The following is a 57,206-nucleotide window of genomic DNA, read 5'->3' on the forward strand; positions in this document are numbered from 1 at the left end:
GCCGTTGCTGGGTCGGATCGCCGTGGTTGAGCTGGGTCGGATCGCCGTGGTTGAGCTGGGTCGGATCGCCATGGTTGAGCTGGGTCAGATCGCCGTGGTTGAGTGCACCACTGAGCTTGGACTGTTCCTTCCGGAACTCCTCCTGCCGCTGCTGCTGTTGCCGCTGAAGCTCTTCCTGCCGCTTCTGCTGCTCCTCCTGGGCCTTGTCCTGCCTCTGCTGGTACTCCTCCTGCTTCTGCTCGGCCTCCTTCTCCTTCTCCGCCTGCTTCTGCTCCTGCTCGTGGCGGATCTGCTCCTGCTTCTTCTGCGCCTCCGCCTGCTTCTGCTCGGCCTGCTTCCGCTGCTCTTCCTGCTTGGCCTCCTGCTCCTGGCGGATGTGGTCCTGCTTGGCCTGCTGCTCGGCCTGCTTCTGCTCGGCCTGCTTCCGCTGCTCTTCCTGCTTGGCCTCCTGCTCCTGGCGGATGTGGTCCTGCTTGGCCTGCTGCTCGGCCTGCTTCTGCTCGGCCTCCTTCTCCTTCTCCGCCTGCTTCTGCTCCTGCTCCTGGCGGATCTGCTCCTGCTTCTTCTCCGCCTCCGCCTGCTTCTGCTCGGCCTCCTTCTCCTTCTCCGCCTGCTTCTGCTCGGCTTCCTTCTCCTTCTGTGCCGCCTTCTCCTCGGCTTCCTTCTGCTTCGCCTCCTGCTCCTTCTCCTTGGCGGCCGCCTTCTCCTCGGCTTCCTTCTCCTTCTGTGTCGCCTTTTCCTCGGCGGCCTTCTGCTTCGCCTCCTGCTCCTTCTCCTTGGCGGCCGCCTTCTCCTCGGCCTCCTTCTCCTTCTTCTCCGCCGCGGCCTTTTCCACGGCGTACTTCTTGTCGGCCTCCTCCTTCTCCTTCGCGGCCTTGTCCTCCGCCTCCTTCTTGTCCTCCTCGTACTTCTTCTCCGCCGCCGCCTTCTCCTTCGCGGCCTTGTCCTCCGCCTCCTTCTTGTCCTCCTCGTACTTCTTCTCCGCCGCCGCCTTCTCCTTCGCGGCCTTGTCCTCCGCCGCCTTCTTGTCGTCCTCGTACTTCTTCTCCGCCGCCTTCTTGTCGTCCTCGTACTTCTTCTCCGCCGCCGCCTTCTCCTTCGCGGCCTTGTCCTCGGCGTCCTTCTTTTCCTTGTACGCCTTGTCTTCCTGGAAGTTCTCCTCGATGCCCTTGTCGCCCTTGGTCCGGATGGAACCCAGATCGAAGTGGGACGACCCCCAGGCGGTGGCGAGTTCCTTGAGCGCCGCCTCGGCCGGGTCGATCAGAAATTCCTTGACATCCTCCTCCCAGTTGGCGACCGCCTGATCGCCGACCTTCTTCCAGGTCTCCAGCTCCTTCATGTCGCCGTAATAGCGCTGAGGGCGATACATCCCGCTGTCCCAGGCGACCTGTGTGAAGTCCGACGTCGTGGTGTAGTCCCAGTAACCGCCGCCGCCGTAAGGGCTGTAGCTGTACTGGTAGTCGGCGTCGACCTGCGTCAGATTTCGGTCCCAGGTCTGAATGGCGATCTGGGACAACAGGTCGACGAGATGCCGCAGCGGATTGCCATAGGACATGCTCCAGATGTCCCACTGGCTGACGAGTTTATCGGCCTGGGTCCTGAGGGCCTGTCCCGCTTTCCTGAGCGCCTTGCCCTGCTTGGACACCCCGCCGATGGCTTCCATGTCATCGGCATAATGACCGTACCGCCTGCCCAGCTCATGAATGAGGTCCCAGAAGACGCCGGCCGCCTGCCCCTTCCACGCGTCGTTCTCGTCCCGGCCCACCTTTTCCTGCCACTCGGCCATGGTGGCGTTGCTGTCCCAGAAGAACTTCGCGACCCGGTCGAAGGCATCCGCCGCCATGTCGAAGGAGGCCAGGCGGACGCCCTTGTCGAGCGGGATGGGGGGCTCGCCGCCCCAGGAGAACCCGAGGGTTCCGTTCTCGTTCTCCACCAGGGCCTTCAGCGCCTTGCCCGTCCCGTACGCGTAACTGGTCAGGTCGAAGGTGTTCCAGGTCGTCCCGTTGTCGCTGGGCTTGAAGTGGCCGTCCTCCAGCTCCTTGCCGTACTTGCTCTTTCCCTCACCGCCCACGACCTCGCCGCGGTACGCCCCGTCGTCGCTCTTGGAGCCGAGCAGCGTGAAGCGGGCCTTGTAGTAATGGACGGTGCCGTCGTCGTTCGTGTAGAACGGGATGACGAAGTCGGTGTTGTTGATGTGCCAGCCGGCGTTTTCCGACAACCAGTCGAAGTCGGTGGCGTCGATGGTTGCGACGCTTTTCTGCTTGGTGATCTCCACCTTCATCTGCTTGATGCCGGCGTTGCCGACGATCTTGTCGAACAGGGTGTGCCTCGGGGGCCCTTCATACCCGGTGAAGAGCTTGACCGCTTTCAACCAGTAGTCGTCGTACTCTTTGTCATCGGCCACGGCGAGGCTGCTCCATCAGAAGGTGATCTACAAGCGAGGGGACCTACAGGCGACGTATCGGCTGGGCGGCGACTATTTGTCCTTGTCCTTCCCGCCGCCGCTCTCCTCGTCCGCCGGGGTCGTCAGGTCGGCGTCGACATCCTCGAAGATGTCGACGAACTTCTGGCCGTCGATGGCGTCCAGGCTCTCACCCTGGGTCTTGAACAGGGAGTCGATGGTCTCCTCGAGGGCGTCGTCGATGTCCTTGAAGAGCGTCAGATGGCTCTCGAGGATCCCGTCGAGGGCCGTCACCAGATCCACCACGGCCTCGTTGACCGCCTTCCCGTGCGTTCCCTCGTCCTCCGCCAGGAATCCGATCGCCAGCGGAAGGCGCGTGCCGAACGGGAGTCCGGGAACGCCGTCGTCCTCCCCCTTCAGAGCCTTCATCGAGGGAATCGGCGGGGTCGCCGTGCTGTTCTCGGATACCGTTTTGAGCGACTTCCGGAAGTCCGCGAGATCGACCTTCCGGAAATTCTCGAGCCACTCCTTGTTGAGCTGTGTCGGCGGCTGCTTCTTGTCGGCCATGCCCTCGCCCTTTCCCTACCTCACTGTCCGGATGACACAGCGGGCGGCCGCTCCACGAGTCTCCCGACGTGGAACGGCCGCCCGCATGGCGCTGCGATCAGCGGCCAATCTTCACGTCCTGCCAGCTCTGCGTCTGGCTGCGCTCGTTCTGCGTGTACAGGTCGCGGATGTGGTTGAGCGTCTGCGCGTTGTCGCCGAGCCACTTGCTCATGTTCGCGACGGCCTGGTTCCAGGCGGCCTGCTTCTCGTTGTAGGCCTCGCGGTCGTCACCTTCCCAGGACTGCTGGAGCGACTGGAGTTCGTCGTTGAGGCTGCTGATGATCTTCTCGATCTCGCGCGTCTGGAGGCGCATGTCGTCGACCGCGTTGTCGACGTGCGCATAGCTGACGTAAATGTATCCGTCAGACATGTTGTCGGGCATCGCTGACCTCTTCTCACTGAGGGGCATGAAAACAGGGGAAGTTGTTCCGGCCCGCGTCGGCCGACGCCGGGCCGCTGGGGCCACCGGCCCCTGACGGTCACCGTCCGGCGGTGCTGCCCATCAGATTGTCGAAAATGGTCGCCGACTGGGAGTACGCCTGGTTGACGGCCTCGTTCGACGACCCCTGAGTCAAACCCTGTGCGGTGAGCGTGTCGTTGAGCTGGTTGATCATGTCCTGAAGGTTCTTGGAGATGATTTCCGCGTGCTCGTCCCAGGAGTCCAGCAGCTTCTGGAAAGCGCCACCGTCACTGCCCTGGAGGGCCGACATCATGCCGTGCTTCGTGTTCTCGACGTCCTGCCGACGGCTCTGGACACCCGAGAAGGCCATCTCGAGGGCCTGGATGCCGTTCCGTGTCGCCTGTTCTTCTGCCCGCTGCATACCCGACATGGGCGCTGCCCCTTTCCGGTGGATTTCCGCCGCCAGACCCGATGCACTGACGTGGCTTGCGTAACCGGATGCGGAAGCACCGACATCCAGTTGGTCCAGACATGGATGGTAGGAGGACGACCGAGCGATGGGCAACGCTTACCGGGAAGAAACCCTGCACCACACAGGTTTCTGCAAATCTCCCTAGTTTTAAGCGGCTTGCGCTGCTGACGTAAGCTCAGGCCATCCTCAAATGTCGATATACCGATGGTGAAGACGGCTCATTGATCTGATTGGTTCAGCGCTTTCTTGTTGTTTTCACCACACGGTGTCGTCGTCGCCTTGCTCCGGCCGGCCATCGCGGCCGCCGGCGTCAGGTCCGGGCCCGTCGGCAGCATGGACAGCAGCGACGACGGCAGCCGCTGGGCCTCGCCCGTGGTGTAGCCCAGCGCCTCCAGCGACTTGGCCGTCGGTATCCGGTACTTCACCCCGCTGTCCGTCACCAGGTAGACCGTGCTGCCGACGTTCGAGCCGTCCGCGCCGAGGGTGTGCACCAGGGCGCCGCCGCCCGGGGACGTCACGATGCGGTTGACCGTCACACAGGCCGGGGTCAGCCCCTCCGGGGCCGCCTGTGCGGCCGGGCCGAGTCGGTCGCTCGCGGCCAGGGTCACGCTGACCCGCGTACCGTCGTCGCCGGACTGGATGCCCACGCACGGCGTCTCGTCCTGGCCCAGCTCCACCGCCTTCGGCGGGCTCGCGGGCAGGTCCTTGGTGGTGTCGGCGTCCTCGGCGCCGGGTGCCAGATGGCCGATCACCGCGTCGGCGCCCAGGGTGATGGTGCTGACCGCCCCGCCCGCGTACGCCTTCTCCTTGGTCTCCGGGTGGCCCAGGAGCAGCGCGGCGACGGTGGCGTTGACGGGGCTCAGCCCCTCCTTGCGCAGCACGTAGTACCGGGCGTCGCCACCGGGCGCGGCGACCTGGAAGACCTGGCCGATCCTGGTGCTGCCACCGCCCAGGGAGGGTCCCTTGCCACCGCGCCGCGGGATGTCGGGGGCGGCCAGATCGGGTCCCGTGGGCAGCGAGTTGAGCAGCGCCGCCGACACCTTCACCGGGGTGCGGGAGGCGTAGCCGAGGGCTTCGCGGGCGCGGCCGCTGGTGTCCATGCGCAGCTTGCCGCCCCGCCACACCAGGTAGTCGGCCTTGTCGGGCCCGGTGACCAGCAGCCCCTCGACGTCGCTGAGGCCTCTGCCGTCGATGTCCTCGCCGACGGCCACGGCGGTGGCGGTGGAGCCGTCGGTGGTGCCCGAGCACACCTGCCACGGGTCGGTGGTGAGGCTGCTCGGCAGGTCGTCGGGGGCTCCGATGATGCCGACGGGCGCGCCGTGCGGGGTGCCGCTGAGGGACTTGCCGCCCACGGAGGCGGTCTTCATCTTGCTGCCGAGGAGCAGCCGGGCCGAGGTGTAGTTGCGCACCGGGCGCAGCCGTCCGTCGAGGTACAGGTACCTGCCGCCGCTCTCCTTGTTGACCACCAGCGTGCCCTGGGCCCGCCAGGAGTTCTTCACACCGGGCTTGATCAGGCCGAAGACGAAGGAGCCCGCGGCGATCAGGATCGCGATGATCACGCTGATGGCCACGCCCCGGTTGGTCCGGCCCTGGGGGCTCTCCGGGGCGTCGGGGTCGGCGCGCAGCATGCCCGAGGTGAGCCGCCCCATGATGAACATGTGCGCCTGGACCTGGTCGCGCTTGGACTGCACTGTGCGTTTCCTCCGGTTCGGGCGGTCAGCCGGTTCGGGCGGTCAGCCGTTCAGGCCGCGCAGGGCGCTGTACACCCCGAGCACCCACAGGGCCAGCGGCAGCAGGGCGACGGCGGCGGCGGTGTGCAGGATCTCCGCCGCCCGGCCCCAGTACGGCACGAGCCGTCGCCCGGGCACGGTCCAGGAGGCGATGGCGATGCCCGCGGTGGCGGCGAGCAGGCCGGCGGCCAGCAGCAGCCGGCGGTCCGGCGAGTAGGACAGGGCGTCGAACAGGACCAGGAGGAGGTAACCTCCGGCCCCGGGGAGGAAGAGCGAAAGCCGCTGCCATACGTTCCCCAGGCCGCGTCCGTGCAGCAACAGCAGCAGCGAGAGCACGACGGCCATGATGACCTCGGGCAGTCCGCCGTCGTGGGTGAGGACGGCCAGGCAGGCGGCGCAGACGGCGCCCACGGCTCCGTACAGCGAGCTCATCCATCCGTCGGCGAGCACCGCGCGGGCGGCGACCACCGAGGTGGTGTGCGGCTCGATGCCCTCCTGGAGCTGCTGGGCGTTGGTCGGCAGTGGCGGCATGCGCATGCCGGACATCCGGAAGGCCAGCGAGGGGACGAACGCGCCGAGGACGACGGCCACCAGGGCGAGGATGCCGGCCACATGGGCCGGCCCCAGGTCGGTGATGACCATCAGGGCCCCGGCGAGGGTGCCGAAGCCCATGACCACGGCGAGGCCGAGGTAGAGCGCGGGGAAGGCGCCCACGGCGGCGAGCGCGACGATGGCGCCGCCCGCGCCCGCGGCGCAGGCGGCCAGCATCCGGGCGCCCAGGACCTCGTGGCTGTGCGGGCCGCCGAGGTCTCCTCCGGGCAGCAGCCATCCGGCGAGCGCCAGGTAGGGGCCGACCATGAAGCCGAGGACCGCGCCGGCGGCGGCGTCGCCCACCGCGCGGCTGGCCGAGCCCGCCCCGGCGAGCAGCAGCACTCCGGCCGCCGCCGCGCACAGCGCCCGCAGACCGGGCGAGCCGCCGGGCAGGGCGAGCACGGTGAGCCCGGCCACCAGGGCGGTCACCGCGAAGCCGCGCAGCAGCCGGGTGCTGGCCACCGGGGACCAGCCGTGCGGGCGGTCCTGCATGGTGGTGGAGATGCCGTCCACCAGGTCGTCGAGGTGGACCTCGGGGAGTGCGTCGATGCGCGGCCGGAGGTAGATCGTCTCGCCGTCGCGCAGGTCGTAGGAGTCGAGGGTGCGCTCCTCGTCCATCGGTTCGCCGCCGAGGCGTTGCAGCACCCAGCCGCCGTGGCCGACTCCGGTCTCCGCGAGGTCGTCGCCGCCGTAGCCGAGGACGGCGGGCAGCAGGTCGGCCACCGGGACGTCCGAGGGCACCGCGAGGTCGATGGCCTTGGTCGGCGCGCGTACGGTCAGGCGGCACAGACCGGCCACCTGGTTATCAGTCATCGGGCTGGCTCACGCTTCTTCCGGGGGTCTGCGAAGGGGGTTCCCGGGTTTCCGTTGTGAACGGAGTGGTGGGGGACGGATGACGCTGGCAAGGCAACAGGATATGTATGTGCCACGCGTGTCTCCGTAAGGGTGCACATTACTTGCCCCGTCCATGGACTGGTATACCGGATCGCACAGTTGTTGTTTTCCGGTGGTCTGTGCGGACGCGACGATACGCCACCGACCGAGAGCGTTGCCCCCACCGTTGTCCCACCGTGAGGAGACCATTCCTTGAGTGTGGTCCTGTTCCGCCGCCCGGCCCGTCGGCGCGGCCCCGAAATGCCCGACGGCGAGCTGAAGCTGCAGGAGCCCCCCACGCTGCCCGAGGTGGTTCCGGACAGCTCCGCCGTCTGGACCTATCTGCCCATGGCGCTCATGTCGGTCTCCATGATGCTGATGTTCATGAGGCCGGGCATGACCGGCAGCGGCGGCAGCCACTTCATGTACCTGGCGATGGGCCTGATGGTGCTGTCCTCGGCCGCCATGATGCTGGGGCAGATGATGCGCAAGGCGAGCGAGCGCAAGCAGCGCCTGAAGGGCGAGCGCCGCGACTACCTGCGCTATCTCACCCAGATCCGGCGCAAGGTCCGCGCCGCCGTGGCCGACCAGCAAACAGCGCTGGCGTGGCGGCACCCGCCGCCGTCGGCCCTGTGGTCCCTGGTGGGCACCACCCGGCTGTGGGAACGCCGCCCGCAGGACGAGGACTTCGGCGAGATCCGGGTGGCCGTCGGGGAGCAGAAGCTGGGCCTGCGGCTGACGCCCACGGCCAACACTCCGGTCGAGGACCTGGAGCCGCTGACGGCGCACGCGCTGCGGAGCTTCATCCGGGCCTACTCCACCGTGCCCGAGCAGCCCATCGCCATCTATCTGCGGGCCTGGGCGCGGGTGCTGTTCCGGGGGGACGAGGAGCGGATACGTTCCCTCGCCCGCGCGATCATCGCCCAGTTGGCGGCCTTCCACGCCCCGGACGACGTGTGGGTGGCGGTGTGCGTGTCGGACGAGCGGCGCGCGGACTGGGAGTGGGTGAAGTGGCTCCCCCACAACCTGCACCCCCAGGAGAACGACGGCGCGGGCCCGGCCCGGATGTTCGTCTCGGCCCTCAACGAGCTGGAGGACCTGCTCGGCGCGGAGTTCTTGGAACGGCCCTCGTTCGACCCGGACGCCTCGCCCGGGCGTGACGAGCCGTACACCGTGATCGTGGTGGACGGCGGCGCGGTCCCCGGCCGCCACCGGCTGGACGGGGCGGGTTTCCGCAACTGCGTCGTGCTCGACCTGACCGGCGCGCTGACCTGGCGCCCCGGGCGGGTCACCCTGCGCTTCGACGTCAGCGAGGACTCCTTCGAGCTGGTCCGCACCGACCGCGAGCGCAAGGAGCAGACCACCCGCCTCGGCCGCCCCGACTCCTTCGGACCGGTCGGTGCCACGGCCCTGGCCAAGCGCCTCGCCCCGTACCGGATGGGCATGGGCGGCGGGGACGCCGCCGAGCCGCTGTCCTCGGACGTCGAACTGACCACCCTGCTGGGCATCTCCGACCTGTACCGCCACGATCCGGAGAGCCTGTGGAAGCAGGCCACCGGGACCAACCGGCTCAAGGTGCCGATCGCGGTCGGCCCCGACGGCACCCCGGTGGAGCTGGACATCAAGGAGTCCGCGCAGGGCGGCACCGGACCGCACGGCATGCTCATCGGGGCCACCGGCTCCGGCAAGAGCGAGCTGCTGCGCACCCTGGTGCTGGCGCTCGCGCTGTCGAACTCCTCCGAAACACTCAACTTCGTCCTGGTGGACTTCAAGGGTGGCGCCACCTTCCTCGGCCTGGACGAGCTGCCCCACACCTCCGCGGTGATCACCAACCTCGCCGGGGAGGCCGCGCTGGTAGGCCGTATGCAGGACGCCCTGCACGGGGAGCTGATCCGCCGCCAGGAGCTGCTGCGCGCCGCCGGCAACTACACCTCCGCCCTGGACTACGAGAAGGCGCGGGCGTCGGGCACCCCGCTGGAGCCGCTGCCCAGCCTGTTCGTGATCGTCGACGAGTTCAGCGAGCTGCTCAGCGCGCACCGCGAGTTCATGGAGCTGTTCGTGATGATCGGACGGCTCGGGCGCAGCCTCGGCGTCCATCTGCTGCTCGCCTCGCAGCGGCTGGACGAGGGGCGGATGCACCAGCTCGAGAGCCATCTGTCGTACCGCATCGGTCTGCGCACCTTCTCCGCCATGGAGAGTCGCGGTGTGCTGGGTGTGCCCGACGCCTACCAGCTGCCGCCGCAGCCCGGCAGCGGCTACCTCAAGTCGGGTGTGGAGGCGCTGACCCGGTTCCGCGCCGCGTATGTCTCCGGCCCGTACCAGCAGCGGCGCAGCCGGGCCAACCAGGCGCGGGTGGCCAGCCAGACGGTGCCGTGGACGGCGGCGTACGTGGTGCCCCGCCAGCTGCCCGACGTGCCCGAGCCCGAGCCGGAGCCGGAGGAGGAGACCGGGGACACGCTGCTGTCGGTGGCCGTGGAGCGGCTGCTGGGCGCCGGGCCCCCCGCCCACCAGGTGTGGCTGCCGCCGCTCGACCTGCCCGCGACGCTGGACCAGGTGCTGCCGCCGCTGACGCCCGACCCGGAGCTGGGTCTCACCACGGTCGGCTCGCCGCTGCGCGGCCGGCTGACGGTGCCGATCGGCATCGTGGACAAGCCCTTCGAGCAGCTGCGCGACCTGCTGACCATCGACCTGTCGGGGGTCGGCGGCCACGTGGCCATCGCGGGCGGTCCGCAGAGCGGCAAGAGCACGATGGTGCGGACGATCCTGACCGCGCTGGCCCTCACCCACACCCCGCGTGAAGTGCAGTTCTACTGTCTGGACTTCGGTGGTGGCACGCTGGCGCCGCTGGCCGAGCTGCCGCACACCGCGGGGGTCGCGGCGCGGCTGGACAGCGAGCGGGTGGGCCGTACGATCTCCGAGGTCACCTCGCTGCTGGCCGACCGCGAGCGGTTCTTCCTGACCCACGGCATCGACTCCATGGCGACGTACCGCCGCCGCCGGGCGGCGGGCGAGTTCGCGGACCAGCCGCACGGCGATGTGTTCCTCGTGATCGACGGCTGGTCCACGGTGCGCCAGGACTACGACCGCAACGTCCAGACGTTCGCCTCCATCGCCGCCCGCGGCCTCAACTACGGCATCCACCTGATCGTGACCACCGCCCGCTGGGTGGAGCTCACCGCGGCCGTGCGCGACCAGGCGGGCACCCACCTCGAGCTGCGGATGGGTGACGCCATGGACTCCGAGATCGACACCCGCCGCGCCGCCACCGTGCCGCGCATCCCGGGCCGCGGTCTCACCCGGGAGGGCAAGCTGCACTACCTCACCGCGCTCCCCCGCATCGACGGGATGGAGTCGGCCGAGGACCTGTCGGACGGGGTGTCCGGTCTGGTGTCGGCGGTCAAGGAGAGCTGGCCGGGCCCGGTGGCCCCGCGGGTGCGGATGCTGCCGACCGAACTGCCCGCGCGGCAGCTTCCCCCGGCGGGTGGTGACTTCCGGGTGCCGATCGGCCTGGAGGAGGAGCGGCTGTCGGTCGTCTGGCACGACTTCAGCGAGAGCCCGCACCTGGTCGTGGTGGGCGACACCGAGAGCGGCAAGACCAATCTGCTGCGGCTGATGGCCAAGGCGATCATGGACCGGTACACCCCCGCCGAGGCGCGGATCATGCTCGTGGACTACCGCCGTGACCTGGTGGAAGCGGTGCCGGAGGAATACCGCCTGGCGCACGCGGTGTCCCTGGACGCGCTGCGGGACATGATCGACGGGGCGGCGAGGGCGGTGCAGACCCGGGTGCCGGGCCCGGACATCGCCCCGGGCCGGATGAAGCAGGCCGACTGGTGGACCGGGCCGCGGCTGTTCATCCTGGTGGACGACTACGACATGCTGGGCGCCGGCATCGGCAACGCGCCCTTCGACCCGCTGCTCAGCCATCTCGCGCTGGGCTGGGAGGTCGGGCTGCACATCATCGTCACCCGCTCCGCCAGCGGTGCCGGACGCGGGCTGAACGAGATGCTCATGCGGCGGCTGCTGGAGGTCAACACGCCCGCCCTGCTGATGTCCTGCCCGCCCTCGGAGGGCTATCTGCTGGGCAACGTCAAGGGCCGGATCATGAACCCGGGCCGGGCCATCCGGGTCGCCCGCCGCAAGACCACCCAGGTCCAGACGGCGCTCGTGGACCCCGTGGAAAACCCATAGGCACCGAGTAAATCCCGTAAACGGTTCCGCCCCCGGTGCACGGCACCGGGGGCGGTTCCCGTTCTCGGCGAGGAATCGGGCAGAGGCATTCGGGCCGAGGCAATCTGAGGCATTCGGGCTGAGGCATTCGGCCTGAGGCATTCGGGCCGGGCTGCCCGAGCGGCTTGTCCAGCCGGGTCCGCGGAATGCCGGCCGCGCATGTCTAGGGAAATCCCCAGTGTCCGCAGGCGATCCACGGTGTCTAGGGAAATCCCCAGAATTACGCGGCCGGGAGAGGGATCGTGGGGGAGCCGGGCGCGCTTCGGGCCGCCGCGCCTGCTTCAGACCGCCGGCCGGTCCTCCCGGCCCGCCGGGCGCCAGCCCCGGGCCCGGCCCCGCGGGATCACCACCGCCGCGGCCGCCACCAGCAGCACCACTCCGCCACCCGCGCCCGCGATCAGCAGCGCGCGGTCCCGCGGCCGCGGGGAGGCGGCCGGCGGAATCTTCGCGGGGGCCGGACGGGGGGTGGCACCCTGCCGGTCGGTCAGGACGGCGGTCACCGCCGCGTACGGGTCCAGCCGCGGCGGGACCGCCGGATAGGCCGCCGTGACGAGCTGGCGGGAGACCTCGGCGGCGCTCATCCGCGGGTACCGAGCACGCACCAGCGCCGCCGCCCCGGCGACGTTCGCCGCCGCCAGCGAGGAGCCGGAGCCGATGAAGTGGCCGGAGCCGCGCGGGCCGACGCTGACCACCGCGTCCCCCGGCGCCGCCAGGTCCGCCCCATCCTTGTTCGGCGCGTTTTCCGGGCGGGTGCCGTCCGGGCCGTAGTCCATGACCGACAGCACCCCGGGCGCGGCCGCGGGCCAGTACCAGGGCGCGGGCTCGGCCGGCTCGCGGGTCTCGGGGTCGTCGGGCATCGCGTCCGGGGCGAAAGGGGCGACGACCAAGGCGTCGTGCCGTGTGGCGTACGCCACGGCGGCGGTCAGCACGGCCTTCCCGCTGGGCACCGCGCGGCCCACGTAGACGACCTTCGCGCCGCCGTCGACCGCGGCCCGGATCCCGTTCGCCAGCCGCTCCGCCGTGGGATTGCCGCGGGTGTCCGTACCGCGCACCGCGAGGATCCGCGCCGCGGGCGCCACGCCAGCCACCCCCGAGCCCTCGCCGGGCGCGGCGGCGATCAGGCCGGCGGCGAAGCTGCCGTGCCCCACGCAGTCGGTGCCCGCGCCGCCGTCCGCGGTGACCCGGCCGGCCAGGGCGGGGATGTCCGTACCGACACCGGTGTCCACCACCCCCACGGTCACCCCGTGGCCGTCCGTCAGCCGCCAACTGCGCCTCAGACCGAGCGCCTGGCGCGTCCACGGCTCGTCGCGGGCCGTCTCGCCGGACGCCTTGGTACACGGCTCGTCGGGGGCCAGGACGGCCGGGACGGCGGGCAGCTCGACGGAGTCCGCGGCGGCGGCGGGGGGAGCCTGGGCGGCCAGGGGCGCCACGGCCAGCAGGGCGGCGGCCACCGCCCGCGCCACCGTACGGCGATGAGAACGGGCACGTCGCATGGCGCGCACGATACGCGCGGGACATCACCACGCGGTAACGTACCCCTGGTACGAACTGCCGCGCCGCGCCGCGGAAGTGGATCCGCCGCCGATCTTCGGACCGGTGCCGGAGGCACCTGGATGACGGTGCCGCGGTCCCGTAGCCTTTCCCCCGCATGCTCGTCCCTCTTCCCCCGGCTTCCAGCGAGCCCGGGCTTCGGGCACCGAGGGCCGGCGGCGGCATCACAACGAGGAGGTCCCAGCGTGTCACGGCAGTTGCTCACGGTCGGTCCGGACCAGCCGGAGGGCTTCCGGACGATCGGCGAGGCCCTGGAGAAGGCGCGCGCGGGAGCGGTGATACGCGTCCGGCCCGGCCGCTACCGCGAGAACCTCACCGTCCGCACGCGCATCACCATCGCCGGGGACGGGGAGCGCGGCAGCGTGGAGATCTGCCCGCCCCGGGGCACCGCCGTGGTGCTCGTCGCGGACGCGGTGATGCTCACCGACCTGACCCTGCGGGGTGGCAACGAGGACCTGCCGGTGGTGGACGCGCCCCGGGGCCAGGTGGCCATGGACGGCTGCACCGTGGTGGGGTCGGGCTGGACGGCCGTCCTCGCCCGCGAGACGGGCTCGGTGGCCATCCGGGACTGCCGGATCTCCAACCCCGAGGGCGCCGGGGTCGTGGACACCGCGCCCACCGGCAGCGTGGTCGCCGACTCCGTCTTCGAGCACCTCGGCACCTCCGCCATCGTCCTCGGCGAGCAGGCCCGCACCACGGTACGGGGCTGCCGGATCCGCGACGCCCAGGGCAACGGCATCCTGGCCAACGGCGAGGCGCAGGGCCGGGTGGAGGACTGCGACGTCACCGCCACCGAGAAGCCCGCCATCGCGCTGGAGGGCAAGTGCGCCACCCATGTGCTGCGCGCCCGGGTGCACGACACCTCGGTCGGGGTCTACATCACCAGCAGCTCGCGGCCCACCCTCGAAGAGGTCACGGTCACCGACACCACCGGCCCCGGCATCGTCCTGTCCTCCGGCGCCGACCCCGAGGTGCTGCGCTGCGTCACCTCCCGCACCAAGGGCAACGGGCTCGCGGTCACCGAGCGCTCCCGCGGCACCTTCCAGGACTGCGCGTTCGACACCGCCACCGCCCCCGCGATCCGGGTCATCGGCAATAGCGCGCCGCTGCTCACCGGCACCACCGTGCGCGACTGCGCCGACAAGACCGCGTCCGTGCTGCTGGCCGAGGGGTCCTCGGCGGAGTTCGACCGGCTGGAGGTGGCCGACGCCGCCGGGGTCGGCATCTCCATCCGTACCAACGCCAATCCCCTGCTGAGCCGGGCTCGGGTGTCCGACTCCCGCGGCCACGGGCTGGAGGTGGCCGAGGACGGCCGCGGGCGGCTGGAGGTGTGCACGGTCGAGAACGCGGAGGGCGCGGGCATCCGCATATCCGACGGCGGCGCCCCCGACCTCCGCGACTGCTCGGTGCGCCGGACGACCCAGGCGGGGATCTCGATCGGCTCCGGGGGCCGCGGCACCGTCAGCGACAGCGAGGTCCGCTCCAGCGCCACCTCCGCGCTGCACGTGGAGGGCGGCGGCGAGGTGACCGCGCGCCGCCTCCACCTGGCCGAGTCCGGCGCCCACGGCGTCCTGGTCGCCGAGGGCGGCCGGGCCACGCTGGAGGCCTGCCAGGTCACCGGCAGCACCGGCGACGGCATCCGGGTCGACAGCGCCGAGAAGGTCACCCTCGCCGGCTGCACCACCAGGGACAACCGTGGCGCGGGGCTCAAGCAGTCCCGCCCCAGCGACCGTCTCACCGTCGAGGGGCTGGACAGCAGCGGCAACGCGGCCGAGGACGCCTGGGGCGAGACCGCCGGCGGGACCGGCGCCGAGCCGGCCGCGGGCGGCGGGGCGAAGAAGCCGGAGGGCCCGCTGGAGGAGCTGGAGTCGCTCATCGGCCTGGCCGACGTCAAACACCAGGTCCGCACCCTGATCAACCTCAACCAGCTCGCCCAGCGCCGCGCCAGCCTCGGCATGCCCGCCCCGCCGATGAGCCGCCACCTGGTGTTCTCCGGCCCGCCCGGCACCGGCAAGACCACCGTCGCCCGGCTCTACGGCGGCATCCTCGCCGACCTCGGCGTCCTGCGCTCCGGCCACCTGGTGGAGGTCTCCCGGGCCGACCTCGTCGCCCAGATCATCGGCGGTACGGCCATCAAGACCACCGAGGCCTTCAACGAGGCCCTGGGCGGTGTGCTGTTCATCGACGAGGCGTACACCCTGCTCTCCGACAGCAAGGGCTCCGGTGCCGACTTCGGCCAGGAGGCCATCGACACCCTGCTGAAGCTCATGGAGGACCACCGCGACGACGTGGTCGTCATCGCCGCCGGATACACCGACGAGATGACCACCTTCCTCAGCTCCAACCCCGGTCTGGCCTCCCGGTTCACCCGCACCATCGAGTTCGCCAACTACTCGGTGGACGAGCTGGTCACCATCACCGAGTCCATGTGCGCGGCGCACCGGTACGAACTCGACCCGAACACCCTGGGCGCGCTCGCCCGCCTCTACGAGCGGATGCCGCGCGACTCCACGTTCGGCAACGGCCGTGCCGCGCGCCGGGTGTTCGAGGAGATGGTGGACCGGCAGGCGTTCCGCCTCGGCTCGATGGCCAACCCGGCCGAGGCGGACCTCACCCTGCTGCTGCCCGAGGACGTCGCCGACGACGCGGCCGTCAGCGGCGCGGACGGAGCCCGCAACTCCAAGGACCTGCTGACCGAGCTGGACGCGATGGTCGGCCTCGGCGCGGTCAAGCGCGAGGTGACCGACCTGGTCAACCTGTTGGAGGCCACCCGGCAGCGGCAGGCCGCCGGCCTGCCCACCCCGAAGATCAGCCACCATCTGATCTTCTCCGGTCCGCCCGGCACCGGTAAGACCACCGTCGCCCGGCTCTACGCGGACCTGCTGCACTCCCTCGGGGTGCTGAAGACCGGTCAGCTGGTGGAGGTGGCCCGCGCCGACCTGGTCGGCCGCTACGTGGGACACACCGCGCAGCTCACCAAGGAGGTGTTCGAGCGCGCCTTCGGCGGGGTGCTGTTCATCGACGAGGCGTACACCCTCACCCCCGAGGGGGCGGGCTCCGACTTCGGCCAGGAGGCCGTCGACACCCTGCTGAAGCTCATGGAGGACCACCGCGACGAGGTCGTGGTCATCGCCGCCGGATACACCGAGGAGATGCGCCGCTTCCTGGCCTCCAACCCCGGTCTGGCCTCGCGCTTCAGCCGCACCGTCGAGTTCGAGCACTACAGCTCGGAGGAGCTGGTCACCATCATGAGCGGCTACGCGGCCACCTCCGGCTACGACTGCCCCGAGGAGACCCTGGCGGCGCTGCGCGCCTATGTGGACCTCATCCCGCGCGACCGCTCCTTCGGCAACGCGCGCACCGCCCGCCAGCTGCTGGAGGCGATGATGACGCGCCAGGCCCGGCGCATCGGCACCATGGCCGCGCCCGGCCTGGAGGACCTGCGGCTGCTGCTGCCCGACGACCTGCCGACGGGCTCCGCGCAACCCGCCGGCTGATCATCCGCCGCTACGAGGAGGCCGTCTCCGCGGGGACGGCCTCCGTGTCCTTCCCGGGGCCGGTGGCGTCCTTCCCGGGGTCGGTGGCCAGGATGAACTCGTACAGGTCCTCGTGGGTGCGCGCCCGGCCGCCCGCGTCCACCTCGGCGTTCCACCGCTCCACCAGGTCCAGGTGCTCGCGCCAGGCCGCTCGGTTGCGCATGATGTCGCGCCGGTAGGCGACCAGGTCCATGGCGGCCAGGTTCCAGGAGTCCGGGCCGCCGCACAGGGTCTTCTCGCGGATGCCCACCGAACCCTGGTCGAGCGCGGTCGGGAAGGTGGCGCACACCATCGGGCGGTGGACGTACGCGCCGCAACGGGCCTTGCCGGGGGCGATCTCCATCAGGAACACGCACCCCTTGGTGACCGGCCGGTGCAGCAGGTGGAGGTCGTACAGCGGGCCGCCGGGCCGGAAGCGGAAGTCGCTGTTGTCCTCCTCCTTGCCCTCCTTCAGGTAGACGAACTCCCTGGGGTGGAGGGCCATCCCGGACGCGAGCCTGCGGACGTCCGCGACGGTCACCGCGACGTTGTACTCCCGGCAGCACCTGCCCTCGCAGTCGGCGCAGCCCGCCAGGTTCGCCCCGCCGCCGGTCACGCGACCACGTCCTCGGGCCAGGGCGTACCGGCCTCGCGCGCGGCCTGCGCCTCCAGCAGATAGCGCTGGAAGTCCTGGACGTCCGGCGGGGTTTCGGCCTTCTCGGCCAGCGTGTTCCAGCGGGCGACCAGCTCGAACCAGTGGTCCCGGTCGGCGATCCACTGACGCTCCGCCGCCGCCAGCTCCTCCTCGTCGAGCCGGTGTCCGCCCTCGCCCGCCGGCTCGGTGTTCCCGCCGGGCACCGAGGGGAACATGCGGCAGGACACGGGCGCAAGTTCGCCCAGCCCGCAGCGGCCGGTCCCCTCGAGGGTGCGTATGTGGAAAACGCAGCCATGGGCGGCGTTGGCCACCCGCACGTTCACCCGGCGCCGCGCGTTGTCCAGCACCACCCCGGTCGGGTCGTTGGCGGCGGCCGGCGCGGTCTGGGTGAAGTGCCACGGCTCGAGGGCCAGGGTGCGGGCGATGCGGACCAGATCCGCACCGGTGACGTAACGCGGCCCGCGGTAGCACAGCGCCTTCGCTCGGGAGGTCTGCCATTGGGCTTCGGGGCCCGCGATGCTGTCCACTGTCAATCCATCGTCCCCTTCGCACAGGGCGAAACGCACAGCTTGTCAACGTAGTCGCCAGCGAGCGTAGCCGATGGGCAGTGGGTGGCCGGGCGCCACACATCTGGGGATCTCCCTGGAAATCCGCGCCGCGGTGGCCAGGAGGTACCGGCCGGCCCGGGTCAGCGCGGGTCGCCGGGGACGTCCTCCGGGGCGAGAAGTACGGCGATCCGGCTGCTGTGGGTGACGGCGTCGCTGACCCGGGGGTTGAGGAGGGCTTCGAGGGCCCCTCGGTGGTGGGGGCTGAGGACCAGAAGGTCGGCCTGCCACTCCTCGGCGGCGGAGGAGATGGTGGTGGCTATCTGAGTGGTCAGGGCGTCGGCGAGGGTGCCCTCGGCGTCGACGCCCGCCTCACGCAGCGAGGCGACGGCCTCGTCCAGGATGGCCTTGGCCTCCGCGTCCTCCTCCAGGGAGACCACGGCGGCGATCGTCGCCATGGAAGCGGCGACGTGCAGAACGCCGACCTTGCCCCCGGTCAGCCGGGCCATGTCGCCGGCCAGGCGTACGGCGGAGTGGCGGGCGGGGCTGGAATCGACAGCCACGAGAATCCGCTGGAACATCGCTTTCGTCCTTTTCAGATGGGAGGCCGCGAGGGGGCGCCGTACTCGCCGACGGCGGGCCGTGCCGCGGCCGTTTCTCCGTCACCCTATGCCGGGCCGCGGCGGCCCGGTTGCCGGTGAGCGCACGGAGGTGTGTCCGGCAGCGCACCGGTCACAGCGCCATGCACAGCCGCCGGGCGTCGAGGATCGCGGCGTGGATGTTGCGGTGGGCGACCGCGTCGCCGATGCGGAACAGCTGGTAGTCGCCGTCCGGGTGGGCCACCGTGGTCTGCGGCCGGCCCTCGGTCAGCGCGACGGGGTCGGTCTCCCCGAGGTTTCGCGAGCCGGCCCTGAGGCGGCCGTACAGGTCGTCGACCGGCAGGGTCCCGTGCTCGACGACGACCTCGTCGACGGTCCGCTCCACGACGGCGTCGGAGTACACGTTGGCCAGCGTGGTGATGAGCGCGCCGTTCTCCCGGCGTACCGAGCGCAGCTCGTGGTCGGGGGTCAGGACGGCGCCGGAGGCGTACAGGGCGCGCAGGTAGTCCGGATAGATCGTGCCGGTGACATCCGCGCCGACCATCCGGTCGGGGGTGACGAGTTCCACCCGGACACCCGCGGCGGCCAGCCGCTCGGCGGCGGTCAGGGCCTGTTCCCCGCCGTGGTCGTCGTAGACGAGTACGCGACGGCCCGGCCGTGGGGTGCCGCCGAGCACGTCCCACGTCGTGGTGATGAGTTCCTCGCCCGACTCCACGACGGATGTGTTGGGCAGGCCGCCGGTGGCGACCACGACGACATCGGGCCGCAGGGCGAGGACGTCCTCGGGTTCGGCGAAGTGGTTGAGCGCGACCGTCACTTTCAGGCGCCGCACTTCCTGGGCCAGCCAGTGGACGATCCCGGCCTTCTCGGCATGACGGGGTGTCCTGGCGGCGAGCAGCACCTGCCCGCCCAGTTGGCCGGCCGCCTCCAGCAGCGTCACGTCGTGCCCGCGTTCCGCGCAGACCCGGGCGGCTTCGAGGCCCGCCGGGCCGCCGCCGATCACCACGACCCGCTTGGTGTCCGCGCCCGGGGTGACCAGGTGCGGGATCACGGCTTCGCGTCCTGTGGCCGGGTTGTGCAGGCAGAAGGTCTCGACGCGGGACGCACAGTAGGTGGCGCCGACGCAGGGGCGGATGCGGTCCTCCTCGCCCGCGATCAGTTTGGCCACGAGGTGCGGGTCGGCGATGTGGGCGCGTGTCATCCCGACCATGTCGGCGTGGCCCGCGTCGATCGCGTACCGCGCGGTGGGCAGGTCCGCGATCCGCCCGGCGTGGAAGACGGGCAGGTGCACCGCCTTGCGGATGGCGCCCGCCACCGACACGTCGGCGCCGAGCGGGCGGCCGAACACCGGTATGACGTCGGACAGCTCGCGGTCGGTGTTACCGGCGCCGCGAATGACGGAGAGGAAGTCGAGCGCGCCGGTGTCCGCCATCGCCGTCGCGATGTCGAGGCAGTCCGCGGCATCGAGGCCACCGCGAACCCCTTCGTCGCCCGGGATCCGCAGGCCGACGACGAAGTCGGTGCCGACCTGGCGCCGTACCTCCTCGAGCACCAGCCGGCCGAAGCGCAGCCGGTTCTCCAGGCTGCCGCCGAACTCGTCGTCGCGGTGGTTGGTGCGCGGCGACCAGAACTGGTCGATCAGATGGCCGGCCATGGCGGCGATCTCTATCCCGTCGAGCCCGCCCTCGCGGGCCCGCCGGGCGGCCGCGCCGTAGGCCTTGACGATCCGGTCGATGTCGAACCGCTCGATCTCCTTGGGGAAGCTGCGGTGCGCGCGCTCGCGCACCGCGGACGGGCCGACCGCCGGCAGCCACCGGTCGATGTCCCACTTGGAGCGGCGCCCCAGATGCGTGACCTGCAACATGATCGCGGCGCCGTGCTCATGCACCCGCTCGGAGATCGAGCGGTAGAACGGCAGCACCGCGTCGTCCCCGGCGTCGATCTGGTCGAACACGTTCGCGGAATCGGGGGCGACGTTGCTCGATCCCCCGATGATCGTCAGCGCGATGCCGCCCTTGGCCTTCTCCTCGTGGTACAGCGCGTACCGCGGCCCCGGGGCGCCGCCGTCGAGATAGCCGGACGGTGCGTGTCCGGTGCTGTAGATGCGGTTCCTCAGCAGCAGGTTGTTCACCCGCAACGGCTGCAGGACCGGGTCGTTCCGGCTCACTGGGGAGGGCTCCTTCCGGGAGGGGAAAGGGGTTGAACGGGTCACCGCGCTCGCGTTACGACAGGTTCACCACCGCCCCCGTGTCCGCGCTGGTCCGAGCGGCGTCCAGGACGGTCGCGGTGGCCACCGCGTCCCACGGATCAACGGGCACGGGCCCGGTGCCACGCACCGCGGCGGCGAACGCCGGGTAGAACCGGTCCCACGCCCCACGGGCGGAGGCCACCTGCTCGACGCGGTCCCCGCGCAGCACCCGGCCCCACCGGGACACGGGCTCGGTTCCCCAGCGGTCCCCCTCGGAGGCCGGGGAGCAGCCCGCGACCAGCAGCTCCTCCTGTCCGTCCACGCCCTCCACCACGTACGAACCGGTGGTCCCCGTGGCGCGGAAGCGGAGCCCCGGCGCGCCCTGCCGCCAGCTGCCCGACAGATGCGACCGGACGCCACCGCGGTGGGTCAGCGCGACGAAGACGTCCTCGTCGAGCCCGGGCTCGCCGCCCGTGGCCTCGCGGTGGCGCAGTTCCGCGTAGACGCGCTCCACCGGCCCGCACAGGACGAGCGCCTGGTCGATCAGATGGCTGCCGAAGTCGAGCAGGGTGCCACCGCCCGCCGCGGGCGGTCCCGGTTCGGGCTGGAAGCGCTCGAACCGGGACTCGAGCCGGATGAGGGTGCCGAGGGTGCCCTGCTCGACCAGGCGCCGCAGGGTCAGGAAGTCCGAGTCCCAACGGCGGTTCTGATAGACGGTCAGCGGCACGCCGAGCCGCTCCGCCAGCTCCACCGTCTCCCGTGCCGATCGGGCGTCGAGGGCGAACGGCTTGTCGCAGACCACCGCCAGGCCCAGTTCCAGGGCCTGCCGCACCAGCGGGATGTGCGTGGCGGCGGGTGTCGAGATGGCGACCGCCTCGGCTCCGCCCCGGGCGAGGTCCGCCAGCGAGGCGTACGCCGGGCGGCCGAGCTCCTCGGCGACCCGGGCCCGGCGCTCCGGCGAAGTGGTGACCACTCCGAGGAAGTCGCAGTCCGGTGCGGAGGCGAGCAGCGGCGCGTGGAAGTACCTGCCGCCGAAGCCGTAGCCGGCCAGTCCGATGCGGAGTGGAGCGCTCATTGAGGGGTGGGATCCTTCCTGCGGTGCCTGGGATGCGGGCGGGTCTCGGTCGCCGGTCTTCGGTCGCCGGTCGCCGGTCTTCGGTTGCCAGTCGCCGGTCGCCGGTCGCCGGTCGTCGGTCGTCGGTCGTCGTCAGCGGAAGCGGGCGGGGTTGAACGCCGCCAGCAGCGGGCTGCTCTCGCCGGTGACGATCTCCTCGGCCAGCAGTTCGCCGGCGATCAGGGCAAGGGTCGCGCCGCTGTGCGTGAACGCCACGTGCAGGCCGGCCACCTCCTCGACCGCGCCGAGCACCGGCTCGCCGTCCCCGGGGATCGGCTTGGGCCCCACCCCGTAGGAGGCCGCCGTCAGCCGCGGGTTGCCCTCCAGGACGGCCGACGCCTCCCGCAACAGCTGCTCGACCGTGTCGTCCTTGACCTCGTAGGTGCCGTCCGGGTGCACGATCACCTCGTCGGCCGAGGCGTCGGAGTCCATCACCAGCGATCCGTCCGGAGCGGGACGCACCGCCACGCGGGGCGTATTCAGCACGGCGCGCAGAGCGGTGTCCACGGGCGGGGTGCGCACCAGCAGCGCCACCGGGGTCGCGTCCGGGATCCGCACGCCGTATTCCTCGACCATGCGGGGCACCGCGGCGCCCGTCGCCAGGAGTACGGAGTCGACGTCGATCCGCTCGCCGGACCCGGTCCGTACGGCCGTGGCCCGGCCGCCTTCCACGACGACGGACGCGGCGCCGGCGCCGGTGACGACGCGGCCCCCGGCCACGGTGAAGTCGGCGGCGAGCCGGGCGACGAGTGCCTCGAGGTCGACCCAGCCCTCCCCCGGGTTGAAGATGGCGCCGTCGTCCGGGATCGCGGCCGGATCGACACCGGGCGTCCAGTCGGCCACCTCGTCGCGGGTCAGCCACCGCGCGTCGTATCCGCATCGCCGCATGTGGTCGAACGCCGAGCGGTGTGACTCGGGGGCGTCGGGCGCCGCCCAGGTCAGCCCGCCGTCGAAGGTGAGGTAGGCGGAGGAGGACGGGTCGCGGTGGGCGAAGGTGCGGTAGCGGTCGATGCCCAGCAGCCGCAGCTCGTGGTACGCCTGGGAGCGCAGGCCGGGGCCGCCGAAGGAGTTCAGCCACGACAGGGAGCGGCCCGACGCGCCGTCCGCGAGTTCCGCGGCGGTGACGAGGACGACCTGGGCCCCACGCCGGGCGAGCTGCGCCGCGGTGGAGACCCCGAGGACGCCACCGCCCACGACGGCGACGCGGGGGCTGGAGGAGGAATTGCGCATGGGAAAGTAACCTTCCGTGCTGGACATGGGCTGGACATGGGTGGGGAACGGCCGGTGCCGGTCGGGCGACCGGCGGCGCGGTGCGCGCGCCGGCGGGGCCGCCGGGGTTGCCGGGGCCGCTTGGTCGGGTGACCGCCCGTCCGGCGGTGTTGTTCGCGGTGCTGCGGTTCCGTGGCTTCGTGGTTTCGCGGGTCGCGGGGCCAGGGGGGTCCGCGGCGGCGGAGGTGATGCGCCGGCCGCCGGCCCGCGGCTTTCAGGGGTCAGACGGTATGGACGGCGTCCCGCCCGGCGGCGCTGGAACGGACGATCAGTTCGGTGGGCAGGATGATCCGCTCGCCCGGACTGTCATCGCCCTTGATCCGTGCGAAGAGCCGTTCCGCGGCGATGCGGCCCATGTCCATCGGGGACTGGGCGACGACGGTGAGCGGCGGATCGACCAGGGTGGTCCAGTCCAGATCGTCGAAGCCGACCATGGAGATGTCGTCGGGGATGCCCAGGCCGCGGCCCCTGACAGCGGTGAACAGCCCCTGGGTGGCGACGTTGTCGGCGGCGAAGACGGCCGTGGGCGGTTCCGGCAGGTCCAGCAGCGCCTCCGCCTCGCGTTCGAGGTGGGCCGCCTCGCCGACGACGGTGTAGCGGATCAACTCGGCCGCGGTGGGGGCTCCGTACTGGTCCATGGCGGCGACGTAGCCGCGGATGCGGTCGATCGAGGGACGGGCCGCGCCGTGTACCTCCAGCCGTCCGGTGCCGGCCCGCCTGAGCAGCTCCGGGCTTTCGGAGGGATCCACGCACAACAGCATCCCGATCCGGCGGTGGCCCAGCCGCAGCAGGTGCGAGACCGCCTCACGGGCGGCCGCCTCGTTGTCGATGACGACACTGTCCGCGTCGAGCACGCCGCTGTGCCGGTCGAGCAGGACGACGGGGACACCCAGCTCCTGGGCCCGCTGGAGATGGCCGACGTCGATGACCGCGTTCGGCGCGACGACGATGCCCTCGATCTGCTTCTCCAGCAGCACCTTGACGGCTGCTCGCTCGATGTCCAGCCGGTCGTCGCTGTTGGCCAGGATGGCCTCGTAGCCCTCCTTGCGGGCGACGTCGCAGATGCCGCGCATCGCGGTGGCGAAGTACGGGTTGGAGATGTCGACGCCGACGAAACCGATGGTGCGGGTACCGCCGGACCGCATGCTGCGCGCGACGCCGTTGGGCGAGTAGTCCAGCCGCGCGGCGGCCGCCCGCACCTGGTCGCGCAGGGCGTCGCCGACCCGGCCGTAGTCGCCGAGCGCCCGGCCGGCCGTGGCCACCGAAACGCCTGCCTCGCGGGCCACATCGGCCACCGTCGGGCGTCTGCGGCCGCCCTGCGCCCCCGTCTTCGTCGACGCCATCACAGCACCTGCGACAGGAACTTCTTCAGCCGCGGCGACTGCGGGGCTTCGAAGATCTGCTCGGGTGGCCCTGACTCCACTACGACTCCGGCGTCCATGAACACCACCGTATCGGCTACCTGCCGGGCGAACCCCATTTCGTGCGTCACCACCACCATCGTCATGCCCGCGCCGGCGAGGTCGGCCATCAACTGCAGCACCCCCTTGACCAGCTCGGGGTCCAGCGCGCTGGTGACCTCGTCGAAGAGCATGACCTGAGGCTCCATCGCCAGGGCCCGTGCGATGGCGACCCGCTGCTGCTGACCGCCGGACAGCTGGCCGGGCCGGTGGTCGCCGCGGTCGGACAGGCCGACCTCGCGCAGCCGCCGCCGGGCGATCCCGACCGCCTGCTCCTGGGACATCTTCTTGACGTTGCGCAGTGCGAGCGTGATGTTCTGGAGGGCGGTCTTGTGCGGGAAGAGGTTGAAGTGCTGGAACACCATGCCGACTCGCTGCCGCAGCACGTTGATGTCCATCGCCGCGGTGTCCTCGCCGTCGAGCAGGATGTCGCCCGCGGAGCGGGTTTCCAGCCCGTTCAGGCAGCGCAGCAGTGTCGACTTGCCCGAACCGGAGGGCCCGATGATGCACACCGCCTCACCGGCCGCCGCCGTCAGGTCGGCGCCGCGCAGCACCTCGACCGAGCCATAGCTCATCCGGACGCCGCGGGCCTCGAGCGAGGCGCCCGCGAAGCGGGTGTCGGTGGCGGACGCCGAGGCGGCGGTCAGGTCCGGCGTCTTCATACGAGCACTTCCTTCGGATCGACGAGCGAGGGCTCCTCGGGCGTCGCGGCCGGCCGGCGGGACCCGTCGCGCAGCCGCCGGTCGATGTAGTTGACCAGGTGCGTCAGGGGGACGGTCAGCAGCAGGTAGCACAGGCCGGTGGCCAGCAGCGGCGACAGGTTGCCGGTCGCCACCGAGTCGTCCTGGCCGATCCGGAACAGCTCGCGCTGACTCGTGATCAGGCCCAGGAAGTACACCAGGCTGGAGTCCTTGATGATGGCGATGAACTGGTTGACCATCGCCGGCAGCACCCGGCGCACCCCTTGCGGCACCACCACCAGGCGCATCGCCTGGCCGTGTGTCATACCCAGGGCGCGGCAGGCCTCGCCCTGCCCCTTCTCCACGCTCTGGATGCCCGAGCGGAAGATCTCGCCGATGTACGCGCCGGACATCAGGCTCAGCGCCAGAATCGCCACCGGGTACGGCGAGGCGAGCCAGCTGATCTGCGCCGAGAAGACCCCCTCGCCGATCATCAGGATGGTCAGCGCGGCCGGCATGCCACGGAAGATGTCGGTGTAGACGCGGGCGGGTGCCCGCAGCCACGGGCGGGACGAGAGGCTCATGATCGCCAGCACCATGCCGATGACACTGCCCAGCAGCGCGGAGAGCACCGACAGGATCAGGGTGTTGCGCAGTCCGTAGGTCAGCAGATCGGGCAGGACATCACCGATCAGCTGCCAGTCGAAGAAGTTGTGCAGAAGGTCGTTCATGGCTAGCCCTTGGCGGTGTAGGGGGGCAGCTCACTGCTGCTCGGCACCGGGTCCTGCGGGAAGTACTTCTTGTAGAGCTTGAGCCACGTGCCGTCGGCCACCACTTCCTTGAGCGCCCGGTTGAGGCCGCTCAGCAGCTTGGTGTTGCCCTTGCGCACCGCCCATCCGGCGGGGAAGTCGGTGGCCGGGACGGTGATGGGCTGCTTCAGGTGCAGGTCGGGGTACTTCTTGGTGATGGCGAGGTTCGGTTCGAAGTCGTTGAAGAACCCGTCGACACGGTTGTTCTTCAGCGCCAGGTCGGCCGTGTTGTTGTCGGGGAAGCGGACGATCTGCGCCCCCGGGATGAACGTGCCCGAGTTCATGTCGGAGATCGAGCCCTGCAGCACCGCGATCCGCTTGCCCTTCACACTGGCGACATCCGAGGTGATCCCGCTCTTCGGGCGGGTCAGCACCCCGAAGTAGCCGGCGAGGTAGCCGTCGGAGAAATCGACCATCTTCTTGCGCGGCGGGGTGATGCCCACGGCTGCCGCCGCGACATCGAACTGCTTGTTGTTGACCGCCGGCAGCAGGCCCGCGAACTCGAGCGACACGAACTGCGGCTTGAGCTTGAGCTTGTGGGCCACCGCCGTGATCAGGTCGACGTCGAACCCCACCAGCTTGCCGTTCTCCTGGTAGGTGTACGGCTTGGTGTTGTTCGACGTGCCGATCTTCAGCGTGCCACTGGTGCCGACTCCGTACGTGTTCGCGGCCGATCCGGCCTGTCCCGTGGACGAACCGGAACCGCAGCCGACCGCGGTGAACGACAGCAGCGCCACGGCCAGCACCACCCCTCTTACCGACCGGAACTTCCCCATTTTTCCTCCATGCGTGCTGGAACGTCGTGCGTGTGCTGGAGCCCGGGCGCGTCTACAAGCTCCGGACGGTGATCAGATGTGACGACATGCTCCACAAGGCCGGACGGCCACGATCGGCGGCCGATGGCAACGGGCACCTGCCGACCCCCGCCGACAGCACGGCCGTGCGGCCGCATGGCTGGCGAAGGCGTCGAATCGCGCCCGGCTCCCCCTTGTGAGAACGTTCTCTCGGAGTGAAGTGAGAGAACGTTCTCACGGGCGTTGGGGAGCGTCAACCCCTTGTTCGTCAGACTTCTGGGAACGCTCTGATCCCCGCCGGGACGGATGAAAGACAGGCTCGACGGGGCGTGTGCGGTGGGTGCTGAGCGCCTCGATGACGCGTCTGGACTGCTCGCCCAGCTCGTCGGGGTCCGGGGGCCGATCGCACACCCGGGGCAGGGTCGCGCGGTCCTCCTCGACCGCCATGAGGCCGTGCGTGACCCACCGCGCCTGCTGGGCACTCTCCCCCGCGCCCCTGAGGGCCGCCTCGATCTGTCCGGCGGGCGCCAGACTCCGGGACACCTGGACGACGCCGGCCATGACGCACGACGCGTCCCCGAGCAACCCGCGATCCACGTACGGCGCCGGGGACACCGACGGCTCATGTCCGGCCACTCACGGTGACCCGCGGTGCCACCGTGGCGCCGGACTCCAACGCGCCGCGTGTTCCACGCGCGCCCTCTTGTTGCCCAGGAGCGCACGCTACCTCGGTTCGTGGCGGTGGCGCGGAAAACGGCTGGGACACTTGTGTCTGTCACCGTTGCCGGATTGCCGAGGCGGCACGGGTTCAGTGCAAGACTGGTGGGAGAGCTGCCTCCAGCTTTCCGCCCCCGAACGACTCTGGAGCGCGAACGAATGGCCGACGAAGCGATGGGGGACGAGGTCTACCAGCCGGACGGGTCGGAGGTGCAGGACGACGTCGGGCTGCTGGACGCGTCGGACACCCTCGACTACCGGGCCGGCGACCAGGCCCTGGACGAGGGCTACTCGCCTCCGGAGAGGCCCTGGGCCGTGGAGCACACCGGTGTCACGGCGGCGGAGCAGCGGCGTGGGGAGAGTCTGGACGAGCGCCTTGCCGAGGAGGTTCCGGACATCGCCGTGCCGGAGGGCGACGGCATCGGGGACACCTGGGACACCGATGGTGAGCCCATCGACGACGAGGTCGGCGACGAGCGCGCCGGACGGCTGATCGGGCCGGACGAGGGCGCCCATGAGAACACCGAGTCCGACCTGGTCGCTTTCGACATCGGCTTGGACGGGGCCGGGGCCTCGGCCGAAGAGGCCGCGATCCATCTGATCCCCGACTCCGAGACCTCCTGACGGGAAGCGGCCTTCCGGCCCTCAGAACGCGTGGAAGTCCTCGAAGGGCGGCTCGAAGGAAGGATCGGGCAGGCGCAGCGCCTTGCAGCGGATCCTTGGTTCGCCCCGAGGGCCGGAGCCCGCCGCCGTCGCGGTTTCGCCGGGAAATGCGCCGGGAATTACCGTCCACCCCAGGTTCTGCTGGTAGTAGCGCACGGCGGTTCGCACGGACGGTGCCCAGTCGTCGTCGACGACGATCAGCCCGCCGCGTCGGACGATCTTTCGCAGGAAATAGAGATCGACGAAGACTTCATGGAACCGGTGACTGCCGTCCACGAATGCCGCGTCGGCGGTGAGACCCTCGCTGAGGAGTTGCGGGAGCGCGATCGACGAAGGACTCGGCATGAGCGAGGCGATCGAATCCAGGCCCGCGGAGCACAGCAGCTCCCAGCCGACGTTGGACCAGGCACTTTCCTGGAGCGGGTCGATGATGATGTGCCGGGGACGGGGCCGGTTGACAGTGATCAGCGCCTCGCCGATGGCGAGGGCGGAACTCGCGTATGCGAGACCGACCTCGACCACCGTCTGCACGCCCTCGGAAATCAGCAGGTCACGCAGCAGATCACAGTCGCGTTCCGGCACGGTGACCGTCTCGAAGTCCGCCTCGCGGTCCCGCGTCCGCGCAGGCCCCTCCTCCACGAGCCGACGGCGTACCTGGCGGATTCGCATGATCGTACTGGTCACCCCTCCACGCTAAGGGAGCCCTTCGTCGGCGCGGAAGGGTGAAAGCGGAAGGGTGAAAGCACCGCTCGCGGCGGCCGCGGCTCACGCCTTCTGCCGTTCCGGGTTCGGGCCGGTCGGGACGGAAGCACGGGGGCTCAGCGCGCGGCGCAGCAGCGGGACGGCGAGCAGCCCCAGGACCGCGACCGCGAGGAGGAACATCAGGTCGGTGAGCGCGCTGCCGGTGGAGTCGACGACCGCCGCGATGCCGAGCGGTCCGAATCCGCCGCCGAGGTTGCCGACCGCGTTGACGGCGGCGATGCCGGCGGCCCGCGCCGGTGAGGAAGCGTGGGATGAGCGCCCAGAAGGCGGGCTGCGCGGCGTAGCCGCCGACGGCGGCCGCGCACAGGCCGAGCATCTGGACGGTGGGCGAGCCGAAGAGCGCCGCGACGGTGAATCCGGCGATGGTCAGGGCCAGCATGGCGGTGATCCAGAGGTACGGGGTGTCGCGGCGGGCCACGAGGCGGGGTACCACGACGAGGCCGACGGCGACGCACACGTACGGGATGGCGGGCACGAAGCCGACCTGGGTGGTGGTCAGGTCGCCGAAGCCGTCGATGATGGTCGGCAGCCAGAACGACAGCCCGTAGATGGAGAGCGGGAAGGGAGCTGGTCATTCCGGCCGCGAGCGTGGCCGTGCTCGGCTACACCCTCTACCGCAACGTCGTGCCCTACCCGACGGGCGCGGCGTTCTGGCTGCCGATCACGGCCGGCGCCTGGATCGCGGTGGCCCTGGCCGCTGTCCTGCTCTCCCCGGCCCTGGTGCGGCGGATCGGGCGGCGACTCACCGAGGAGGAAGGACTCGCCTGACACCGTCCCGCTCCGTAAGAGCCACCGCGCCGCCGACGCCCGTTGTCGGCGGCGCGCGCGAGATAGGATCCGTGCGATTACGACCACGGATGAAAGACGGATCATGACGTCGATGGATGACATCCTGAGGGAAATCGCCGACCTTCGGCAGGTCATGGAGAACCGCTTCAGACAAGTCGAGGCTCTGACGAATCTCTACAGAATTATTCCCGTCAAGCACGCCATGCCACGCCCCACGAAGTGGACGGCCTCGCCCGATTTCCTGCTCTTCCTGGTCTCACACATCCAGGAGCGTCGCCCGCTGTCCGTCCTGGACCTGGGAAGCGGCGCTTCGACGGTCTGGATGGCGAACGCGCTGCGCCACTTCGAGATCCCCGGGAAGATCGTCTCGATCGATCACGACAAGGACTTCGGCAGTGCGACAGCCGCCACCTTGCGGCGGCAAGGGCTGAGCGAGTACGCACAGGTGCGCATCGCCCCCCTGGTCGAGGTGGACATCGAAGGGGAGCGATGGCAGTGGTACGACCCGGCGCGGATGGAAGACGTCGAGAACTGCGACATGGTGGTGGTCGACGGGCCCCCGGGGTTCCTCCAGCCGCTTTCCAGGTACCCGGCACTTCCCCTGCTCGAATCCAAAACGAACAGCGATGCGCGGATATTCATGGACGACGCGAGCCGCCCGGACGAGCGGCGGATAGTCGAGCGCTGGTGCCGCCAGTATCCGGATTGGTCCTCCGAATTCATCGACCACGAAAAGGGGACGGCTGTTCTGACACGGTCCCGCTGACCGCACGGCGACCACCGAGGTCCGGCGGCGCGAGGGCGCGGCTCAGCAGCGGCGGCGCCAGCAGCCCGCACGGCTCGGGCTCGGCGCGGAGTCCGGTCCCGGCGTAGTAGCGGTTGGCGGCCGACGGCGCGACCCGGACGCGGAGTTCGTTCCCCCCGGGCCGCAGGGTGTCGGCGGGGATCGTGACGCGGTACGGCGCCCAGGCCCGCTCCCCCACCCGCACGCCGTTCACGGACACCGCCACGGCTCCGGCGACAGCCGGGAGCACCAGCTCCAGAGGGACCGGCGCGTCGAGCTGGACCTGCCGCACATAGTCGGCGGTGCCCGCGAACGTCGCCAGGCCCTGACGCTCCCAGCCGCACGTCACCGCGATGTCGCGGCGGGTACCCGCCTCCTCGTACGCGTCGTCGGCGATCTCGAGCAGCCAGCCGGACACCAGCTCCTCCGGCGCCGACCATTCCCGTTCCGGCGTGCCGTGACCGGCCGCGGCCCCGGCACCCTCCGTGGCGTCCGCCCGCCCGGAAGCGTGCTCCGCGCCCCTGAACACGCGCAACAGGCGCAACTCGTTCTGCTCCAGCCGCAGCACGACCGGGCCCCCGGCCGCGTCGAGGGCGTGTACGGTGCCGTCGGCGGCCACCCACTCCTCGAGCCGCCAGGGCCCGTCGGGCAGCAGGAGCTCCACCGTCCCCGCGGCCTCGGCGAAGCACGCGAAGCGGAAGCCGTCGGCCGCGTCCGGGCCGCCGCGCCAGCGCACCGCCGAGCCCGCGGGCACGCGCAGCGTCGGCTCGGTCCGCTCCCGCCGCGCGCCGAGCCCGCGCAGGACCGTCTCCGCGGGGACCGCGTCGAACAGCTCCACGGCCGGGGCGAGGGCTGCCCAGTCCGCCGCGGCGGTCTGCGGGCCCTCCTGGTAGACGGCGGGTGTCGCGCCGCCGGCGAGCACCCGGACCCCCGATTCGGCCAGCCGGCGAAGCCGGCGCAGCGACGCGGCCGAGCGCAGCGTCGTCACGGCGGGAAGGACGAGCGCCCGGTACCGGCGGTCCCCCAAGCACACCGCGCCCTCCTCCACGGCGGCGGCCTCGAGATCGCGTTCGTCGACGAGGTGGAAGCCCACCCGGGCCTCGGTGAGCGCGCGCGCCCATGCGCCCAGCACCGACGCCTGCTCGCCGAGCTGACCGGCCGTCCACACCGTACGCAACGGGTACAGGACCGCGACATCGCACTGCGGGGACACCGGGTCGAGGAACTCGCTCAGCCGCGCGCTCTCGAGCGCGAACGGCAGGTGGTGGTCGGCGAACCACGGCTCGAAGTTGATGCCCGGGGGGAAGTCGAAGCGTGGGTTCCGCATCGACTCGTGATCGTCACCGTGACCGTGGGTCTGGTAGAAGCCATGGAAGATCATCTGCCGCATGCCCTGCAGATGGTGGTTGATCGACGTGGTGCGCAGCTCCGCCAGGCTCAGCCCCCAGTGGCCGGACCACGGGGTCCCGCCTTCGGGCGGGGTGAGGAAGTACTGCTCGACCATCGTCCCGCCGCGGCCGTGGTGGCGGGCGACGGAGTCGCCGAACACGGGGCTGAGCTGCACCAGTGCGTCCTGCGCGTCCACCGCGGTGAGGTCGCGGTAACCGTCCACGCCGAAGTGGTCGAGCCCGAAGTTCACGCGCAGGTCCCAGTTCGTGAACGCGGTGTCGAGCGCCCACCCGCCGACGTGCCCGAGGACTTCATGGCCGGTCTGCCGCAGGCCGTGGGCGTGGCTCCAGGCGCGCAGCCTGCCGAGGAACGTCTCCATCGCGTAGCCGCTGAAGTGCTCGTAGAACTGGGCCCGGAGGCTCAGCCGCTCCGGGTCGTCCCCGTCGAGCACGGCGGCGAGCACCTGGGGGGTCCGCTCGTGCCAGCGCTCCCGGATGGAGGCGGCCAGGCTCTCGTGGAACGGCATCGCCGAACGCAGGTCTCCGGTGCGCTCGGCCCAGTCGTAGTACACGGCGTGCGGCTGGTCGAAGAACATGTAGGCGACGGTGGAGCCGAAGAACTCGCCGAGGGCGTCGGCGAAGGGCTGGTAGCCGGCCTCGACGAAGCGGTCGACGGCGAGCGGGTCGACCGGGTTCACGAGCCGGGAGGTCGCGCAGCGGGCGGAGACGAACACGATCGCCTCCGCGCCGTCCGGCACGGGCTCGGCGAGGCGGAGGCGGCATCCGTCGGGCGCGCCGTCCACGCGGTCGACGAGCCCGGGCCGCTCGGCGGCCGTGCCCCGCTCCCCTGCCACGACCAGCGCGTACTCGACCCGCCAGTCGGCCCAGGCGACGACCCCGCCCTCGTAGTGCCAGTCCATCGCGGCGGGGCCGAGGTTCTCCGTCGCCGAGCGGATTCCGCTGAGCGCGCCGTCGCGCGCCCCCGCGGGGATCCGCACCCAGAAGAGGTGGCGTTCACGCAACTCGTCGTGGCCGGTCACGGCGCGGCCCGCGGCGTGACCGGTCTGCCAGTTGTAGTCGTCGTAGATGCCGACGATCATGCCGAGCCCGGCGGCCGTCTCCACGGCGACACGGCAGGCGGCGAGGTAGTCCTCGTCCAGGTAGCCCTCGATCGGGTAGGACAACCGCGCCTGCACCTGGAAGCTCCGGATCCCGGCGTCGTGCATCTGGCGCACCTGGGCGCGGACCGTGTCCTCGTCGGGCAGCCGGTGCCAGAACCAGTAGGCGGCCGGCGCGTGCCACGGGTCCGGGTTCCGGAAGCGCCGCAGCGCGGTCTCCTGTGCGGACAAGGGTGTCAGCTCCTTCCGGCCGCGTCCGGAGTCGGGACCTCACCACGGCCCTCCCGGCGAGCGGCGTCTCCCGCGGTCACCAGCGAGTAGTCGGGCTTGGGGTCCAGCCGGAGTCCGAACGTGAGGACCGCGTAGAGCGCGGCGCCGAGCACCATGGCGATGACGATGCCGAGCCCGCTCGACGCGAACACTCCGGTGCGGCCTTCCTCGGTCAGGAGGAATCCCGTGATCTTCCGGAAGTTCGGGTCGGAACTCGTCACCAGGCCGATGCCGACGACCGTTCCGATGATCAGGCTGAGAATCGCCGTCCAGCGCCCGTCGCGGCCGCCGTGGCCACGCGGGTTCGCCATGTCGGTGTTCCAGCCCATACGGCGCTGGCGGATGAAGTCGACGAGCTGGACACCGCCCATGGTGCCCATCATCACGGCGATGAGCGACAGGAACGACTGGAACGTCGCGAGGAAGGAGGTGGAGATGAACAGCAGGTAGAAGGCGCCCGCCGCGATGATGACCGCGTTGATCCCGGTCGTCACGGAGCGGCGCAGCGGCACGCCGACCGCCATGAGCGCGAGGCCGGAGCTGTACATGCCGGTGATGGCGGCCGAGACGAGCGAGACGACGATCACGATGGAGAACGGCACGAAGAACCACATCGGCAGGAGCGCGGTGAGGGCGCCGATGGGGTCGGACGCCGTGGCGGCGCCGAGCTTGGGATCCCCGCCGACGAGAAGCGCGCCGATGGCGAGGAGGATGACGACCGGCAGGCTGAGTCCGGCGACCGTCCAGCCGATCACGCCGCGCGCCGGGGTGTGGCGCGGGAGGTAGCGGGCGAAGTCGCCGCCGTAGTTGAGGAAGCCGAGGCCGACGAGGGTCATCGCCATGATGATGCCGCCGATGAACACGAGCGGTCCGCCCGCGGGGGTGTCACCGAGGTGCGACCACTGGATCTCGGGCAGCATGAATCCGAGGAACGCGACCGTCATGATGCCGGTCACCCACGAGATCCAGACCTCGACCTTCATGATGAGCTCATGGCCGAGGACGGAGACCGTCATCGTCACGGCGAGCACGAGCACGAACCACAGGACGATCGTGAAGGTGGCACTCGACCCGTCCGCGGTGGCGAACACCGACGGCCACAGCTTCGCGAACAAGTTCGCACCGGTGGTCGAGGCAAGAGTGATGATGGTCACCTTCCAGCCCATATTGGACAGGTAGGCGAAGAACGCGGGGATCCTGTTGCCCTTCATCCCGAACGCGAAGCGCGTCTGGGCGAGGGTCGGCAGGCCGGTGCGGGGCCCGCCGACCGCGAGGATGCCGACGAGGGCGGACGAGGCGAGGTAGCCGACGGTCCCGGCGACGATGGTCTGCCAGACGTTCAGGCCCAGTCCGAAGACGAAGATGCCATAGCTGATGCCGAGGATCGAGATGTTCCAGGCGAACCACACGGCGAACAGGCCGCGCGGCTTTCCGCGCCGTTCGGCATCGGGAACGGGGTTGACGCCGTTCGATTCGACGGCCGTGGCTCTCCGGCCTTGCTGAGCCTCATTGCTCATGGAAGGGCGCCTTTCGATGGGCCGCCGTCGCCGCCGCGGCCTGACCGGGTCCTACTGCGGGCGGCCACACGTTGTTGTCATGGCTGGGAAAAGCATTTCCGAACCTAAGCACGCGGTCTCCGTCGCGTCAACCGTTCGCTGGGAACGCCCCTGGTAGCATCGCGGAGCGGCGGGGACCAGAGGGGATGCAGATGGGCGCACGCGTCGGCTTGAAGGACGTTGCGTTGCGCGCGGGGGTGTCGGTGCCGACGGCGAGCCGTGTGCTCTCCGGTGTTCAGCGCAATGTCGATCCCGAGCTGGCGCTGCGGGTGCGGAACGCCTGCGAGGAACTGGGCTACAAGGTGAACGCGGCGGCGCGGGCGCTGCGGCTTCAGTCAACGGATTCTCTGGCGCTCGTCGTCCCGGCGATCGCCAACGCCTACTTCGCGGAGCTGGTCTCGGCGTACTCGCGTCGCCTGGATCTCCAGGGCAAGCGGCTGGTGACCATTGACACGGACGAGAGTCCGGAGATCGAGCGGCGTCAGCTCGGCGCCATGGACCGCGCGCTGGTGGACGCGGTGCTCGTCGTGCCCGCGGCGTTCGAGCGGAGCGGCGCGGCGATCACGGAACTCGCGCGGTCCAACCGGGTCGTACAGGTGGACCGGCGCGCGCGGGGGGTCGAGGCCCCGTCGGTGCGGCTCGACAACGCGGCGGGGGTGCGCCTCCTCGTGGATCATCTGCGGGCGCGGGGCCGCCGCAGCATCCTGATGGTCGACGCCCAGGAGGACTCGTCGTCGAGCATCGAGCGCACAGCGGCGTTCCGCGCGCTCGCCGGGCCGGGCGACCGGGTTCTGGAGATGCCGAGCTTCACGGTGGCCAGCGGCATCGACGCGGCGAAGCTCCTGCTCGCGGACCCCGGCGACACGGACGCGATCATCTGCACCGCCGACACCGTGGCGCTCGGATTGCTGACGGCGCTCCAGCACATGGGGAAGCGCGTGCCCGACGACTACGCGATCGCGAGCTTCGACGGTACGTACATCTCCGACACGGCCGCGCCGGGGCTCACCACCCTGGGCTCGACCGCCGGGCGTATGGTCGAGGCCTCCCTCGCGCTCCTCGAGGACGGCAGCGGTGACGTGGTGCTGAAACCCGATCTTGTGGTGCGCGGTTCGAGCGGCTGAGCGCGGACGCGGCCGGGGCGGAGGGGTGTTCAGCGGTTTCCCCGCACCGTCCGCAGATAGGCGCCGAGCCGGGCGATCGCCGACGGGTTACGGGGACTTTCGACCAGGTCGGCGTAGTCCAGGGCGAGGATCCGCCGGTGCTTGACGGCGGAGACGCCCCGCAGGGGGGCGTAGGAGAGCAGGAACTTCTTCTTCTGCTCGACGCTCACGTCTCCGTAGTCACAGATGACGATGACGTCCGGGTCCCGCTCCACGACGCTCTCCCAGCCGACCGCGGTCCAGGAGTCCGCCACGTCGTGCATGACGTTGACCCCGCCGGCCTCGCTGATGATCTGCTCCGGGGCGGCGTAGCGGCCAGCGGTGAAGGGCTGGCCCTGGCCGCTGTCGTAGAGGAAGACCGAAGGACGGTCGGCGCCCTGGGGGGCCTTGGTCCGCACGGCCGCGATCTGCTTCCGGAAGCCGTCGATCAGCGCCGCGGCCCGCTTCTCGACGCCGAACAGCCTGCCGAGGTTGGTGAGGTCGGTGTACAGGGCGTCCAGTGGCGGCATGACGCCGCGCGAGGACTTGCCGCGGCCGTTGCGGCAGGACTCGGTGAGGATGTACGAGGGGATGCCGAGCTTCTTCAGGGCGTCGGGGGTGAAGCCGGTGTCCTCACTGAACCCGTAGTTCCAGCCGGCGAAGACCAGGTCCGCGCGGGCGGCGAGGACGTTCTCCTTGGTGAGCCGGTCCTTGGACAGCCACTTCACCTTGTCGTAGCCGTCCTTCCACGGCACGTCACCCAGGTCTTTCTTGTCGTCGGGCATGGCGAAGCCGGCCATGCGGTCCTCCAGGCCGAGGGCGAACATCAGCTCGGTGATGCCGATGTCGTTGGTGACGACGCGCTCGGGGACCTTGTCGTACGTCACCTTCCGGCCGCAGTTGGTGAGGGTGACCGCCGAGGACTTCGCGTCCCCGGACGGCTCGACGGTGGCGCCGCAGCCCGTGGCGCTCGCGGCGAGACAGAGGGCGGCGGCGAGCAGTTTACGCATGGGGGTCCTTATGTGGTGGGCGGCAGCAGGTCGAACAGGAGCTGGAGGGCGCCGGTTTCGGGGTGTGTTACGGGGTGCGCCCGAACGCCGAACACCTCCGCGAGCAGCGGGGGGCGGAGCACCTCGCGCGGTGGCCCGGAGGCGACGATCCGGCCGCCGGCGATGACGTACAGGACATCGCAGTGGGCGGCGGCGAGGTTGAGGTCGTGCAGGGCGGCGAGCACGGTCGGCCCGCCGGCGCGGACCAGGGAGAGGACGTCCAGCTGGTGGGCGATGTCCAGGTGGTTGGTGGGCTCGTCGAGGACCAGCACCCGGGGTTGCTGGGCGAGCGCGCGGGCGATGAGGACCCGCTGCTTCTCACCGCCGGACAGGCCGAGGAACCCGCGGTGGGCGAGGTGGGCCACGCCCGTACGGGTCATCGCCCGGGCGCAGATCTCCCGGTCGGAGGCGGCCGTCCGGTCCCGGTGCGGCAGCCGGCCCATGGCGACCACCTCGGCCACCGTGAAGTCGAACTCGGCCGGCGACTCCTGCGGCAGCGCGGCCAGGACGCGGGCGGCGGCCCGTGCGTCCATGGCGTGCAGGTCCTCGCCGTCCAGCCGTACCACCCCGCCGGTCGGTCGCAGTGCCCGGTACACGCTGCGCAGCAAGGTCGACTTGCCGCTGCCGTTGGGGCCGACGAGTCCGACGAACGTCCCGCTGCCCGCGGAGAGCCGGATGCCGTCGACCAGTCGGGCTCCGGCGGCCTCGATCGTCACCTCGTCGATGTCGAGTCGCACGCTCAGCGACCTCCGAACGCGTAACCGCCCCGCCGCATCAGCAGCAGGAACGCGGGAACTCCGACCACCGCGGTGATCACTCCGACCGGCAGTTCAGCGGGCGCGAGCAGCAGCCGCGACAGCAGGTCGGCCCATACCAGCAGCACCGCTCCCGCGAGCGGCGCCACGGCCAGCACCCGCCGGTGGTCGGCGCCGACCAGCATCCGTACGACGTGCGGCACCATGAGCCCGACGAATCCGATGGCCCCGCTGACCGCGACGACACTCCCGGTGGCTGCCGCCGTGACCAGGAACAACTCCCGGCGCAGCCGGGACGGCTGGACACCGAGGGCGGCCGAGGTCTCGTCCCCCATGGCGAGGGCGTTGAGCGCCTCGGCGCGCCACCACAGCCACGCCCAGGCGCTCACCACGGTCGCCGCGGCGAGCGGCACCTGCTCCCAGGTCGCGCCGCCCAGGCTGCCCAGCAGCCACATCATCGCCGACCGGGCGGCCTCGCCCCGGGCCGCGCCGAACACCATGACCGTGGTGACGGCCTCGAAGCCGTACGCCAGCGCCGTCCCCGCCAGGATCAGCCGCAGCGGTGTCAGCCCGTGCGCCGACCGGGCCACGGCGTACACCAGCGCCATGGCCGCGAGCGCCGAGACGAACGCGGACGCCGACAGCGCCCACACTCCCAGCCCCGCGAACGCGCCCAGCAGGATGACGGCGTTGGCGCCCACCGCCGCGCCCGAGGAGATGCCCAGGACGAAGGGGTCGGCCAGCGCGTTACGGACCATGGCCTGCACGGCCACGCCGACGGCCGCGAGCCCCGCCCCGACGACGGCGGCGAGCAGGACACGCGGCAGCCGGATCTCCCAGACGATGGTGTACGCCGCCGCGTCACGCGCGTGCACGGTGCCTCCGGTGAGCCCGGCCCACAGGAAGCGGAGCACTTCGGTCCGGCCGACCCCGGCGGCACCGAGCCCGACCCCGCACCACAGCGACAGCAGGAGCGACAGCCCCAGCCCGAGGCCGAGCGGCAGCACGGGTATCCGGCGGGGGGCTGTACTTCCGCGCACGGTGGGGCCGTCCTTCACACGGGCCGCCTGCTGGACGTCGAGCACGAGACAGCCCGCACGGCCGGGCCGGCCGCGCTGTCCCCTCTCGCAGTCCACGGCGAGCAGTCAACGGGTCACAGGCCCCCCACAGGCGATCGGGCTCGCACGACGGACCACAGGACCGCCGCGCACACCGTTGCGGGTCAGCGCCGGACTCTCACCGGACTTCCCCCACGGGAGGCGAGGGGAGCCTAACAAACGTCCCCGGTGCCCCTGTCAGTGGACCCTGGCCCCATCCGGCGACCGGCGGGGCGCTCGGTGCGCTGACGGGCACCAACGCGTGCGCTCCCGGGCAACGCGTCGCGTGGTTCGGCCCCTAGCGTCGGAGGCGTTTCCACCGCACAGCATCGCAGGAGGCCCTTCATGTCCCCCGCCGACAAGCCCACCAGCAGCCAACCGTGGCTTCATCAGAAGAGCCCGGTGGTCCAGGAGTTCGGAACGGTCAAGCAATTCCCCATCGCGCTGTCCTATGAGGCGCGCATGTATTCCTGCCAGCGCCTGAACAAGGTGCTGGCGGACACCCAGATCCTCTATGGCCTCTACAAGAAGCACCACTGGAGCATGCGGGGCGCGACCTTTTACCAGCTGCACCTGCTGCTGGACAAGCACGCGGGCGAGCAGCTGGAACTCGTCGACACCATCGCCGAGCGCGTCCAGACCCTGGGCGGCGTGGCGGTGGGCGATCCCCGGCATGTCGCCGAGATCACGTCGATTCCGCGCCCGCCGGACGGCGTGGAGGAGGTCCCGGCCATGCTCTCGCGGCTGCTGGAGGCCCACGAGACCATCCTCGCGGCCGCCCATGACGCGGCCGCCCGCACCGCCGAGCTGGGCGACGACGGCACCAATGACCTGCTGGTCTCCCAGGTGATCCGCACCGGCGAACTGCAGGCCTGGTTCCTGGCCGAGCACCTGGTCGACACCCCGCTGGTCCGCGTCTGAGCGGGCGCCGACACCCGTGACGCCGAGCACGACCGCGAGGTGCGCTCGGCGTCGGGGTGGCCGTACGGGGTCAGCGGTAGGTCCCCGTCGAGGCCCGGAGGGCGTCGACGGTCGTGGCGGCGAGGTCGCGGCCGCGGGTCTCGGGGCCGAGGCCCACCGCGAGGCCGCCGACGACGCAGGAGGCGATGACGAACAGCGCGACGCCCCAGGAGCGGCCTCCCGTCGCGGCGACGAGGGCGACCGCGATGAGCGGGGTCAGTCCGCCGGTGACGGCGCCGGCGACCTCCCGGTACAGGGCCAGGCCGGTGAAGCGGGACCGCGCGGTGAACAGCTCGCTGAAGTAGGCGGCTTGCGGGGCGAACATGCAGCCCACGCCGATGCCCATGCTCACCACGACGGCCAGGGTGACGGTGAGCGAGGTGTGCGCGTGGTCGATGACCCAGAAGTACGGGAAGACGAAGGCGGCGGAGAAGAGGATGCCGGCCAGGGCCACCGGTTTGCGGCCGACGCGGTCGGTGAGATGGGCGAACACGGGCAGGGCGACGGCCGTCACGGCGGTGCCGACGGTGACGGCGACGGGGCCCGTCGAGCTGGAGAGTTCCAGGGTGTCGGTGAGGTAGGCGGCCAGGAACGTCAGGTTCAGGTAGGCGACGACGTTCTGCGCGGTCTGCAGGCCGAAGACGACCAGGCCGGCCCTCCACTCGGTGCGCACGACCTGGCGTACGGGGGAGACCTCGGCGGCCCTCGAGCGTTCCTGGGCGGCTTCGAACGCCGGGCTCTCGGTCAGCCGCAGGCGGATGACCAGGGCCACCGCGATGACCAGCACGCTGGCCGCGAACGGGATGCGCCAGCCCCAGGCCAGGAACTGGTCTTCCGGTAGCCGGGTCACCAGCGCGAAGGCGCCGGAGGCGAGGAGGATGCCGAGGTAGACGCCGACGCTGGGGGCCGCGCCGAACAGCCCGCGCCGTCGCGGCTGGGAGAACTCGGCCGCCAGGATGGCCGCCCCGCCGTATTCGGCACCGGCCCCGAGCCCCTGGACGGCCCGCAGGACGACCAGCAGGACGGGGGCGAGGACGCCCACCTGCTCGTACGTCGGGACGAGCGCCATGCCGACGGTGGAGGCGCCCATCACCAGCAGGGTGATGATCAGGACCCGTTTGCGGCCGATCAGATCGCCCAGGCGGCCGAACAGGAGACCGCCGAGCGGCCGGACGAAGTAGCCGATGGCGAGGGTGCCGAAGGAGGCGAGGAGTGAGGCCGTGGGGTCGGACGACGGGAAAATGATCTTGTTGAAGACGAGGGCCGCGGCCGTGCCGTAGAGGTAGAAGTCGTACCACTCGAGGGCGGAGCCGACGAGGGAGGCCAGCAGGACCCGGCGGCGGTGAGCGGCGGCGGCTGTGGGGGTGAGCTTCGCCGTGGTGAGGGTGGACATCGTCGTCCTCCTGTCCCGGGAGGGGCACCCGGAGCCAGTTTCCTATAGATAATGATGGCGGGAGCCAGGATGCTATAGGAAAACAGGGCATGGCAATGCTCGCGCACCGAACAGTTCTCACGGACCCCGCATGAGCAGGGATTCTCTATGATTCATGCCATGGCTGACGGGACTCGACAGGATGCACTGACCGATCGCGTGTACGAAGGCGTCAAGGCGATGATCATGGACCACGAGATCGCACCCGGCGCCCGTGTGAGCATCGAGGGACTGGCCCGACAGCTCGACGTGTCGGCGACCCCCGTACGAGAGGCGCTCGCCCGGCTCGAGTCGGAGCGGCTCGTGGTCAAGCGGCCCAACGCCGGCTATCGCGCCACCGACCTGCTCGACCCCGACGCCCTGCTCGACCTGTTCGAGATGCGGCTGCTGCTCGAACCCCGGGCCGCCTCACTGGCCGCGGAGAACGCGAGCGACGACGAGCTGGGCCGGCTGCGGGCCATCGTCGAGGAGATGCGCCGCCAGCCCGACCTGGGCGAGAAGTACTCGGACTACCGCCGATTCGCCGCGCTCGACCAGGAGTTCCACGATGTGCTGGCCCAGGCCGCGGGGCGGCCGCTGCTCGCCGACGCGGTGAACCGCCTCCACGCCCATCTGCACATGCTGCGGCTGAACAGCGCGCCCGGGTCCGTCGAGGCCACCGTCGCCGAGCACGAGCACGTCCTGGACGCTCTCGTGCAGCGCAACCCGGAGAAGGCAGCCGAGGCGATGGCCACCCATCTGCGCTCCAGCCGGGTGCGCCACCGCCCGCAGCCCCCGACACCCCGCCCGGCGCGCGGCAGGACCGCGCCCCGCTGAGCGCCGGCGGGGCGAACGGTCAGCGGGGCGAACGGTCAGCGGGGTGGAGGGTCAGCGGGGTGGAGGGTCAGCGGGTGGCGAGGAGTTCCAGCGTGTCGATCACGCGGTTGGAGAAGCCCCACTCGTTGTCGTACCAGGCGACCACCTTCACATGGCGGCCGTCGACCCGGGTGAGGGCCGCGTCGAAGATCGACGAGGCGGGGTTGCCGACGATGTCGGCCGAGACCAGCGGGTCCTCGGAGTACTCCAGGATGCCGACGAGCGGCCCCTCCGCCGCGGCGGCGCGGTAGGCGGCCAGCACCTCGTCGCGGGTCACGTCGCGGGCGACGGTGGTGTTGAGTTCGACGATCGAGCCGACCGGCACCGGTACGCGGATCGAGTCGCCCGACAGCTTGCCGTCGAGGTTGGGCAGAACGAGCCCGATGGCCTTGGCGGCGCCCGTCGTGGTCGGCACGATGTTGACCGCGGCGGCACGGGCGCGGCGGGCGTCGCGGTGCGGGCCGTCCTGCAGGTTCTGCTCCTGCGTGTAGGCGTGCACGGTGGTCATGAAGCCGTGCTCGATGTGGGCGAGGTCGTCGAGGACCGCGGCCAGCGGTGCGAGCGCGTTGGTCGTGCACGAGGCGTTCGAGACGATCGTGTGCAGCGCCGGGTCGTAGGCGTCGGTGTTGACCCCGTAGGCGAGCGTGACGTCGGCGCCGTCCGAGGGCGCGCTGACGAGCACCTTCTTCGCGCCCGCGTCGAGGTGGACCCGCGCGGCCTTGGCGGCCGTGAAGCGGCCGGTCGCCTCCAGCACGATGTCGACACCGAGCTCGGCCCACGGCAGCCGCGCCGGCTCCCGCTCGGCGAGCACCCGGATGCGGCGGCCGTCGACCACGAGGGCGTCGCCGTCGACGGTCACCGGGCGGCCGAGCCGTCCGGCCGTGGTGTCGTAGGCGAGGAGCCGGGCGAGCGTGGCCGGCTCGGTGAGGTCGTTGACGGCCACGATCTCGAGGTCGCTGTCGCGTTCGAGCAGGGCGCGCAGCACGTTGCGTCCGATGCGGCCGAAACCGTTGATGGCGATGCGAGTCATGAATGGTGTCCCTTCCGTTCGTCATCAGCCTCGCGTGCAAGATCCGCCGATGGCCGTGGCGGGAGCGCCATGGTTCAAAAGGATCGCGCCAGATCGTGCGGTCGGCTACTCCCCCCGGGTGAAGGTCCGCCGGTACTCGCTCGGTGTGGTCCCCAGGATCCGCTGGAAGTGCATCCGCAGATTCGTGCCGGTGCCGAGGCCGACGTCGTTCGCGATCTGCTCGACACTGCGCTCCGAGCGTTCGAGCAGCTCACGGGCCAGGTCGATGCGGGCGCGCATGACCCACTGCATGGGCGTGTACCCGGTGTCCTCGACGAAGCGCCGCGAGAACGTGCGCGGCGAGACCGCCGCGTGGCGGGCGAGGGCTTCGAGGCTGAGGGGCTCGTCGAGCCGGTGCAGCGCCCATTCGCGGGTGGCGGCGAACCGTTCGCCGAGCGGCTCGGGCACGCTGCGCGGCACGTACTGCGCCTGGCCACCGCTGCGGTAGGGGGCCGCGACCAGGCGCCGGGCGGCGTGGTTCGACGCGGCCACCCCGAGGTCACCGCGCAGGATGTGCAGGCACAGGTCGATGCCCGAGGCGGCGCCGGCCGAGGTCAGGACGCTGCCCTCGTCGACGAACAGAACGTTTTCGTCGACCCGGACGAGCGGATGCCTGGCCGTGAGCGCCCGCGTGTAGTGCCAGTGCGTGGTGGCGCGTCTGCCGTCGAGCAGCCCCGTGGCGGCGAGCGCGAAGGCGCCCGTCGAGATGGCGGCGAGCCGTGCGCCCCGGTCGTGTGCGGCGACCAGCGCGTCGACGACGGCCTGTGGCGGGTCGTCGCGGTCCGGGAAGCGGTAGCCGGGGACGAAGACGAGGTCGGCCCACGCGAGCGCGTCGAGGCCGTGGGCGACGTGGTACGCCAGGCCGTCGCCACCGGTCACGAGGCCGGGCGCCGCGCCGCACACCCGCACCTCGTACGGCATGCTGGCGCGGGTCGCGAACACCTGTGCGGGAATGCCGACATCGAGGGGCTTCGCGCCCTCGAGCACAAGGACGGCGACTCGACGCAGGCGGGAAGGCGACACGGGAATCAGGGTACGAGGTCTTCACCTCGCCGCCGTCCTCGTCCGGGCCCGCGGGCCTCGATAGTCTGCACGACATGATCAAGTCATCCGCGGGCTCCGACGACGCCGCGGTCGCGACAGCCGGGGCGCGGGCCGGCGCGGACGTGGTCCGCGCCATGTACGGCCGGCGGCCCCCACGCCCGCCACTGGCCTGGTGGACGTCAACCTGGACCCCCCGTTCCCGAGCGCGCCCGGATTCCGGGCCGTGGATCTGCTGGCCCGCCCTGAGTTCGTCGGGCGTTTCCGGCCGCGCGTCGTGTCGACGACACTGGCGCTGGCGTGGGTCGCCGCCGGCAAGCGCGCCGCGTATGTCACCGATGGCGGCGACTTGTCGGGGAGCGTGCATTTCGCGGCCGGCATCGCCGTGTGCCGCGCTGCCGGCTGCGTGGTCACCGGGATCGACGGTGCCCCGCTCGGTGAGGCAGGTCGTGGGCTCGTGGTCGCCGCCGACGACGAGACCCACGGGCTGCTGATGTCAATGATCAAGCGGTAAGCGGCGGCGGGCGGCTCAGAACTCGGGGAGGGATGGATCGGGTGTCCAGGGGGCCGGTGCGGTGATGGCCCAGCGTTCGTGGTCCCGCCAGGCCCCGGCGATGTAGAGGTAGTCGGGCGAGACCCCTTCGTAGCGGAAGCCCAGCCGCCGGACCAGGGCCAGGGATGCCTTGTTCGCCGGCTGGATGCTGGCCTCCAGCCGGTGGAGCCGCAGGTCGGTGAAGCCGTGCCGCAGAACGAGGGCGAGTCCTTCGGTCATGTACCCGTGCCCCGCGGACGGGGCGAAGGCCGCATAGCCGAGGGACGCGCCCTGGTAGCGACCCCGGATGATCGAGTTGATGTTGATCGTGCCGGCTGTGGCGCCGGTCTCCCGGACGCGGACCAAATAGCCCCGGTTGGTGCCGTCGTCGAAGCGGCGCATCCAGGCCTGAAACGCCTCCGGGGTCGCGGGGAGTTGCATCCAAGGCCGGTGCAGCTCGGCGCTGGCCCGCACGAGCGCGCAGAACTCGTCCTGGTCGGAGAGGGTGAGCGGGCACAGTTCGACCCGCGACGGCGTCTTGAGCATGGACTTACGGTAAGGCCTGTGAGCGGTGGGCCACCCGCCTGATCCACTACCGGGGCGATCTCGGCGTGGCTTGTGTCGATTTACGTGCGTGGGCCTCGGCGAGGAGCAGATAGCCGCTGGCGGTCCAGGTGTAGGCGCGGTCGCGCAGGCCGGTTCCGGTGAGGGCGTCGAAGTTCTCCGCGAAGCCATGGGTCTCGCACAGGGTCCGGAAGCGGGCGCTGATCTCGTCCGCGAGGTTCCGGTGGCCGCTGCGGCGCAGGCCGTCCTCGATGAGGACGACGGCGGGGGCCCAGACGGGGCCGCGCCAGTAGCCGTCGGCGAGGTAGTGCGGTGAGCCGGGCAGTTCGGTGGCGAGTCCGTACGGCGTCAGGTGTCTCCGGATGCGGTCGGCCAGCGCGGCCGCGACCTGCCGCGGCAGGTGCTCGCCGAGCGCGATGGGCATCAGATCCAGCAGGCTGGAGCTGCTCCAGGTGTTCCCGCTGTGCGCTCCGCGGGCGACGAAGTGGTCGCCCTTCCAGAGGTGGTCGAGCAGCTCGGCCTGGGTCGCGTCCGCGGTCCGGCTCCACCGGCGGGCGTCGTCCGGCCGCCCCAGCTCTTCAGCCAGGCCGGCGAGTTCGCGCAGTTGGAGGACCAGGAACCCGGCGAGGTCGGCGGTGGCGACCACCCGTTCCGGGTCGAAGGTGGTGGCGTTGTCCCAGCCGCTGTCATTGCCGTGCTGGTAGTGGGGAAGGGCGCTGCCGGGCGCTCTGCGCACGGTGAGCCAGAACTCCGTCCAGCGTGCCAGCCGGTCGTACGCGCGGGCCAGCTCCGCCGGGTCGAGCGGTTCGGGCAGGCGTCGGCGCAGGTGGCCCAGGGCCCAGCCGTGGATGGGGGGTTTGACGTAGTTGTAGAGGATCTCGGAGTGGGTGACGGAGTCGGGCAGGGCTCCGCTCTCGTCCTGGTGGTCGAAGGGAAGGGAGAACTGGTCCCAGGCGGACGCGGGCAGGCCGGGGGCCAGCGCCAGGGCGTTGAAGCAGTGGTCCCAGCTCCAGACCTTGTCCATCCAGTGCTTGGACATCAGCACGGCCGGCCGGGTGACGAAGCCCGCCGGGTTCACCGTCGCGGACCACAGGACGTAGGCGGCCAGTTCGGCGGCCGGGGTGCCGGCCGAGCGCCACGGGGCGACGGTGTCGGCGAAGGCCGCGAAGGCGTTCCGCGCGCCGGCCACGACCTGGTCGAAGGACGTCCGCGCGGCGTAGGGGCGGCGTGCGCTGTCCAGTTCCTCGACAGCGGCCTCCCAGACCCCGCCGTTCTCCGCCGCGAGGTCCAGACCGCGCTCGGCGCTGCCCAGGCCCTGGGCGCCGGACACCTCGACCGCGCCGGCGGACAGCGCGGTGATCCGGTAGCGGCGGCCGGTCTCGTACGAGGTGAAGACGTAGGCCCCGTCCACCGGGTCACGGAAGAAGTAGGAGCCCGTGAAGGGGGTCAGCGTCTGCTCGGCGGCACGGACCCGCAGGCCGAGCCCCTCGCCACGCAGCCGTATGGTGTCCGGTGACTCGTAGGCGAGGTCGATACGCCCGCCGTCGCCGATCCAGCTGAGCAGGCCCGGTGTCGCCTCGACACGGGTCGCGGCCCGGGCGTCCGTCCCGGCGTCGAAAGGGACGAACCGCAGGACGGCGTGCAGACCGTTCTGGTGCGACACCAGGTGGAGGTCGTCGGCATAGGTCTTCTGCGCCACCACGGGCGAGATGCCGAACCAGGCTCCTTGCGTACTGAACGGAATATCGTGGACCGAGAAGGCCGGGCCGGACGGGGCGGCGGTCATGGGCGTCACTCGTTTCTTCAGCGGTGGCGGGCCGGCGGCGTGCCGGCCGGGTGCGGCGGCGTACCGGGAGGTCAGTCCTTCACGGCGCCCGCGGTCACGCCGGCGGCGACGTACCGCTGGGCGAGCACGAGGATGACCGCGGCGGGCAGCGAGGCCACGACGGCGGTGGCCATGATGGCGTTCCACTCCTGGTTGTTGTTGCCGATGTAGTGGTAGATGCCGAGGGTGATCGGCTTGTGCGCGCCGCCGCCCGCGAGGGTGCTGGCGAAGACGAAGTCGGACCAGGACCACAGGAAGGCGAACAGGGACACCGTGACGACCGCGTTGCGGCTCATCGGCAGGACGACCGACCAGAAGGTGCGCAGGGGTCCGGCGCCGTCGGTCTTCGCGGCCTGGAGCAGTTCGCCGGGGATGCCGGACATGAAGGCGGTGAAGATGAGCACCGCGAAGGGGACGGCCAGGGTGGAGTCGGCGACGACCAGGCCGGGCACGGACTGGAGCAGGCCGAGCTGGAGGTAGATGGCGTAGAAGCCCATCGCCATGATGATGCCGGGGATCATCTGGGCGGCCAGGAGCAGGAAGCTGAGCACCCCGCCGCCGCGCGGGCGCAGCTTGGCCAGCGCGTAACCGGCGGGCGCGGACAGGGCCACGGTCAGCACGACGGTGCCCAGACCGATGACGAGGCTGGTGCCGAGGTAGGGCAGTTGCTCGTCGAGGACCGTGCGGTAGCCGGTCAGTGTGCCGTGGAAGGGGAACAGGTCCGGTGGGCTCTTGCGCATGTCCTGGTCGCGGGTGAAGGACACGTTCACCATCCAGTAGACCGGGAAGAGCATGATCGCGGTCAGCAGGAGGCCGATCGTCGTCTTTCCCCAGGTGCGCTCGCGGCTTCGCATCATGTCAACGCCTGCTTTCTCTGCGCCCGGACATAGACCAGGCCGAAGACCAGGGCGGCCACCACGAGCAGGTTGCCGACGGCCGCCCCCGGGCCGAAGGCGGGCAGCAGGTTGCCGAAGCCGAGCTGGTAGGACCAGGTGGCGAAGGTGGTGGACGAGTCGGCGGGGCCTCCCCTGGTCATGATCCAGATGATGTCGAACACCTTGAGCGTGTAGACCAGGCCCAGCAGCAGGGTGATGGCGGACACCGGGCGCAGCAGCGGGAAGGTGATGCTCCAGAACCGGCGCCAGGCGCCCGCCCCGTCGAGGGCGGCGGCCTCGTACAGGCCGGCGGGGATGGACTGCAGCCCGCTGTAGAGCACGACCAGGTTGAACGGGACGCCGATCCAGATGTTCGCGATGATCACCGAGGTCAGCGACCAGGACGGTGAGGTCAGCCAGTTCACCGGGTCGATGCCGACGGCGTGCAGGGCGGAGTTCACGACACCGGAGTCGCTGTTGAGCATCCATGACCAGGTGGAGGCCGACACGATCAGCGGCAGCAGCCAGGGCACCAGGAACAGGGCGCGCAGGGTGGCGGAGAGCCGGAAGTGCTGGTTGAAGAAGACCGCGAGGGCCAGGCCGATGGCGTACTGGAAGAACAGGCACACGGCGGTGAACACCACGGTGTGGACCAGGGCGGGGGCGAAGGTCGGGTCGTCGAGGACGGTGCGGTAGTTGGCCAGGCCGGTGAAGGGCGCGTCGCCCCGGACAAAGGAGCGGACGGTGTAGTTCCGCAGGCTCAGATCGAGGTTGCGGTACAGCGGATAGGCGTAGAAGAGGGCGAGATAGAGGGTGACGGGGGTGAGGAAGGCCCAGGCGGCCCACTGCTGGGAGCCGGGGCGGCGCCGTGCCCGGGGCGGTGCGGCGGGGGCCGCCCGGGGGTCGGAGACGGTCCGGCGATGCGGCACGTGTGTCGCGTGACTCATCAAAAGGCCCTGGTGTGCGTCACTTGACGGCGGACTGGGCGGCGCTCAGCGCGTCCTTCGGGGACTTCGAGCCGCTCAGGGCGGACTGCACGGCCTTCCATAGCTGCTCCGAGATCTTCGGGTATTTGGTGCCCAGGTCGTCGCTGGTGCGGCCCCGGGCGGCCTTGACGGCGTCCACCCACGGCCCCAGCTCGGGGTTGTCCGCCACCTGCTTGTCCTGGACCTCGGAGGTGGGGGCGACGTACGAGAGGGTGGTGTCCGTGTCGTACAGGTTCCGGGTGCTGGTCAGGCAGGTCACGAGCTTCCGGGTGGTGGCGTAGCGGTCGGTCGGGTCCTGGACCGGGACGGTGACGAACTCGCCGCCCGTCGGGGCCGACGCCTTGCCTCCCCCGGCGCCGGGGATGGGCAGCACGCCGTAGTCGAACCCCGCCTCCTTGGCCTTGGCGAGCTGCCAGGTGCCGTTCTCGCCGAACGCGTAGTCGCCGGTGGCGAACTCCTGCCAGCTGGTGGTCTGGGTGTTGTTGAGCACCGAGTTCGGGGCCTAGCCCTTGGCCAGCCAGTCCTTCCACAGGGACAGCGCGGAAGCGGCCCGGTCGGAGTCGAGCTCGGTCAGCTTCGCGCCCGAGCCCCAGAGCCAGGGCAGGAACTGGAAGCTGCCTTCCTCGGTGCCGATCGCCGAGAAGGTGATGCCCTTCTTGCCCGCCTTCTTGACCTTCTCCAGCGCCGCCGTCAGCGACTTCCAGTCCTTGACGGAGGCGATGTCGACCCCGGCCTCCTTCAGGACCTTCTTGTTGTAGTAGAGGGCGAGGGTGTTGGCGCCGATCGGGGTGCCGTAGGTCTTGCCGCCGGACTGGCCGGCCGCGAGCAGATTGGGGTTCACCTTCGAGGTGTCCAGCTTGTTGTCGCCGGTGGTGGTGAGGACGCCCGCTTCGGCCAGGGTCGACACCACCGGGTTGTCGACGATGAGGATGTCCGGGGAGTTGCCCTGCTGCGCGGCCAGCAGCGCCTTGTTCGCCAGGTCGCTGGTGTCGAAGCCGGTGCGCTTGATCTTCACCCCGGCCTCGCCGCCGCACTCGTCCAGCAGCTTCACCCATGCCGAGCCCTTGTCGAACTGGGGGTACGGGTCCCAGATGGTGTACGTGCCGCTGTCCGCCGCTTTCGTCCCGCCGCCTCCCGAGCCGCAGGCGGTGGCGGTGGTCGCGACGGCCAGGGCGGTGAGGGCTGCGGCGGTGAGGCGACGCCGTCCGGAGGAGCTGTTCATGGCCGGTTCCTTCGTTTTCGGGATGCGGGTGCCGAGGGCTGGGGGTGGTGCGGGGTGCGCGGGCATGACGAACGGGCGCGGCGGAGCGGTTCGGCGTCCGGTGAACGTGAGGAAGTGAACGGGAGGAAGTGATCGTGGGGTGCGGTCAGGGGGTCGTGCCGGGGCGGGTGTCCGCCTCGGGCGTGGCTCCCGAAGGCCCGGTGCTGGCCCGCAGGGAGATGGGCGGCGTGAGGAGATGGTGCCGGGGCGGCGCGTCGGGATGGTCGAGCCGCTCCACCAGCAGCTCGACGGCGAGCCGGCCCATGTCGGCCGCCGGTACGTCGGCCGCGGTGAGCTGCGGGGTCACCGTCTCCGCCCAGCGGCCGGCCACCACTCCGGTGACGGAGAAGTCGCGCGGCACATGACGGCCGGCCTGGGCGAGCCCTCGGTAGAGACCGCCCAGCGCGGCCTCGTTCAGCGTGACCAGGGCCGTGGTGGCGGGATCGTCGTGCAGGATGCGCTGTACGCAGCTCTGGCCCGAGGCGGCGTCGTCCCCGCAGCAGTACGTCCGGACGGTCAGCCCGCGCTCGGCCGCCGCCTTGGTGAAACCGTCCAGGCCGCGGTGCGCGGACTCGTACCCGGCCCGCAGCAGCTGCTCGGGGCGGTTGACGAAGGCGACCCGGCGGTGGCCGAGATCCGCCAGGTGGTGGACGCAGGCCTGCACCAGCGCGGTGTGGTCCAGGGCGACCCACCGACCGCCCTCGGGGCGGGCGGTCCGGCCGATGGTGACGGAGGGGAAGTCCAGGGCGGCCAGGTGGTCCACCCGGTCGTCCTCCAGTCTGATCTCCATCAGGATCGCCCCGTCGACCCGCCGCTCCCCCAGCAGCCGCTGGAACGACCGGTCGCTGTCCATGCCGCTCGGCGACAGCAGCACGTCGTAGTCGTAGGCCGCGGCGGCCTCCACCACACTCCCGATGAAGTCCAGCTGCATCCCCGTGTAGTGGTTCCCGGCCGGCGGGAAGACCAGGCCGAGGGTGCTGGTCCGCCCGTTGGCCAGGGCGCGGGCACTGGCGCTGGGCCGGTAGCCCAGCTCGTCGACGACCTGCTGGATCTTCCGGCGCGTGTCCTTGGACACCGGGCGCTTCCCGCTCAGCGCGTAGGACACGGTGCTCCGCGAGACACCGGCCCGCCGGGCGATCTCACCGATGTTCACGGCAACTCCTTGCTCGAGCCGGTTCGACGCTTCCCAGGAGGAGCGCCCGTCGGCCGTGGGGGCGTGGTGCGGGAGAAGGGGGCGTCCCGGCTGTCGAACCGGTTCGCGTGAAGCGACGGTAGGAACCGCCCGAAGGCCTGTCAATACCCCGGACATCCCTTTCACGGCCCAGTGAAAACCTGGCAATCATCGATGCGTCACAGGGATTGCTGACCGGGTTTCCCGGTGCTAGCTTCCCGAACCGGTTCGACAAAGCGATCCCTCCGGCACAAACGATTCGGCCGGCACCGCCCTCACACTCCCCAGCCGGACCTCCCCCTGGACGAGCAGCCGACCGAGGTCGGCCGACCGAAATCGCCCACTCAAGGATTGAGGACGCCATCCATGCCATCCGCTGACAGATCAGCCCGGCGCCGGGCACCGGCCGCCGTGGCGCTGGCCCTCGGCGCGGGCCTGCTGGCCGCACCGGCCGCCCCCGCACAGGCGGCCGACACCCCCCGGCCCGCCGCCCGCTACACCTTCGACCAGGACGACCTCGACTCCGGCTCCATCACCGACAGTTCCGGCAACGGCCTGACGGCGACCCTCGTCAACGGTTCCACCGCCCGGTCCGTCACCGGCACGGACGGGGGCAAGGCGCTCGCCCTGCCCGGCGGGGCACCCACCTCCACCGGCGCGTATGTCCGCCTGCCCCGCGAAGTCGTCGGCACCGCCGAGAGCTTGACGGTCTCCGCCCGGGTGAAGTGGGGCGGCGACACGTCGCCGTGGCAGCGGATCTTCGATCTGGGCACCAACACGACCACATACCTCTTCGCCACCCCGGCCAACGGCAACGGGCTGCTTCAGACGTCCGTGACCACCGCCGGAGGGGGCGCGGAGACGCAGCTCCGCGGCTACGCGCCGCTCCCCGCGAACCAGTGGCGGACCATCACCGTCACCCTCGACACCACCGCCGGCCGGCTCACCACCTACCTCGACGGCGTGGCGGTCTCCTCCGCCCCGACCGGCATCAAGGCCCGGGACCTGCTGGACGGTTCGGCCACGGCCGCCGGCTACATCGGCAAGTCCTTCCACCCGGATCCGCTGCTCGAGGGCGCGATCGACGACTTCACCGTATGGCACTCGGCGCTCACCCCCGAGCAGGTGGCCGGCATGGCCGGGGAGGTGCCGACCCTCCAGCAGCTCTCCAAGACGTCGTTCGAGGTCCGCACGGCGACCGGGACCGCCCCGTCCCTCCCCGCCGCCGTCCGCTCCTCCTACTCCGACGGATACGACCGGGACACGCCGGTCACCTGGGACGCCGTGGCGCCCGACAGCTACGCCCGGCCCGGGACGTTCACCGTGGCGGGAACGGCCGCCGGGCGCGCGGTGCGGGCGGCCGTCACCGTGGTCCGCGAGGGGCAGCTGACCGTCGACCTCGGCTCGGACACCGGCGCGTTCCACGGCGGCGCCTCCGGCACCCTCTACGGCGTGTACGGACCGGACGTCCCCACCAACAACCTCATCGAGGGCATGGGCCTGCGCACGGTCTCCACGAAGGCACAGGACGGCCCGCAGCACCCCGGCGCCGACGCCCTGGAGGTGGTGGGGCCGCTGGCCGACTCCACCGACGGGGACGTGTACATCTACATGACCGACATCCACCGCGGTTTCCCCTACGAGTGGCCGGGCGACACCCCCGAGGAGAAGCTGAAGCTCTACAAGGAGAAGATCGCGACCCAGGTCGACCAGGTCCTCCACCTGCCGAAGCAGTACCAGGACAACATCGTCTTCGTGCCGTTCAACGAGCCCGAGGGCAACATGTTCGGCACCGGACAGTGGAGCTACAACAGGGTCAGCTGGCTGAGCGACCCGGACGACTACTTCGCCGCCTGGGACGGCGTCTACAAGCTCATCAAGGACAAGATGCCCGGCGCCCGCGTCGCCGGCCCCAACACCAGCGTCCTGTACGACCAGGTGAAGGGCTTCCTCACCCACACCCTTGCCGCCGGCACCCTCCCCGACGTCATCACCTGGCATGAGCTGAGCCACCCGGAGGCCGTCCGCCAGAGCGTCGCCACGTACCGGGCGTGGGAGAAGGAGCTGTTCAAGGGCACTGCCAAGGAGGGTACCCGGCTCCCGGTCAACATCAACGAGTACGCGTTCAACTACCACACCTCCGTCCCCGGCCAGATGATCCAGTGGGTGTCCGCGATCGAGGAGTCCAAGGTGGACGCCGACATCGCGTACTGGAACATCGACGGCAACCTCTCCGACTCCGCCGTGCAGTCGAACCGCGCCAACGGCCAGTGGTGGCTGCTGCACTCCTACGCCTCGATGAGCGGGCACACGGTGAAGGTGACCCCGCCGTTCCCGGGCGAGAACTACACCATGCAGGGCGTCGCCACCGTGGACGAGCAGAAGCGGCAGGCCAGGCTGCTCTTCGGCGGGTCCACCGGCAAGGGCCACATCACCTTCGCCGATGTCCCCGAGAAGCTGTTCGGGAACCGGGTGCACGCCTGGGTGCGGGAGATCGAGTGGAGCGGACAGGTCGGCGACTCGTCGGGCCCCCAGCTGCTCGCCGAGACGAACCTGAAGGTCGGTGACGACGGCAAGGTCGTCGTCGACTTCGGCGACGGCGGGCTGCCGAAGCTGAAGGAGTCCTCGGCGTACGAGATCGTCCTCAGCCCGGCCGGGAAGGCGAGGGGCACCCAGGCCGAGCCCGTGCGCTGGCAGGCCTCGTACGAGGCGGAGGACGCCGCCCACACCGGGTCCGGCTACTCGAAGAACGGCCCGGAGGGCTCGCCGCGCGACGTGTCGAAGTTCTACACCTCCGGCGGCTACGACGTGGGCGGTCTGCGCACCGGCTCGGACGTCACGCTCGACTTCACCGTGGACGTGCCGGAGGACGGCACCTACGACCTGAGCGTCTTCGCCAACTCCCTCAACACCTTCGACAAGGTGAAGGAGCAGGGCCCCACCAACGTCTTCCTGCGCGTGGACGGCAAGGCGGACAGCGAGCGGGAGCTGCACCTGCCGCTCGGCTACAAGTGGGTGGTGTGGGACCACACCGACACCAAGGTCCGCCTCACCCAGGGCAAACACACCCTGACGCTCGCCGCGAAGAGCCTCGACGGCAAGCGCGCCACCCAGGGCGACGCCATCGTCGACCGCCTCGCCCTCTCCCTCCCCGGGCCCTCCGCCGCCACCCAGGTGTACGAAGGCGAACTGGCCTGGCCGGCCGGCGGCGCACGGCCCGTCTACGAGCTGCCCGAACACGCCGGAACCCCCGCCACCGGCTCGGGCGCGCTCCAGCTCCCGAACCACGGGACCGCCACCTTCTGGGTCTACTCCCCCGCCGACCGCGAGGCCACCCTCACCGTCGACACCCTCGGCGGCGCGGGCGCCCGGCTCTCCGTCAACGGCCACGACGTCCTGCGCCTGTCCAGGAGCAGGCACCGCGTCGCGGTCTCCCTCTCCGGCGGCATCAACAAGGTGACACTGACCGGAGGCCCGTCCACCACCCTCGTCGACCGCCTCACGGTCACCCCCACCGAGGGCACGCTCACGGCACGCACCTACGAGGCCCAGGACGCCAGGCTCACCGGCTCCGCCACGCTCACCCCGCTCTCCCTGGCAACCGACGGCACGGCGATCACCGGCATCGGCGGCGACCCCGGCAACGGCAACACCGCCACCTTCACCGTGCACGCCGACCGGGCCGGCCTGAACGCGCTGCGCATCCGCTACTCCAACCCCGAGCAGTCCGAAGCCACCCACTACAACCCGGACCCACTCGTCCGCCACGCCGACATCACCGTGGGCGGCGGCGAGCCGCGGCGGGTGACCTTCCCCCACAGCTTCCATCGGAACAACTTCTGGGAGCTGACCGTCCCGGTCCACCTCGAGAAGGGACAGAACACCATCGCCTTCCGCTCCGAGGAACTGCCGAACTTCGACGGCACCACCTACGCCTCGGACACCTTCCCCGGGGTGCTGCTCCGCTCCCGCCACGCACCGCTGATCGACCGGATCACCGTCGCGCCGTACGCCCAGGAGGTGCGATGAGGTGATCACAGCGCCCGGGCCCGTCATTCCCGACGGCCCCGGGCGCTGCTGTGCGAGGAACCACGCGGGGTGGTGGCCGGCTACTGCTTCAGCGCGGCGAGCCCGGCCCGGGCGAACTTCTCGTCGAGGTCGCCGCTGGGTGCGCCGGCCACGCCGATGCCCGCGATGGGGGCGCCCTTCGACTGGACCGGGACACCGCCCGGCAGGAACAGGGTGCCGGGAATGTCCTTCAGGTTCGGGGCCTGGGAGAGGCGGCCGGCCAGCGAGGAGGTCGGTGCGTTCCAGGAGACGGCGGTGAAGGCCTTCCGCTCGGCGGACACGTAGGACTGCGGGCCCGCGCCGTCCCCGCGGAGGGTGACGAGGGTGTTGCCGTTGCGGTCGACGACGGCGACGGACACCTTCTGGCCCTCCTCGGCAGCGGCGTCGAGGCCGGCCTGCGCGGCCTTGGTGGCGGCGGCGACCGTCAGATGCGTGGACCGGGTCAGGTTCCGGTCGGCGGGGTCGGTCCCGGCCGTGGCCCCGCCCGAGGACGTGGTCCCGGCCGCCGGGGAGGCGGCCTGCGCGGAGATGACGCCGACGGCTCCCACGACGAGGGCGGTGGCGGCGGCGGTGGCGGCGAGGCGCTTCTTGGTGTGAGTCATGGTGTGGTGAGTCATGGTGTGATCCTCCGGCCGGAACAAGGGCCCGGGCCTCGCCCCACCGGCTGCCTTCGGCCGCCATGACGGCCGACGCCGCTGTCGTCCGAACGGTTGATGCGAGGATGGTCCCACCAGGTCAGGATGGGTGCGTAGGCGCGGGTAAGGAGGGTGGAATGCGGCACGGAACCGCAACGGCAGGGGCGACCGGAGCGCCCGCGCGGGCGGTGCCCGGCCCGCTCGGCTCCGCCCGTGACGAGACCACGGCCGCCCGGGAGCGTCGGCTCGGACTCGTCATGCACGCCGCGTTCTTCCTCCTGCTCGGCGCCTCGGTGGCCCGGTTCCTGCTGCGCCACCCCGGCCATCCCGACACCCCGTGGATCATCGTGCTGTCCGCCGTGCTCGCCCTGCTGTATGTGCTCGGCTCGGCCCCGCTCGCCCGTCCCACGCCCGGCCGCCTCGCCTGGCTGGCCTCGGTGGTGGCGGCCTGGATGGTCCTGGTCGTGCTCGCGCCGAGCTCCGCCTGGTGCGCGGTGCCGCTGTTCTTCACCGGGCTGCGCACCCTGCCCCCGCGCGCGGCGCTCGCCCTCGTCGCGGTGCTCACCGCCTTCGTGGTGGCCGCGCAGCTCAAGCTGGCGTCCGGTGGCTTCGATCCGAACCTGGTCGTGGCGCCGCCCGCTGTCGCGGCGATCGCGGCCGCCGTCTTCGTCCATATGCGGCGCCAGGCCGACCGGCAGCGGCAGTTGATCGACGACCTCATCCGCACGCGGCGCGAACTGGCCGCCACCGAGCGCCGCGAGGGCACCCTCGCCGAACGTCAGCGCCTGTCGATGGAGATCCACGACACCCTCGCCCAGGGCCTGTCCAGCCAGCAGATGCTGCTCCAGGCGGCCGACCGGGTGTGGGCGGCGAACCCCGAGGCCGCCCACCGTCACGTACGCACCGCCGCCTCGATCACCGAGCGGAACCTGGCCGAGGCCCGCCGGTTCGTGCACGATCTGACCCCCGCCGACCTCGCCGACGGCGAGAGCCTGGAGGAGGCCCTGCGCGCCCTGGCCGCCCGCGCGTCGCAGGAGTCGGTGGACCTGGTGGTCCGCTGTCATGTCGAGGGAACGCCGGCGCTCCCGCTGCCCGACCGGGTCGCCTCCGCGCTGCTGCGCATCGCCCAGGGCGCACTGGCCAACGTCCGCGAGCACGCCGGTGCCACGACGGCCACGCTCACCCTCACCCACCTCGGCGACCAGGTGGTCCTGGATGTGGCGGACGACGGCAGCGGCTTCCACGCCCCGCCCGCGGGCGCCCCGGCGGCGAGGGCACGGGGGCACGGGCTGCCCGCGATGCACGCCCGGGCACGGCAGCTCGGCGGCACCCTGACCATCGAGTCGGCGCCCGGCGAGGG

General features: G+C 71.1%; 42 protein-coding genes and 2 pseudogenes. 11 read left to right on the plus strand and 33 right to left on the minus strand.

Annotated features, from left to right (window positions below; all coding sequences use genetic code 11):
• The 6 genes from BBH68_RS42420 to eccD all read right to left on the minus strand — a co-directional run.
• The coding region (locus BBH68_RS42420) for an AAWKG family protein (RefSeq protein WP_170066634.1) at positions 1 to 2,404 on the minus strand (2,404 nt) is incomplete at its 3' end.
• Positions 2,405 to 2,476: 72 nt separating this feature from the next.
• On the minus strand, positions 2,477 to 2,968 hold the full coding sequence (locus BBH68_RS35615; protein WP_065967928.1) for a type VII secretion system-associated protein: 492 nt from the start codon (positions 2,966 to 2,968) through the stop codon (positions 2,477 to 2,479).
• 97 nt (positions 2,969 to 3,065) lie between these two features.
• The gene (locus BBH68_RS35620) at positions 3,066 to 3,377 is read right to left on the minus strand and encodes a WXG100 family type VII secretion target (protein WP_245738464.1); all 312 of its coding nucleotides are present in this window, start codon (positions 3,375 to 3,377) and stop codon (positions 3,066 to 3,068) included.
• 109 nt (positions 3,378 to 3,486) lie between these two features.
• Positions 3,487 to 3,837, minus strand: coding sequence for a hypothetical protein (locus tag BBH68_RS35625; protein WP_065967930.1), 351 nt, complete (start codon positions 3,835 to 3,837; stop codon positions 3,487 to 3,489).
• 260 nt (positions 3,838 to 4,097) lie between these two features.
• Complete coding sequence (gene eccB / locus BBH68_RS35630; RefSeq protein ID WP_065967931.1) at positions 4,098 to 5,570, minus strand: type VII secretion protein EccB; 1,473 nt, start codon at positions 5,568 to 5,570, stop codon at positions 4,098 to 4,100.
• Between the two features lie 42 nt (positions 5,571 to 5,612).
• Positions 5,613 to 7,013 carry a type VII secretion integral membrane protein EccD gene (gene eccD, locus BBH68_RS35635; RefSeq protein ID WP_065967932.1) on the minus strand — a complete coding sequence of 467 codons (1,401 nt, stop codon included), beginning with the start codon at positions 7,011 to 7,013 and terminating at the stop codon, positions 5,613 to 5,615.
• A gap of 279 nt (positions 7,014 to 7,292) precedes the next feature.
• Between eccD and eccCa the strand changes: the two genes are divergently transcribed.
• Complete coding sequence (gene eccCa / locus BBH68_RS35640) at positions 7,293 to 11,264, plus strand: type VII secretion protein EccCa (RefSeq protein ID WP_079151419.1); 3,972 nt, start codon at positions 7,293 to 7,295, stop codon at positions 11,262 to 11,264.
• 320 nt (positions 11,265 to 11,584) lie between these two features.
• Here the strand turns inward: eccCa and BBH68_RS35645 are convergent, their stop codons facing one another.
• The gene (locus BBH68_RS35645) at positions 11,585 to 12,796 is read right to left on the minus strand and encodes a S8 family serine peptidase (protein ID WP_079151420.1); all 1,212 of its coding nucleotides are present in this window, start codon (positions 12,794 to 12,796) and stop codon (positions 11,585 to 11,587) included.
• A gap of 243 nt (positions 12,797 to 13,039) precedes the next feature.
• On the opposite strand from BBH68_RS35645, the gene BBH68_RS35650 reads away from it, so the two are divergent.
• Positions 13,040 to 16,351 carry a right-handed parallel beta-helix repeat-containing protein gene (locus BBH68_RS35650; RefSeq protein ID WP_065967934.1) on the plus strand — a complete coding sequence of 1,104 codons (3,312 nt, stop codon included), beginning with the start codon at positions 13,040 to 13,042 and terminating at the stop codon, positions 16,349 to 16,351.
• 10 nt (positions 16,352 to 16,361) lie between these two features.
• Here BBH68_RS35650 and BBH68_RS42425 read toward each other — a convergent pair whose 3' ends face one another.
• The 10 genes from BBH68_RS42425 to BBH68_RS35700 all read right to left on the minus strand — a co-directional run bounded on the left by BBH68_RS42425 (position 16,362) and on the right by BBH68_RS35700 (position 26,464).
• Positions 16,362 to 16,985, minus strand: a complete 624-nt coding sequence (locus BBH68_RS42425) for a YkgJ family cysteine cluster protein (protein ID WP_065967935.1) — start codon at positions 16,983 to 16,985, stop codon at positions 16,362 to 16,364.
• Positions 16,982 to 17,551, minus strand: coding sequence for a hypothetical protein (locus BBH68_RS42430; protein ID WP_158080338.1), 570 nt, complete (start codon positions 17,549 to 17,551; stop codon positions 16,982 to 16,984). The genes BBH68_RS42425 and BBH68_RS42430 overlap by 4 nt, the downstream gene beginning before the upstream one ends.
• 161 nt (positions 17,552 to 17,712) lie before the next feature.
• Complete coding sequence (locus tag BBH68_RS35665; protein ID WP_065967937.1) at positions 17,713 to 18,150, minus strand: universal stress protein; 438 nt, start codon at positions 18,148 to 18,150, stop codon at positions 17,713 to 17,715.
• Positions 18,151 to 18,301: 151 nt separating this feature from the next.
• Positions 18,302 to 20,335, minus strand: a complete 2,034-nt coding sequence (locus BBH68_RS35670; protein WP_065967938.1) for an oxidoreductase — start codon at positions 20,333 to 20,335, stop codon at positions 18,302 to 18,304.
• 55 nt (positions 20,336 to 20,390) lie between these two features.
• Positions 20,391 to 21,431 carry a Gfo/Idh/MocA family protein gene (locus BBH68_RS35675; protein WP_065967939.1) on the minus strand — a complete coding sequence of 347 codons (1,041 nt, stop codon included), beginning with the start codon at positions 21,429 to 21,431 and terminating at the stop codon, positions 20,391 to 20,393.
• Between the two features lie 132 nt (positions 21,432 to 21,563).
• Entirely contained in the window at positions 21,564 to 22,700 is a 1,137-nt protein-coding gene (locus BBH68_RS35680) for an NAD(P)/FAD-dependent oxidoreductase (protein ID WP_065967940.1), read from the minus strand.
• Between the two features lie 260 nt (positions 22,701 to 22,960).
• The gene (locus tag BBH68_RS35685) at positions 22,961 to 24,082 is read right to left on the minus strand and encodes a LacI family DNA-binding transcriptional regulator (protein ID WP_245738465.1); all 1,122 of its coding nucleotides are present in this window, start codon (positions 24,080 to 24,082) and stop codon (positions 22,961 to 22,963) included.
• Positions 24,082 to 24,861 carry an amino acid ABC transporter ATP-binding protein gene (locus BBH68_RS35690; RefSeq protein WP_065967941.1) on the minus strand — a complete coding sequence of 260 codons (780 nt, stop codon included), beginning with the start codon at positions 24,859 to 24,861 and terminating at the stop codon, positions 24,082 to 24,084. Before BBH68_RS35690 ends, BBH68_RS35685 begins: the two co-directional genes overlap by 1 nt.
• Entirely contained in the window at positions 24,858 to 25,610 is a 753-nt protein-coding gene (locus BBH68_RS35695) for an amino acid ABC transporter permease (protein ID WP_065967942.1), read from the minus strand. Before BBH68_RS35695 ends, BBH68_RS35690 begins: the two co-directional genes overlap by 4 nt.
• A 2-nt stretch (positions 25,611 to 25,612) precedes the next feature.
• Positions 25,613 to 26,464: an ABC transporter substrate-binding protein gene (locus tag BBH68_RS35700; RefSeq protein ID WP_079151421.1), complete on the minus strand. Its 852-nt coding sequence runs from the start codon at positions 26,462 to 26,464 to the stop codon at positions 25,613 to 25,615.
• Between the two features lie 894 nt (positions 26,465 to 27,358).
• Here BBH68_RS35700 and BBH68_RS35710 point away from each other — a divergent pair.
• Positions 27,359 to 27,823 carry a DUF5709 domain-containing protein gene (locus tag BBH68_RS35710; RefSeq protein WP_065967944.1) on the plus strand — a complete coding sequence of 155 codons (465 nt, stop codon included), beginning with the start codon at positions 27,359 to 27,361 and terminating at the stop codon, positions 27,821 to 27,823.
• 21 nt (positions 27,824 to 27,844) lie between these two features.
• Here BBH68_RS35710 and BBH68_RS35715 read toward each other — a convergent pair whose 3' ends face one another.
• The gene (locus tag BBH68_RS35715; protein WP_245738466.1) at positions 27,845 to 28,546 is read right to left on the minus strand and encodes a class I SAM-dependent methyltransferase; all 702 of its coding nucleotides are present in this window, start codon (positions 28,544 to 28,546) and stop codon (positions 27,845 to 27,847) included.
• 666 nt (positions 28,547 to 29,212) lie between these two features.
• Here BBH68_RS35715 and BBH68_RS35725 point away from each other — a divergent pair.
• Together BBH68_RS35725 and BBH68_RS35730 are read left to right on the plus strand one after the other, a co-directional pair.
• On the plus strand, positions 29,213 to 29,392 hold the full coding sequence (locus BBH68_RS35725) for a hypothetical protein (RefSeq protein ID WP_065967947.1): 180 nt from the start codon (positions 29,213 to 29,215) through the stop codon (positions 29,390 to 29,392).
• 112 nt (positions 29,393 to 29,504) lie between these two features.
• Positions 29,505 to 30,179: a class I SAM-dependent methyltransferase gene (locus BBH68_RS35730; RefSeq protein ID WP_158080337.1), complete on the plus strand. Its 675-nt coding sequence runs from the start codon at positions 29,505 to 29,507 to the stop codon at positions 30,177 to 30,179.
• Here the strand turns inward: BBH68_RS35730 and BBH68_RS35735 are convergent.
• On the minus strand, positions 30,133 to 32,934 hold the full coding sequence (locus BBH68_RS35735; RefSeq protein ID WP_065967949.1) for a type 1 glutamine amidotransferase family protein: 2,802 nt from the start codon (positions 32,932 to 32,934) through the stop codon (positions 30,133 to 30,135). The two genes, BBH68_RS35730 and BBH68_RS35735, sit on opposite strands and share 47 nt — an antisense overlap.
• Positions 32,935 to 32,939: 5 nt before the next feature.
• A complete protein-coding gene (locus BBH68_RS35740) occupies positions 32,940 to 34,490 on the minus strand; it encodes a purine-cytosine permease family protein (RefSeq protein WP_076971223.1) in 1,551 nt (516 codons plus the stop codon).
• 191 nt (positions 34,491 to 34,681) lie between these two features.
• Here BBH68_RS35740 and BBH68_RS35745 point away from each other — a divergent pair, with 191 nt between their 5' ends.
• Complete coding sequence (locus BBH68_RS35745) at positions 34,682 to 35,653, plus strand: LacI family DNA-binding transcriptional regulator (RefSeq protein WP_065967968.1); 972 nt, start codon at positions 34,682 to 34,684, stop codon at positions 35,651 to 35,653.
• 29 nt (positions 35,654 to 35,682) lie between these two features.
• Here BBH68_RS35745 and BBH68_RS35750 read toward each other — a convergent pair whose 3' ends face one another.
• Genes BBH68_RS35750 through BBH68_RS35760 form a run of 3 tightly spaced genes read right to left on the minus strand, consistent with a single transcriptional unit; the run spans position 35,683 to position 38,515 of the window.
• Positions 35,683 to 36,681, minus strand: a complete 999-nt coding sequence (locus tag BBH68_RS35750) for an ABC transporter substrate-binding protein (protein ID WP_065967950.1) — start codon at positions 36,679 to 36,681, stop codon at positions 35,683 to 35,685.
• 8 nt (positions 36,682 to 36,689) lie between these two features.
• Entirely contained in the window at positions 36,690 to 37,457 is a 768-nt protein-coding gene (locus tag BBH68_RS35755) for an ABC transporter ATP-binding protein (RefSeq protein WP_065967951.1), read from the minus strand.
• Between the two features lie 2 nt (positions 37,458 to 37,459).
• Entirely contained in the window at positions 37,460 to 38,515 is a 1,056-nt protein-coding gene (locus BBH68_RS35760; RefSeq protein WP_065967969.1) for an iron chelate uptake ABC transporter family permease subunit, read from the minus strand.
• 402 nt (positions 38,516 to 38,917) lie between these two features.
• Here BBH68_RS35760 and BBH68_RS35765 point away from each other — a divergent pair, with 402 nt between their 5' ends.
• Entirely contained in the window at positions 38,918 to 39,493 is a 576-nt protein-coding gene (locus BBH68_RS35765; protein WP_065967952.1) for a Dps family protein, read from the plus strand.
• A 70-nt stretch (positions 39,494 to 39,563) separates the two neighbouring features.
• On the opposite strand, the gene BBH68_RS35770 is transcribed toward BBH68_RS35765, so the two are convergent.
• Positions 39,564 to 40,925 carry an MFS transporter gene (locus tag BBH68_RS35770; protein WP_065967953.1) on the minus strand — a complete coding sequence of 454 codons (1,362 nt, stop codon included), beginning with the start codon at positions 40,923 to 40,925 and terminating at the stop codon, positions 39,564 to 39,566.
• Positions 40,926 to 41,084: 159 nt separating this feature from the next.
• Here BBH68_RS35770 and BBH68_RS35775 point away from each other — a divergent pair, with 159 nt between their 5' ends.
• On the plus strand, positions 41,085 to 41,780 hold the full coding sequence (locus tag BBH68_RS35775; protein ID WP_079151422.1) for a GntR family transcriptional regulator: 696 nt from the start codon (positions 41,085 to 41,087) through the stop codon (positions 41,778 to 41,780).
• Between the two features lie 67 nt (positions 41,781 to 41,847).
• Here BBH68_RS35775 and gap read toward each other — a convergent pair whose 3' ends face one another.
• Together gap and BBH68_RS35785 are read right to left on the minus strand one after the other, a co-directional pair.
• Positions 41,848 to 42,849 (minus strand): type I glyceraldehyde-3-phosphate dehydrogenase, encoded by a 1,002-nt coding sequence (gene gap, locus BBH68_RS35780; RefSeq protein WP_065967955.1) that lies wholly within the window; start codon positions 42,847 to 42,849, stop codon positions 41,848 to 41,850.
• A 105-nt stretch (positions 42,850 to 42,954) separates the two neighbouring features.
• The gene (locus BBH68_RS35785) at positions 42,955 to 43,911 is read right to left on the minus strand and encodes a GlxA family transcriptional regulator (protein ID WP_065967956.1); all 957 of its coding nucleotides are present in this window, start codon (positions 43,909 to 43,911) and stop codon (positions 42,955 to 42,957) included.
• A gap of 169 nt (positions 43,912 to 44,080) precedes the next feature.
• Between BBH68_RS35785 and BBH68_RS35790 the strand changes: the two are divergent.
• A pseudogene (locus BBH68_RS35790) lies at positions 44,081 to 44,443 on the plus strand (inositol monophosphatase family protein); the annotation flags it as partial.
• 15 nt (positions 44,444 to 44,458) lie between these two features.
• Here the strand turns inward: BBH68_RS35790 and BBH68_RS35795 are convergent.
• The 6 genes and pseudogenes from BBH68_RS35795 to BBH68_RS35820 all read right to left on the minus strand — a co-directional run bounded on the left by BBH68_RS35795 (position 44,459) and on the right by BBH68_RS35820 (position 51,125).
• Positions 44,459 to 45,007: a GNAT family N-acetyltransferase gene (locus BBH68_RS35795; RefSeq protein WP_065967957.1), complete on the minus strand. Its 549-nt coding sequence runs from the start codon at positions 45,005 to 45,007 to the stop codon at positions 44,459 to 44,461.
• A 46-nt stretch (positions 45,008 to 45,053) separates the two neighbouring features.
• Positions 45,054 to 46,811, minus strand: a complete 1,758-nt coding sequence (locus tag BBH68_RS35800; RefSeq protein WP_065967958.1) for an amylo-alpha-1,6-glucosidase — start codon at positions 46,809 to 46,811, stop codon at positions 45,054 to 45,056.
• A gap of 71 nt (positions 46,812 to 46,882) precedes the next feature.
• Complete coding sequence (locus BBH68_RS35805) at positions 46,883 to 47,707, minus strand: carbohydrate ABC transporter permease (RefSeq protein ID WP_065967959.1); 825 nt, start codon at positions 47,705 to 47,707, stop codon at positions 46,883 to 46,885.
• Complete coding sequence (locus BBH68_RS35810) at positions 47,704 to 48,672, minus strand: carbohydrate ABC transporter permease (protein WP_065967960.1); 969 nt, start codon at positions 48,670 to 48,672, stop codon at positions 47,704 to 47,706. The genes BBH68_RS35805 and BBH68_RS35810 overlap by 4 nt, the downstream gene beginning before the upstream one ends.
• A gap of 19 nt (positions 48,673 to 48,691) precedes the next feature.
• Positions 48,692 to 49,933: pseudogene (locus BBH68_RS35815) on the minus strand (sugar ABC transporter substrate-binding protein).
• A gap of 145 nt (positions 49,934 to 50,078) precedes the next feature.
• A complete protein-coding gene (locus tag BBH68_RS35820; RefSeq protein WP_065967961.1) occupies positions 50,079 to 51,125 on the minus strand; it encodes a LacI family DNA-binding transcriptional regulator in 1,047 nt (348 codons plus the stop codon).
• A gap of 384 nt (positions 51,126 to 51,509) precedes the next feature.
• Here BBH68_RS35820 and BBH68_RS35825 point away from each other — a divergent pair, with 384 nt between their 5' ends.
• A complete protein-coding gene (locus BBH68_RS35825; RefSeq protein WP_065967962.1) occupies positions 51,510 to 55,172 on the plus strand; it encodes a LamG-like jellyroll fold domain-containing protein in 3,663 nt (1,220 codons plus the stop codon).
• Positions 55,173 to 55,252: 80 nt separating this feature from the next.
• On the opposite strand, the gene BBH68_RS35830 is transcribed toward BBH68_RS35825, so the two are convergent.
• The gene (locus BBH68_RS35830) at positions 55,253 to 55,828 is read right to left on the minus strand and encodes a GlcG/HbpS family heme-binding protein (protein WP_245738467.1); all 576 of its coding nucleotides are present in this window, start codon (positions 55,826 to 55,828) and stop codon (positions 55,253 to 55,255) included.
• Between the two features lie 155 nt (positions 55,829 to 55,983).
• Between BBH68_RS35830 and BBH68_RS35835 the strand changes: the two genes are divergently transcribed.
• Positions 55,984 to 57,206, plus strand: a 1,223-nt coding sequence (locus BBH68_RS35835) for a sensor histidine kinase (protein ID WP_079151423.1), incomplete at its 3' end; no start/stop codon positions are given.

It is taken from the genome of Streptomyces sparsogenes (assembly GCF_001704635.1).
GTDB classification, from domain to species: Bacteria; Actinomycetota; Actinomycetes; order Streptomycetales; family Streptomycetaceae; genus Streptomyces; species Streptomyces sparsogenes.

Excerpts from the sequence above, each read along its gene's own strand:
- BBH68_RS35615 (WP_065967928.1), bottom strand. The coding sequence starts at position 2,968 with ATGGCCGACAAGAAGCAGCCGCCGACACAGCTCAACAAGGAGTGGCTC.
- BBH68_RS35620 (WP_245738464.1), bottom strand. The coding sequence starts at position 3,377 with ATGTCTGACGGATACATTTACGTCAGCTATGCGCACGTCGACAACGCG.
- BBH68_RS35625 (WP_065967930.1), bottom strand. The coding sequence starts at position 3,837 with ATGTCGGGTATGCAGCGGGCAGAAGAACAGGCGACACGGAACGGCATC.
- eccD (WP_065967932.1), bottom strand. The coding sequence starts at position 7,013 with ATGACTGATAACCAGGTGGCCGGTCTGTGCCGCCTGACCGTACGCGCG.
- BBH68_RS35645 (WP_079151420.1), bottom strand. The coding sequence starts at position 12,796 with ATGCGACGTGCCCGTTCTCATCGCCGTACGGTGGCGCGGGCGGTGGCC.
- BBH68_RS35665 (WP_065967937.1), bottom strand. The coding sequence starts at position 18,150 with ATGTTCCAGCGGATTCTCGTGGCTGTCGATTCCAGCCCCGCCCGCCAC.
- BBH68_RS35675 (WP_065967939.1), bottom strand. The coding sequence starts at position 21,431 with ATGAGCGCTCCACTCCGCATCGGACTGGCCGGCTACGGCTTCGGCGGC.
- BBH68_RS35680 (WP_065967940.1), bottom strand. The coding sequence starts at position 22,700 with ATGCGCAATTCCTCCTCCAGCCCCCGCGTCGCCGTCGTGGGCGGTGGC.
- BBH68_RS35685 (WP_245738465.1), bottom strand. The coding sequence starts at position 24,082 with ATGGCGTCGACGAAGACGGGGGCGCAGGGCGGCCGCAGACGCCCGACG.
- BBH68_RS35690 (WP_065967941.1), bottom strand. The coding sequence starts at position 24,861 with ATGAAGACGCCGGACCTGACCGCCGCCTCGGCGTCCGCCACCGACACC.
- BBH68_RS35695 (WP_065967942.1), bottom strand. The coding sequence starts at position 25,610 with ATGAACGACCTTCTGCACAACTTCTTCGACTGGCAGCTGATCGGTGAT.
- BBH68_RS35700 (WP_079151421.1), bottom strand. The coding sequence starts at position 26,464 with ATGGGGAAGTTCCGGTCGGTAAGAGGGGTGGTGCTGGCCGTGGCGCTG.
- BBH68_RS35710 (WP_065967944.1), top strand. The coding sequence starts at position 27,359 with ATGGCCGACGAAGCGATGGGGGACGAGGTCTACCAGCCGGACGGGTCG.
- BBH68_RS35730 (WP_158080337.1), top strand. The coding sequence starts at position 29,505 with ATGGATGACATCCTGAGGGAAATCGCCGACCTTCGGCAGGTCATGGAG.
- BBH68_RS35740 (WP_076971223.1), bottom strand. The coding sequence starts at position 34,490 with ATGAGCAATGAGGCTCAGCAAGGCCGGAGAGCCACGGCCGTCGAATCG.
- BBH68_RS35745 (WP_065967968.1), top strand. The coding sequence starts at position 34,682 with ATGGGCGCACGCGTCGGCTTGAAGGACGTTGCGTTGCGCGCGGGGGTG.
- BBH68_RS35750 (WP_065967950.1), bottom strand. The coding sequence starts at position 36,681 with ATGCGTAAACTGCTCGCCGCCGCCCTCTGTCTCGCCGCGAGCGCCACG.
- BBH68_RS35765 (WP_065967952.1), top strand. The coding sequence starts at position 38,918 with ATGTCCCCCGCCGACAAGCCCACCAGCAGCCAACCGTGGCTTCATCAG.
- BBH68_RS35770 (WP_065967953.1), bottom strand. The coding sequence starts at position 40,925 with ATGTCCACCCTCACCACGGCGAAGCTCACCCCCACAGCCGCCGCCGCT.
- BBH68_RS35775 (WP_079151422.1), top strand. The coding sequence starts at position 41,085 with ATGGCTGACGGGACTCGACAGGATGCACTGACCGATCGCGTGTACGAA.
- gap (WP_065967955.1), bottom strand. The coding sequence starts at position 42,849 with ATGACTCGCATCGCCATCAACGGTTTCGGCCGCATCGGACGCAACGTG.
- BBH68_RS35795 (WP_065967957.1), bottom strand. The coding sequence starts at position 45,007 with ATGCTCAAGACGCCGTCGCGGGTCGAACTGTGCCCGCTCACCCTCTCC.
- BBH68_RS35800 (WP_065967958.1), bottom strand. The coding sequence starts at position 46,811 with ATGACCGCCGCCCCGTCCGGCCCGGCCTTCTCGGTCCACGATATTCCG.
- BBH68_RS35805 (WP_065967959.1), bottom strand. The coding sequence starts at position 47,707 with ATGATGCGAAGCCGCGAGCGCACCTGGGGAAAGACGACGATCGGCCTC.
- BBH68_RS35810 (WP_065967960.1), bottom strand. The coding sequence starts at position 48,672 with ATGAGTCACGCGACACACGTGCCGCATCGCCGGACCGTCTCCGACCCC.
- BBH68_RS35825 (WP_065967962.1), top strand. The coding sequence starts at position 51,510 with ATGCCATCCGCTGACAGATCAGCCCGGCGCCGGGCACCGGCCGCCGTG.
- BBH68_RS35830 (WP_245738467.1), bottom strand. The coding sequence starts at position 55,828 with ATGACTCACCACACCATGACTCACACCAAGAAGCGCCTCGCCGCCACC.